This is a genomic window from Pedobacter sp. PACM 27299 (assembly GCF_001412655.1).
Taxonomy (GTDB): domain Bacteria; phylum Bacteroidota; class Bacteroidia; order Sphingobacteriales; family Sphingobacteriaceae; genus Pedobacter.
Map to the genome: position 1 here is coordinate 2,883,575 of NZ_CP012996.1, position 57,671 is coordinate 2,941,245.

Consider the following 57,671-nt stretch of genomic DNA (forward strand, 5'->3'; position numbering starts at 1 on the left):
CAATAATGGCGATGTATTTATCTTGTAATAACATAGTTTTCTTATTGTTGTTAAACAAAATTACTGCTATATTTATAGTCAAAATAGCTCAATTTAATATAAAAATAGTCGTAAATGAAAGTATCAGTGGTAGATGAGAATGGCTCAGGGATCATGGCTGAGTTTGCAAAAGCGATAGGGGCCACTGTTCGCGGTCGGTTTGTCGACATACCAAAGGAAAAGGGTGGAGGTTACCTGAGGGGGTTCAACTGGGGATGCGAACTGCGAATGATGGTTCGCAACTATTACCTGATAGAAGAGATCCTGCTGGAAAGGACGAATAAACTGGCTGAAGGGCAGGATAATGTGATCTTTTTCTTGAGTGGAGTTTTCTCCCCAATGCCCGCCGAAAAGAAGATCCCATTAGAGCAAGCCAGCGTATTTATTGGGATGCAGGCAGTTTCTTCGGTGATGTCGATGCCTTCTAATACCTATTTCAGCAGTATCACGATTGCAGCCTCCCGACATTACCTGCGGGAATGTTTTGGCGGAATAGCTCACCCCGTGATAGCCAGTATCCTGGAAGCAAAAAACAATTTTGTATTTGAAACCGGTATTACTGTAGAGATGGTCCAAACTGCCGGAGAGATTGTGCAGCAAAGCATACCCCAGAGTCTGGAAAGTCATTACTATAAACTCAAGTGTGAAGAGCTGCTATGTTATATTTTTGCTCAATTGCTGAAAAGAGAGGCCGTTGCCACCAGTGGGATGCACATAGAGGATATGAAGGCGATTTATTCTGTCAAATTACGATTGCAGTCTGCCTTAAATGAGCCGCCAGATATTGCTTCATTAGCGAGAGAGGCTGGAATGAGCGAACCCAAGCTTCGTAAACTATTCAAACAGACTTTCGGCAAAGGAGTTTTTGAATATTATCAAAGCGCTAGAATGCAGGAAGCCGCAAGGTTGTTAAAAGAGCAAAGCCTGACAGTCTCTGAAGTAGGATACCAGCTGGGTTTTACGAATCTAAGTCATTTTTCAAGGGTTTTTGAGCAGCATATTGGCATGAAGCCCAAGAAATATTCAAGGGCTTAATCAGAGCTGAGGTAGTGTAAACCATATCGGATCTTATTTATACAGGATCAGCAAATTAATAGATCGCTTTTCTTTTGCTAAGCCCAAGCCCATACTTTCCAATATATGCAGCAGGCTTTTTGGGTTTTCCGGTTGGAAAGAGAATTTAATATCTAGCTTTTCCAGGTTCCCTGTTTCGTCTGCCACCAATTGATGAAGGCCATAGTTCTCCAGAAACTGGGCGAAATCATTCATCGTGATCGCTTCATGATCTATTTCTCCGTGTCTTGAATAATAGGTTCTTTGGCCAGCACGGTTTCTTTTTATAGTGTTAAACTTTATCGGATTGATGATGCGAAGGACCTGTACCTCTTTTATGGTTGGCTGTATCCTTGCCTGCAAATCAAATCTTTTCGACAATTCCATCTGTAATGCGGGTAATAAATTAACAGGGGAATCTACAATAAGGTCCAGACAGTAGGTAGCTTCTTTCTGTTCAGACTTTGTCTCGTCTATGCTGCGGTTATAAGGGAAATCGCCATTGGCGATCCTATAAAGTGAACTGAGGGGAAGGTTAATGCAGGTCAGCCGACGGCCGCTGAAGGTTTTGTCTTTTAACCAGGTGGTACTTAGTCCGGGGCCTCCTTTGATTTCTGCCTGCATCATAAACCGGTAGGTCGTACTGTCAGCGGCAAAAAACTGCTGCTGAATTAAGTCTTCATGGTTGATTAGCCGGTCTATTTTTGCAGGTAAATGTATTTCTTGTTTGCGCAGCAAGCTGTCCATTACCTTTTCGGTGATGGCTTCCGGGTAGGTAGATCCGATCAGTTTTCCCTCCGCATCAATGAGCACCGTATGCGGAATTAACTGATGAGGAAAGGCTTCCGCAATCTTCCTTGAGGTATCTATGGCGAACCAGAAATTACTAGGTTTTGATTTTAGATATTGTGCAGTGCGGACTGCGCTTTCATCACCAACTGCGATCACTTGCAAGGAGTTTGGATATTTCGCTTGTAAGGCCTGGAGGTGGGGCATAGCCGCCAAGCAGGAACCACACCAGGTAGCCCAGAATTCCAGTAAAATGACTTTGCTTTTTAACTGCTTTGAGCCGACAGATTTGAACGGTGCATTGAGCAGTTCCTTAAATTGCAATTCAGGTAATTGATCGGTATTTTTTAGCTGGGCTTCAGCCGAATGCGCAGTAAACAGGAGCAGCAGAATAAGTAGTTTTTTCATGTTTCTTTTTATTCAAAAGTAGGATGGTAAGCTGCTCTTTGTGCCTTAACGCAGGTTAATCAAAGTTAATTAGTGTTAACGCCTGCCGTTAATTTAAACGCATGTTGTAAGTTTACAGCAATGAAAAAGAATATCCTGCTCATCCTCCTATTGATGTCGCTTTGCGCTGCAGGAATCATAGGATTGCAGTTGTTTTGGAATTACCAGAATTATCAGGCTACTGTGAGGGCTTTCGACCATGATATTAATGCTGCTTTAACGAATGCTGCAGCTAAAGAAACCGATCAGCGGCAGGAGCATATTGTAAAGCGCTTTAAGAGTTTGCTAGCGGATACTTCCCTGATCACAATTACTGCAGACCATAATAACAGGGACAGTGCGACTGTTTTTTACACTCAGGATGCGCATCCTAAATTTAAGGAAGACAAGAATCGAAAAACTCAATTCGGTCTGGATGATTTTAAAGAAAAACTTGATCATATTACTCCAGAGGCGAAGGCAAGACTGATTTCTCATTTTGGAGACAAGATTTTAAAGCCTGACCTTAAGGAAGGAGTGGTTTATCATTATACCCAATTGCTGGGGGATAGTCTGGAAAAGGTATTTAGCCAGAGTAAAATGAATTTAGATTCCATGGATCTGCTGTACAGAGGGGAGTTGAAAGCTAGAAATATCAATGCCCGCTTTGTGCTGAATCCTTCGGATAGCAATGGATTGTACCTTACTAAGCCGATCCATACCAGTTTCCGAAAACCTGATCAGAAAGATCCGGTCTATGCTGGTTTCGAAAGTCCGGATACCTATTTTTTCAGAGAGATGAAATGGGTGATCGTTACTTCTCTGCTGCTGATCCTGATCACCATTGGCTGTTTCATTTATACGGTTAAGACATTGTTGTCGCAGGACAAATTAGCGGAACTGAAGGACGCTTTCATTAACAATATGACGCATGAGCTGAATACACCAATCGCTTCTATAAAAATTACGGCGGAGGCTTTAAAGGCATTTCAGCATGCTCCGGAGACACAAAATGAATACCTGGACATTATTAATTATCAGGCTGATAAACTAAATGATTTAACTACTCAGATCTTAAATATCGGTCGGCTGGTTAATGTTAAGGGAATGAACAAAAAGGTAATGCCCGTCAATGTATGGATCGCCAATGCGCTGGAAGAATTCAGGCCGCAGTTGGAGCAAGCGAAGGCCATAGTGGAGTATCAGCATGGGTCAAATGCCGCCTTTCTGAGTGCTGATCCTGTTAGTCTAAATAATGCGCTGGTTAATTTGCTGGATAACGCGCTGAAATATAATAACAATCCACCCATTATCTCGATTGCCTTCAGCATCAGTGCAGGGCTTGCAGAGATCAGTATTTCTGACAATGGCATTGGGATTCCTGAGGTGTATCATCGCATGGTATTCGATCAGTTTTTCCGCGTGCCACAAGGAAATTTGCATGATGTGAAAGGCTTTGGCCTGGGATTGAGTTATGTCAAAGAGGTGATTAAACAGCATGGCGGCGAAATTGCAGTCAGGGTTAACGAACCATCAGGCAGTATATTCATGATTAAATTACCTTTAAACTGATAAAAAGATGGGCCTGCTGATGAAAAGACGAACCTACTGATGGAAAAAATGAATTTATTACTCGTAGAAGATGAGCCGTTTTTAGCGAAGGTGATCAAAGAAAGCCTGGAACGGTTAAACTATGATGTGACCTACGCTGCAGATGGGAAAAAGGCATTTAGCATGTTTCAAAATCAGTTGTACGATCTCTGCATTGTAGATGTGATGCTGCCACATACGGACGGTTTTACATTGGTCAAACAGATCAGAGCGCTTGGATCTCAGGTGCCGGTACTGTTTTTAACGGCACGTACAGCGACTAAGGATGTGGTAGAGGGCTATGAAAGCGGTGGAAATGATTACCTGAAAAAACCATTCAGTTTGGAGGAACTGTATTTAAGAATCCATGAATTACTGAAAAGAAATGCTGGTCAGCGCGATATTGCCGAAACGAATTTGGCCATTGGCGGCTATCAATTTATTGCGCATCAGCAGCTTTTGAAGTTTGGAAGGGAAGAATTCAGGCTCTCTCACCGGGAAAGCGAATTGCTGAAAATGCTGTATTCGCATAGAAATGCGTTGTTGGATAGAAAGCAAGCTTTAACTACTTTATGGGGTGATGATAACTTTTACAACACCCGCAGTATGGATGTGTTCATTACTAAATTAAGGAAGCACCTGCAATTGGATCCCTCAGTTGTGATTCTGAATATCCGGGGAATTGGTTATAAGTTAATCTGTTAATTCCTATTTAGGAGGATCGCTTCACGTAATCCATGATGGCTTGCGGCATTTGTTTAGGGGATAGGATATAAGCGCCATGAACGATTAAGATCGTGATCACCATATTAGGATGAAATCCGATCAGTGGAATCAGGCACCAAAATATATTTCTGGTCATTGCCTGAAAAACCGTGATGCGTGCAGCAACGCTGAAATTGAATTCCTCACTTTGATGGTGGACAATATGAGCAGCCCAGAAGAGGTTGACTTCATGCCCCAGACGGTGGTACCAATACCAGACCAGGTCAGTAAAAAGCAGCAGTACAATCCATACCCACCATACATTGGGTATATTGAAGATGGCGTAATTGTTATAAATCCAGGAGAACAGGCTGAAGAAACTGGCTGATATAAATAAGTTGAGGAGCCTTTCTGCAATTCCAATACTTAAGTTGGAAACGGAACTCTCATATTTAAATAGTTCTGGCTGTTTCTTTTTGATGCTGACGATGTATTCCATAAAAAGAAATAGGAAAAATGCAGGGATTGCAAAGGCAGCATAGTTAATTTGGTTCATCTATTTATACGATTTAGGTGGTATTTAGCGTGCTATTTAAAATAAAGTCTAGTAATTTAGTAGTTTATTTGGAGAAGTTAAAATATAGCACTAAATTTATCCTATTAAATTAGTAGACTTTATAATATACAAGCATGAAACACTCTTTACCATCAGCGGCTTTTGTGAAAAAAGCGAACATTCATTCTGATCATTTCAGACACCTTTACGGCGCATCGCTTCCTCCTGTATGCAGCTGTTTTTTTTGTAATAGCATCGGCTATTAACATCTTTCAAAATCCCTTTCGGATTTAAACTAATACTCAATTAAAATTTTCTGAAGTCACCAATGGGGGGGCTAATGGAAATCCTTTGTCTAAAATTTCCTAAACAACAACAATGAAAAATCTTTACAAAAAAGGGTTCTACCTCATTTTGTGTGTTTTCTGGACTGCCATGGCCAGCGCACAAGAGGTAAACCCTACGATCAAATCTCATCTCAACGGTATAGTGCTGGATGCAGGAACAAATCAACCGCTGCCTGGTGCAGTAGTCAAAATCAGAGGAACGACTCATACTGTATCCACTGATTCAGACGGTAAATTCAGCTTTGTAACCGGCCAGAGTTTTCCTTATATACTGGTGGTTAGTTTTATCGGCTACGACCAAAAAACACTGACCGTTAACGGCAGTCCCGTGACGATCAAGCTGGAGGAAACACTGAATCAATTGAACGAATTGGTGGTGACCGGTTATAGTATCCAGGAGCGGAAATACATTGCCGGTGCCATCAGCAGTGTGAGCGGCTCGGTCGTACAGAATCAACCTTCAGGTGGTTTTAATCAGCTGCTGCAAGGAAAAACTGCCGGTGTACAGGTGACTACGAACTCAGGGGTTCCTGGTGGAGGGATCACTTTCCGCGTACGTGGAAATAACTCCATCAACGCCTCTGTGGATCCCTTGTATATCATCGATGGTGTATTTGTAAACAACAATGATCCGATTAATGCCGGACTGGGAAATCAGGCCGCCTCTAATCCAATGGCCGATTTGAATCCTTCGGATATCGAGGATATCCAGATCCTGAAAGATGCCAATGCAACGGCAATTTATGGCTCTTTAGGGGCAAATGGGGTCGTTATCGTGACCACCAAGCGAGGCAAAAGAAATACCAAAGCAGCCATCAACCTGAATACCATTCAGGGATGGTCTACTGCTGTAGATAAATTTAAAGTAGCTACCGGACCGGAAGTCGCCTTGCTGACCAACGAATCCAGAATAAATACGGCCATTGATAATGGCCAGGACCCTTCATCATTGGTACTGCCTTTCCCTGATCCCTCAAATCTGCCTACCTATGATAGGATCAGCGGACTGTTTCGTACTGCGAGAACTTCGAACTATGAGCTTTCTACCTTGGGAGGAACGGATAAAAGCACCTATTATATTGGTTTAGGTTACCTCAACCAGGAATCTATCGTGAAGCCTTCAAATTATACGCGTTATTCCGGGAGATTTAACTATGATAACTACCTGACTGATAAATTAAAAGTGGGTACCAGTATTAATTTTACGCGTTCAGACAGAAAGCTGAGCGGCAGTGACAACAATCCGACAGGGGTCATCAATTCTGCACTTTTTCCAAGGTCTTATCTGCCAATTTTCAATGCGGACGGTACTTATGCACGTTATGGAAGTTTTGATAACCACCTGGCACTGATCAACAACATAGACAGTAAAGCTGTGGGCTGGAGAACGGTTGGCAATATCTTTGGCGAGTATGTTTTCCTGCCAGGATTAAAACTGCGCAGTAGCTGGAGTATTGACAATACCAGCGAATATGACAATAGTTATTCTAATACACTGATTAGTGCAGGTATCGCCAGCAATGGTTCAGCTTCCTCCAGTGAGAACAAAATACTCGCGCTCACCAATGAGCAGGTATTGAGTTTTGTGAGGAATTTAGGGGCGGATAAAAAACATAATATCAATGCGCTGGTCGGGAATACCATCAATACGGTATTAAACCAGAGTACATCGGCTTCAGGATCGGGCTTTGCTGCAAACAGTCTTAAATCGATATCAGTAGCTGCTACGCGTTCTGGTTCCGCATCACGTTCCGCAGCGAACCTGCTGTCTTTCTTTAGTAAGGCCAGTTATACCTATGATGGAAAATATACCATTGATGGAAGTATCCGCGCTGATGCTTCTTCGAAATTCGGATCTAACAAACGCTGGGGTTATTTCCCTTCAGGAGGGATAGCCTGGCGATTGAGTCAGGAAGAATTTATCAAAAAACTGAATGTTTTTGATGAGTTGAAACTAAGGGCCAGTTTAGGACTTTCGGGGAATCAGAATGGGATAGGTTCTTATGCCGCACAGGGATTATGGTCGTCCGGAGCGAATTATCTTGAACAGCCAGGGATTGCGCCTACACAGCTGAGCAATCCTAACCTAACCTGGGAAACAACAAGACAATTTAACATAGGCACAGAATTTACGATCCTGAAGAAACGCCTGGAAATTGTGGCAGACTATTACAATAAATATACCTACGACCTGCTGCTGAACGTTCCTGTTCCTTACCGTTCGGGATTCTCTTCTTATTTGCAGAACTACGGGGCAGTTAGGAACAAAGGGTTTGAATTGGGGATTAATTCTACGAATGTTCAGACGAATGCTTTTCAGTGGACTACTAATTTTAATATCTCTTTCAACAACAATAAGATTGAAAAACTGGCTTCGGATATCAGTCTGGGGGCTTCAGGAAGAAACATTTCCATCTTAAGGGAAGGCTATTCAGTGAATTCCTTCCAGTTGTACAAACAATTGTATGTAGATCAGCAAACCGGAAATGCGGTTTATGAAGACCTGAATGGTGATGGAAAAATTACCTCTGCAGACCGTCAGATTGTGGGCAATGCCTTGCCGAAATTTACAGGTGGCTTAACGAATAACCTCAGCTATAAGGGCTTTGATTTCAGCTTCTTCTTTTACTTCCAGCAGGGCAATAAAATCATGAACATGAATGATTTCTTCATGGTGCATGGTGGCACACAGGCTAATATTGGCTTCCTGCCAAGGCAGCTGGACAGGTGGCAGAAACCGGGTGACATTACAGATATTCCGCGATTGACAACCTATAGCGGGAACCCAACTGAAAACGGTGGTGCGGCAAACAATTATGGTGGAAATGTAGCCAGTCTTTCTTCCCGATACCTGGAAGATGGATCTTTCATCAGACTGAAAACAGTGACCCTGGGTTATACACTTCCTAAGGATATCCTGACCAGAGTGGGCATCAGTAAAGTTAGGGTTTATGTGCAGGGAACTAACCTGCTAACTTTCACTAAATACGGGGGTCTTGATCCGGAAGTCAGCTCACAGTCCAGCAACCAGAATACGGTAGGCTACGACTGGGCTACTGTGCCTCAGCCAAAGACCATTCAGATTGGCGCAAACGTAACCTTTTAATGATTTTAAAACAAAAAAAAATGAACACATCATATCTTAGAAATACAGTGCTTGTGGCCTTTGTGCTGCTCTCAGGTTCCTGCAAAAAATTCCTGGAGGAAGTGCCGGATTATGCACTGCCCAGCACCAGCTCCATCACTGATGTCAGCACAGCCAGGGCAGCTATTGTTGGTACTTACGACCGGGTGCAGAACTATTACTCTTCTTCCTATCCAACATTAGGAACGATCACCACCGATAACGTCATCTTTAACGGAACGCTGAGTGAGTACCTGCAGCTGGATCAGAATGCGATACCTACGGATAACGTGATCACTGTTTCTGCTTATCAGAACCTCTACAGAACGATCAATTCTGCCAACAGCGTGATCGCTTATGTGCCATTGGTGAATGATCCTTTGCTGACGGATGCAGAGAAAAATAAAATCTTAGGGGAAGCCTATTTCATCCGGGCCCTTTCCTACTTTGATTTAGGCAGAGGATGGGGAGGGGTGCAGCTTCAGCTGAAACCTACTGCCGACCTTACCGTGCTGAAAGGCATCAAACGCAGTACACTCGACCAGACTTACGATCAGGTACTAGCAGATCTGATACAGGCGGAGCTGTTGCTGCCAGAGGATGCGACCACCAGAAATCGTGCACAGAAAAGTGCGGCAAGGGCTTTACGCGCCAGATTGCACCTGTATAGAAAACAATGGGCAGAGGCAGAAACTTATGCTACACAGGTGATCAGCAATACAAAATATACGCTGGTTAAACCTTATAAATCCTTTTTCACAGCGCCTTTTCAAACAGCAGAGTCTGTTTTGGAACTGGCTTTTTCCACAAATGACAGGAACAGCTATTGGAACCTTTGGTATCCCAGTTCTTCTGGTGGACAGTTTACATTGAAACCTTCAGATGGTCTGATTGCAAAATTGAACAATCCTGATGTTGGGGGTGCCAGAAAAGCATTGATTGCCGGTACTGGAGCTACCGTATATGGTGTGCTTTACAACACTGTTGGGCTCAGCACAGATCCAGCTTACCTGATCCGTATTGCAGAGCTTTACCTGATCCGTGCGGAAGCAAGGGCACAGCTGAATAAACTGCCTGAGGCAGCAGCAGATTTGAATGCAGTAAGAGCGAGGGCGGATGTGGGTGTCACTACAGCGACGACACAAGTAGCGCTGATCCAGGCAATAGAAGACGAGAACGGGATTGAGTTTGCCTTTGAGGCACACCGCTGGTTTGACCTGGTCAGAACTGAGCGTGCAGGAACTGTTCTCGGGATCACCAATAAGAACTACTGGCTGTTTCCAATTCCTTATTCAGACATCCAGTCAGATCCGGATGTGACACAAAACCCAGGGTATTAATTTATAGCAAAAAGACATGAAATTTTTCTTCCATACTACTAAAATATTGATCCTGCTCAGTTTGATCTGGATCCAGCCTTTATCGGCTCAAAATGCTTATTTTTTTCCTAAGGCTACCACATTGGACCCCAAAATCCCCACGCCTGAACAGTTTTTAGGTTATCCTATCGGTACTTATTATACGCGCTATGATCAGGTGCTGGCCTATTTACGTCAGCTGGAAAAGTTATCTGACCGCGTACACCTGGAAAGTCTTGGAAAGACTTATGAACAGCGTGAGCAAGTGGTGCTGACCATCACTGCTCCTTCGAATTATGCAAAGTTGGAACAGATCAGACAGGAGCACTTGGCTCAGGTAGATCCTTCTAAACCTGTATTGAGCAACAATGCCCCGGTGATTATCCACCTGGGATACGGGGTGCATGGGAATGAGACTTCCAGCACAGAAACAAGCTTACTTACGGCTTACTATCTGGCCGCGAGTAATGATGCAGAAACCCAGAAATGGCTGAAAGAAGCCGTGGTATTCATTGATCCTGCGCTTAATCCGGATGGTAGAGACCGTGCAGCGAACTGGCATAATTCTTACCATTCTTTTCCTGCTGTAGGCGATCCGCTGGACAAAGAACACCAAGAGGCATGGCCGAATGGAAGGAGCAACCATTATTTTACCGACCTGAACCGCGACTGGCTGAACCTGGTACAGGTAGAAAGCCGTAACCGCCTTGCTTTCTTCCATAAATGGTATCCGAATGTGCAGATAGATTTTCATGAGCAGGGAACGAATGCCTCCTATTATTTTGAGCCTTCACCGAAACGTCATGAGAGCCCGGTGATCCCACAGTTTTTGTATGAGTTTCAGGTAAATCTGGCCAAATACCATGCAAAAGCACTGGATGATATCGGATCGCTTTATTTTACGAAAGAGAATTATGACAACTTATCGCCGATTTATGGTTCTACTTATCCTAAGTTTTTTGGTTCCGTAGCCGCCACTTTTGAGCAGGCGAGTTCAAGAGGGATCTTACAGGAATCAAGCAATGGGCCATTAACTTTTGCTTTCACCATCCGAAACCACCTGGCCACGAGTTTCTCTACGATCAGGGGCGCGGTAGCAGAGAAAACTGGGCTTTTTAAAGTACAGAAGGACTTCTTCAAATATGCATTGGACCAGGGACAAAAGAATCCAGCCAAAGCATTTGTATTTGGCGATCAAAATGATGTGAACCTAACTCAGAAATTCCTTGGCTTGCTTTTACAGCACCATGTGGAGGTCTATGAACTGGGTGATAAAATCAGTCAGGAGGGTAAAATATTTGAGAAAGGAAAAAGCTATATTGTTCCTTCTGCCCAGCCCAACTTTTTAATTGTTCACTCTATCTTTGAGGAGAATACCTTAAAGGACAGCATCTTTTACGACAATACCGGATGGAGTATCATTCAGGCTTACGGATTGAAATATGCAAAAGTAAATGGTGCTTTTTCTAAGGGTGCAGCAATGAAAAATGTAGCTGCGGAAACTGGCAGGTTAAATGGCGATCGTTCTGCTTATGCTTATTTGATCAATTCTTCTGATTATAACTTTACAAAAGCATTGTATCAGCTCCAGCTGCAAAATGTGTTGGTGAAGACGGCCTTTAAATCTTTCGCAACAACGGCTGGATCAGGAAAAAATTCATACCTGCCCGGATCTCTGGTGATTCCGGTAGTAGGGCAAACGCTTTCTCCGGATTCTTTGTATGCGGTGTTGAACAATGTAGCTCGTTCTACTAATATTGAGATTAATTCGGCTGCAACTGGTTTTAGTGCGGAAGGTATAGATTTAGGCAGCAGCAACATTAAATCGGTGCGCAAACCTGAAGTGGCGCTGGCTTTTGGTCAGGGGGTATCTTCTTCTGAAGCTGGTCAGGTCTGGTTCCTGTTGAATCAGCAGTTAGACCTGCCGGTTACTAAGCTGGATCTTCAAAGTTTTGCCAGAGCACCATTGAACCGCTATAACGTGTTGGTACTGCCAGGCGGTAATTATAGTGATTGGGACAAGGCCACCATCGATAAGATCAAGAACTGGGTAACTGAAGGAGGAACGCTGATCACTTTCCAAACAGGAACAGCCTGGGCAGTAAACCAGGGTATCGTAAGGGAAAAGCTTTCAGAAACGGATAATTTCGCAAGGAGAGGTGAGGGACCAGCAGCACCGGCAGCTGCGACTCCAAAAGCTGTGGAAGAGCCTAAATCAAAAGGCCCTGTAGCTGCATCTTCGGGAGCTGGAGTGCTTGCAGCTAAAGCTGGGAGAGGATCTAAAGACAGACTGGATTATGCGAATCAGGAAGAGGTAGAAGGTTCGAAAAGAATCAATGGGGCGATCTTCTTAGCTGACCTTGATATTACGCATCCGATAGCTTTTGGGCTTACTTCGCGCAAGCTGTTCATCAATAAAAATGGTGCTACGTTATTGCTGCCAAGCGAAAATAAATATGCAACTGTAGCACAGTATGCTTCTAAGCCTTTCGTGAACGGTTATTCTTCCAAATCTAATATTGAAAAAGTAGCTAATTCTGCAGCGATTATCGCTACAGGAATTGGTAGAGGAGAGGTGATTTTATTTGCCGATGATCCTACTTACAGGGGTTATTGGTTAGGTACAGGACGCCTGTTCCTTAACTCAATATTCTTCGGTAATTTATTAAACGGAGGCTATAGATAAGCCGGCGGAGCATAAGCACTGCTTAAACGGCAGATGGTTGAAATTGGATCAGTTTCGTATGCCTGAGTTGTTAGGCATACGGAACTGATTTTTAAATTATGAAAGACAATTAATGCATTAGTTTTTGTGTCATTCCCCAAACAGCACCCAGAACTGCCTGGAATATAGAATAAGACAAAATCACTAAGATGCTTCTGAAAACTAATGCTTTCTTACTATAGCCATAGGCCGAATAAAATTGAAAGTAAAACCAAATTCCGTAAATATATAAGGATGGTGTGACGATAGAAAAGTAAAGAAATGCAAGTGTTTTAGTTTGGGTATAGAAGATGGCGAAGATAGTGAAAACTAAGGCGATGGTTAATTCTGCAGCAGCTTTATAGGAGTTTAAAACCAAATTTTCTGAATAATTTAGCTTTGCTTTTCTAAACCAGAGGAAACTAAATAATGAGTTAATCGGGATGGTGACCACGACCAATACTTTTGGGTATTTTGTTGCAAAGCGCTCAAATGAATTCATCGCTGATTTATTGAATTCGGGCATTAAGTCAGCTAATTTGAGGTGAACGTAAGGTTCTAAAAGGCTTGATGCGGTTAAAATTAAAAGTATCAGTGTGACGAAGCTAAAGTAGTTGGCTCTTTTTCCCTGAATAAATTCCCGAATGCTGTGGCCAGGTCTTGTGAAAAGTTCTTTTAAGGTAAAGAGCATTCCTTTGTCGACGTGCCAAACCCCATGCACAAAATCATGGGCTAAAAAGTGTTTAATAGAGTATCGGTGTACACTTGATTTTTGTCCGCAATTGTGACAATAATTATCAATTGCCTGAAGGTGACAGTTTAAGCAATTATGCTCCATTAGATTGCTGGATAAATTTAGAGAATTGGTTTTTTCGGTTGGTCTTCCTTATGGCTTTTTTTTCTCCCTTTGATGATGACGTAGATGGAAAAGATAAACGTTAGGGTATAAATAATCCCTAAGGCCGGATTTTTAAACTGGAAGTTTTCAAAATCAAATTGTTTAAATATAGTTACTCCTAGAATAACTGCAATAATCCAAAATACTGGGGACCCTAGATCTTTATTGTCTTTCATACTCTTTTTTTAAGAAATGTAATGGTTTTACAGTCCATCTCTGATAGCGCTTAAATTTTGTTCAGCTTTCCTCTGGTTATGCAAAAACTTATTTCTCGTAAAGATAATATAAAAATATGCTCAAATACTACACTAAAGTTTAAATTTGTGATTAAGCCATTGCAATATGGTTGCATCGCTTGTGATGTGGTGAATAGATTATATCAGCTTATTTAATTAGACCGGATGATAAGGAGGAGGATATGGCGAGCTATTTTGCGAAAAGGTTCAGGTAAAAATACCTCATTTATAAATATGGGTATTAATACGTGCTTTCTGTACGGTTTCTTTGTAGACATTTGATTATAACCAGTAGTTGTAAAAACAGCCTAAATGACTCTTTAATTCTGTAAATACTAAATAATTACTATTGGTGTTAATTGCTCCCTAAAATTATATACAATATGTTAATACAGAAGCTAGTTGTTGTTGGCTATGATGATGCCTTAAATCTATTGGCATTAATGGACCAACTAAAGGAAACGACTGTCTTTGCTTATCAGATAATTTCTGCGACCATGGCTTCGGGTTTAACAGATTTACTCCATACATTGAAACCAGACCTGATTATTTTATGTTTTCGAAACAATCAGCAGGTACTTAACGAAATTCGACCTTTAACTGCGGCGCCACTTATTCCTATCCTTTGTCTTAGCAATCGATTTGAAAATGAAAATCTGGGCTGGGATCAAAATAATAGTGTCTTTACCTGTCAATTGGAATACATTCATCAGAGCTTCTACCTGAGTTCAAGAATAAACTCTATTTTATTGATGACGAAAGCACAGAAAGCAACAGAACCGCCGATGAGCTTTGCTGCCGCCGCTATTATTGCCACTGGACCCGACCATACCAGGAATCTGAGCAGATATGTAATGGAACTAGATCAGAAAGTAGAAGTGCTTTTAAAGGTTAAAGAACGAATAGGAGAGCTATATCCAAATGTAGATGATCAAACACGGGGGGAGCTCATTTCTATTGTGAATTCCATCAAAATATCAGCTAATGATCATAAGCTATGGGATGATTTTAAGCTCTATTTTGAAGAGATGAATCCAGGTTTCTTATTAGAGTTGACCAGCAACTATCCTTCTTTAACTTCCATTGACCTAAAGTATTGCTGTTATCTGAAAATGAATATGAGCAATGACGACATCAAAAATTTACTGGGAATCAATCAGGAAAGTGTACGCACCCATAAGTACAGGCTTAAAAAGAAAATGTCTTTGACCAGAGAGCAGGATCTGAGGAGTTATCTCAGAAATTTGGACCAGCAAAAATTGACAGTTGTCTGAGTCTACGATTTGTCTACGCAATTTCTTGCGCATTGCAGTGGATGTGCATGAATGGTAGATGTTGCAGTTTCTTTTCTTTAAAAGCTGCTGTCTAATTTTAGAGCAGCTGCTCAACAAGGTTTTATCCCTTTTAAATGAGCTGAAATATTCAGGTAAAAGATTTTGATATGATTAATAGGGCACTGAAATTTACGAGTGATGCACTGGATCAGTTTCTGATAAACCGCTTTGCTTTGGATGAATCCAAAGTGGTGATGAACAAGGTAATTGATAGCAATGGTCAGGTGCCAATGCTCAACCAGAATAAAATCATTGTCTCCCTGATCAATATCGAAAGAGAAACTGCAAAAGCGTATCACATCAGAAATCATCCAGTAAGTAATGGCAGCTTCGTAAATATAAACCCTGCAGAAAGGTTCAATTTGGATATTCTTATGAGTGCTAATTTTGATGATTACAGTGAAAGCTTGAAATTTTTGAACGCAGTGATTCTATTTTTCCAGGTGAATACTTCTTTATCCGTCAATAACTCTTCCGCATTTCCAATTGGCCTGGATAAGTTGGAATTTGATATTGAAAAACTTACTTATCAGCAGATGCATAGTCTTTGGACCGCAATGGGTGCTAAATATCAGCCATCTGTGGTCTATAAAATGAGGCTGTTGACGATTCAAGGTTTCGAATCGGATGGATTTGCAACTTCAGTTTCTACAATGGTTAATCAGGTCACACAATGATAGCGGCATATCAGCGCCTTTTCCAGTTGGACGTGTTCCATACTTATTTTCAAAAGGATATTTGTCGTTGTCTGGAGTTTAATGCTGCTTCAGAAACATTGCGCCTGATGGAAAGGTTTCGTTTTCTCATCAGGAGGCAGATCAATGGAATTGGCTTTTATACAAATGGAAGTCAGAGCACAGAACAGCTGCTGAACTATATTGAAAACGCCACCGGACAGGATGCTTTTTGTTTTGAGATCAGAACCAATGATCCCGACTTTAATTTTTTCACTGAACTGCCGACTAACTGGGTGGGTCAGCTGCTGTACGATAGCAGTATTATTACTGTAATCGATGATGATCAGGTCCTGTTGAGTCAACAGTTGTCAAGTCATGCCGGAACCCTGTGCATGGGGAAAGTAACCCTTCGTTTTGCAGATATCCTGAAATTCAGTGGCCCAGCGGGATTTGCCAACTTTAGGATCCAATACCAGTCAAGAGCTACGCAATGGCAGTATTTTGTCATCAACAGAAGTGCTGTTTCACTAGATGACCCAGGTATTTCAGGGAAAGAACAGATTGATTTTCTAGGGCCTGATCAGGTGGTTACTGCTGCAGGAGAGACTGCCTTACTGTTCTCTTCAGGGAGTAGCCTGATTCCCTTGAAGGAAGTACCTATACACAAATTTGATCTGATCAATCGTCCGGCAAGCGGCAGCAGCAATGTCAGGCCACAGGTCGTCATTAAAGGACTTCCAACGCCTACTCCCGAATGGATAGGAAAAGGAATGGATAAAAAGAAGGAATACATTTCTTCCCCAATGTATGTTTATTTATAAACCAATAACAGCTAAAAAATAAGTCATGATTGAATCAAACATTAAGTCACCCGGTGTTTACATCAACGAACAAAATGCCTTCCCCAATAGCGTAGTCTCTGTGGCTACTGCTGTTCCGGCGTTTATAGGTTACACTCCCCAGGCGGTATACAATGGGAAATCGTATGTCAATGTGGCACATCGGATTACATCCTTTGCCGAATTCCAGTCCATTTACTGTTACCCGAACCCTGCACCTCCAGCAAGTCCGGCAATTCAATATAATCCGGAGTATTACCTGGTACAGCAGAAAAGTCAGCCGGTAGACAGCGGGTATATGATCATCAACAATTCCTTTTATTCTATCCTACCAGATCCCAATACTATTTATTACATGTACAATAGCATTCAACTGTTTTATCAGAACGGAGGAGGAGAAGCTTACATTGTTTCGGTAGGAACTTACGGGCGGCCGTCCGGACAGTCAATTGGCGTTGGAGAGCAGATTATTAACCCCAATGTCATGTTGTCACAGCTGCAGAGTGGACTCGCATTGCTGCTGAATGAGCAGGAGCCAACGATGTACATTTGCCCTGAAGCAACCCTGCTTTCCCCTTCAGAAAACTCAACATTGATGAAGAGCATGCTGGAGCAAAGCCAGACTATGCAGACGGCAATTTGTGTTTTTGATTTGATTGGTGGGCGGAATCCTAATCCTTTAACTTATTCTGACGACATCGATGCCTTCAGAGAGGCTACTGGTCAACAGGGATTGGACTATGGAACGGCTTATTATCCTTTTATTGGGACGACAATTATGGAGAGTACGGATATGAATTACACAAATCTTTTTGGAGGAGATGTTCAGCCGCTGGATCCGTTGCTCAATCCACCATCTAATCCCAATCCAACCGCAGCTACCATCTTACACAATATTGAAAACCCTCCGGGAGCCCCTTTAACGGTATCACAATACAACAACGCATTGATTAATGCCAGTAAGGTTTACGCGACCATCATTAAAAACGTGCTGGCAGAAGCGAATGTGCTTCCTGCAAGTTCTGGGATGGCAGGTGTGATGACCACGGTAGACGATCAGGAAGGAGTGTGGCAGGCCCCAGCCAATACCTCTATTGTTAGTGCAGTTTCACTTCCGATCAATTTATCAGAAAGCCAGCAGGGAAACCTCAACGTAGATCCGGTTTCAGGTAAATCGATCAATGCGATCCGGTTTTTTAACGGCATTGGAATCCTGGTATGGGGGGCCAGAACGCTAGATGGCAACAGTCAGGACTGGAGGTACATCTCCGTGAGGAGAACCATGATCATGATTGAGCAATCCTGTAAGCTAGCTTCACAATCGTATGTTTTTCAACCCAATGTAAAGAACACCTGGGAAGCGGTAAAGGCGATGATCAGTAGTTTTCTGAATACCATCTGGAAAGAAGGCGGGCTTCAGGGGGCATCGGCTGCAGATGCTTTTTCCGTAGAATGTGGTTTAGGAACGACCATGACTTCTGATGATATTCTGGATGGTTTTATGAATGTGACGGTTAAAGTTGCTGTAGTCCGTCCGGCGGAGTTTATCGTGCTTACTTTCCAGCAGGAAATGCCAGTTTCAAGTTAACAGATGTATTTATTATAATTTTTAAAAAACAATATTATGGCAGATGATGGAAGCGCACAAGGCGCAACATGGCCCATGCCCAAATTCAGATTTGAAGTGGACCTTGGAACAGAATTAAAAGGCGTAGGATTTCAGGAAGTATCTGGAATGGATGTCGAAAATCAGGTGATAGAATACCGTAAAAGCAATAGCCCGCTTTTCTCTCCGGAGAAAATGCCAGGCTTGGTGAAATATGGTAACGTGACCATGAAAAGGGGCATTTTTGTGAATGATAATGTCTTCTGGGACTGGCATGCAGAGATTAAGATGAACCTGATCAAAAGAAGAACGGTACTGATTAAATTGTTGGATGAAGGCGGTAATGTGACCATGCAATGGCAGCTAGACAATGCCTGGCCAACAAAAATTAGCAGTACCGATCTGAAATCTGAAGGAAATGAAGTGGCAATTGATACGCTTGAAATCGCACATGAACAATTAACAATTACCAATGGCAAGTAATAATTATCCATTAGGATTTTATTTCATGCTGTCTTTAAAGGGAGATGATGCTGCCTTTCAGGAGGTATCCGGACTTTCTAAAGAACTTGGGATTGAAGAAGTCGTTTCTGGTGGGGAAAACCGGTTTAAATACAGGCTCCCCACCACTTCCTCCAGTCAGAACCTGGTGCTCAAAAGGGCCTTGGTTCCGGGCGGTTCCGATCTGGTAGATTGGTGTATCACCTGTATTGATGGCGGACTGGGCTCGGCCATTCAGACAAACGATGTTTCGCTGAGCCTGCTGGATGCCAGTGGCGACATTCTGGTGATGTGGACCTTTCATAAGGCTTATCCGATTAAATATTCGGTGTCAGATTTGAAATCACAGGAGAATGCGATCGTCATTGAATCCATGGAATTGGCCTACACTTATTTTGATATCTCAGAAAGTACAAATGTTTCTAACCTATATGATTAATGCTTATGGCTATTGAAATCAGAGAACTCATTATCAAAACGGAAATATCTGTAGGTGACCGGAATTATCTGTCTGGTATTAAGGAAGAAGACCTTAGGCAGTTGAAGAAACAGATTATGGAGGAATGCCGGAAGATCATTGCAGAGCGAACTAAAAAAACGAGTTACAAACGATAAATAGGAACAAATGGGAAGCCTGGAACCAATGAAGATTACCGGTTATACGGATGAACAATTTACCAAACGTTTTCCTGGAGCTCCATACCTGATGATGCTTAATCCTGAGTCGATTAAATGGCAGCGCAGCATTGAGTACAATCAGCAGCAGGCACCGGATTCGAGTGCTCCTTCACAGCGCTATAAGAGTACACCAAGCGATAAGCTGAGCTTTGATGTGGTGATCGACTGTACCGGAATTGTTGATCCGAAGCGGATCAATATGGCGAAAGAGATCAGCACTTTAGAACAGATTATTTTTACCTATAATGGCACAATTCACCGCCCTAATTTTGTGAAGGTGCAATGGGGTAAGGATTTGGTGTTTAATGGTGTGCTGACCTCTTTTGATATTTCCTACACCTTGTTTCGTCCGGATGGAAGTCCGCTAAGGGCAAAGATTTCCCTTGGATTCGGACAGTATATCGCTCCGCAGACGGTAAAAATACAAGACCAGGATGAATCCCCGGATATCAGTCATCTTGTGAGCGTTGTAGAGGGGCTCACTTTACCAGAGTTGTGTGAAAAGATCTGGAATGAAGAAAATTATTATATCCAGGCTGCACGTTACAATGACCTCAATAAGTTTCGAAACTTAAAGGGAGTCGAAAAACTGATTTTTCCACCTATAATTCCTAAAGTATAATGCCATCATCATCCAGCAATAGCGCGAACGGCAGTTTAGCCACCTATACCATAAAAGTGGCGGGAAATACGATTCCAGACGAACTGAGCGTGCTCTCTGTCCACATAGAGAAAAAAGTAAACCGCATTTCCTCTGCCAGGATCATGATCCTGGATGGGGAACCAAATACCGGAACATTTGAAGCGAGTTCTTCTTCGTTTTTTGTTCCTGGCAACGTCATCAGCATTGAGGCTGGGTATGACTCGGCCAATACTGTACTTTTTAAAGGGATCATTACCCGACAGTCCATTCAGATCGACAATATTATCGGTTCCGCATTGGAAGTAGAATGCCGGGACGAGGCCATAAAAATGATAGTGGGTAGAAAGAGCCTTACTTTTTCTCAAAAAAAAGACAGTGAAGTCATTTCTTCCATCATCAACAGTTACATTGGATTATCTGCCGAGGTCAGTGAAACGACTACGGTATGGCCGGAGCAAGTGCAATTTTATGTAACAGACTGGGATTTTATACTGTCGCTTTCAGAAATGAACGGCTTGATTGTGACCACCCTGAATGGGAAGGTTTCCGTCTTTGAGCCTGGAGCGAAACCAGATCCCGTAATGACCATCGGTTATGGCAGTGGATTGATAGAGTTCAGGGCAGACATGAATGCGGTGACACAGCTGGAAAGTGTGAAATCGAGTTCATGGGATTATAAAAACCAGATGGTAGCCAGTGCTACAGCACCAAATAACTATGCTGGCCCTGGAAATATTTCTTCGAAAACATTAGCTGAAGTTTTGGGCTTGCGGGAATATCAAATTCAGACCACAGCCCCTGTAGCAGCAGAAGAACTGGCTAATTGGGCCAAGGCACAGATGCTCAAAACGGAGTATGCAAAGATACAAGGAGAAGCTAAGTTTCAGGGTACGAGTTTGGTAGATCCGGGTAAATACATTACTCTGAATGGTCTTGGCAGCAGATTTAATGGTAATTACCTGATTTCTGGGGTAAACCAGGAGCTGTCTGAGGGAAATTGGATTACCGAGATTTCTATTGGAATGTCGCCGCTTTGGTTTATGGAAGAACCTGATGTAATGGCTCCGGCTGCTTCAGGGATGCTGCCGGGGGTACGCGGTTTATTTAACGGAACAGTTAAAAAGATCTACGATGATCCGGAATCACAATACAGGATTTTGGTAGATGTGCCGCTGTTTGACCAGACTGGACAGGGAATCTGGGCCAGACTTGCCAATTTTTATTCGACCAGTGGTGCCGGTGCATTTTTTTTGCCCGAAGTGGGAGATGAAGTGGTACTTGGATTTTTAAACGAAGATCCGCGTAATCCGGTCATCCTTGGGAGCATGTACAGCAATCCAAAGCGGAAACCATATCAAGGTCTCCAACCCAACGAAAAAAATTCCATCAAGGCCATTGTCTCCAAGTCAAACCTTAGTATTGAATTTGACGATGAGAAAAAGGTGCTGACCATCGAAACGCCAGATAAAAACACGATGATCTTTAGTGATCAGGATAAAAAAATTACGATTAAAGATGAACATTCAAACAGCATTGAGCTGTCGGCAGAGGGAATTACAATGAACAGCCCGAAAAATATCAATATCCATGCCGACCAAAAGATCAACCTAAGCGGTACACAAGGTGTCTTGATTCAGGCTGCTGCCGGAGATGTAAGCCTCACTGGTATCAATATTAAACAGGAAGCTGAAAGCCAGTTTTCGGCCGAGGGATCGATGACCGTTCAGATCAAAAGTGGGATGGAACTGAGCCTGAAAAGTGCAATGATTATGATCAACTAATTTAAATAAGGAGCGATGCCAGCAGCAGCCAGATTAACTGATTTTCATATTTGCCCGATGGTGAATCCGGGGCCAGTGCCTATCCCTCATGTTGGGGGACCAGTTATTGGGCCGGGTTTGCCTACTGTATTGATTGGCGGACTTCCTGCAGCAAGAGTAGGCGACATGCTGACCTGCGTAGGACCACCTGACAGCATTGTAATGGGTTCCGCAACGGTACTGATTGGTGGAATGCCTGCTGCAAGAATGGGCGATCAAACCGCCCACGGCGGGTCCATCATGATCGGTGCATTGAATGTAATGATCGGCGGTTAATTCATCGAAAATAACATGGAAAAAGAAATCAATAAAATAGACCGTCATTTTCTAGGATCAGGATGGTCTTTTCCAGTCACCTTTTCGGTTGGAAATCATCAGCTGAACATCAGTGCCTACGAAGAAAATATCAAAGAGTCCATTGATATTATCCTGCAGACCAGGCATGGAGAACGTTGCATGGAAGGAGGCTTTGGAGGAGGATTACAGCAATTCCTTTTTAAAAAAATGGATGAAACGCTCAAAGGAGAGATTGCCGAAGCGGTGAGTTACGCATTGCTGTATAATGAACCCCGAATTACGGTGACAGACGTAGATGTTCAGTTCAGAGATGTAAGAGGCGGGGTGATAGAAATTTTACTGGGTTATATGTACAATCAAACGAATACCAGGCACAATTATGTGTTTCCTTTTTATATCAATGAAGGAACCAATTTAATCTGAGGATATGAAGTTCGTAAATCAGCATAGCATATTACATTCGGTATATGAGTCTCTGGCACCAGGGGCTTCTCTGATCGATGGGCGAACGGAGCAAGACTGGCTGCGTTTTCTGTCAGAATTTGCGGGCTTGATTAATTTTTACGACCAGACTAATTCCTTGAATGGCAACTGGGAGCCTTTCCTTCTAAAAGATCCTGTTTTTTTAATGGCTGCCATTTCTGGAACGAGCTACACCAAACTTTATACCCTATACTTAAATACCTGTCATAAACTGGAACGCCTTTTAGCCGCAGACCAGAAAAATGAGGATTTATCGAATTCTTTTAACCAGCTTTTTGATCAGCTGATTGGTATTTTTCTGAAGATCAGAGCATGGTATCACTACATGGAGCAATCTGTGGTGGATTATCCCTTAAAAACATACCTGGCTACGCAGATCAGGGCTACTTTTGCCAATGAACTGCAAGCCATCTTTTCTTTGAGGGAGGAACTGCTCAGTACTGAACTGATTGCAGGGTTGCTTCCTTTGGATCCTTTAGTGGCTGATAAATTTTTCGGTTATGAGGCAAGAATCTGGAATGAAGGCTTATATGGCGGTCCTTATTGGGAGCTTCTGGGTTTATCCCGCTCCATCAAACAGAATTCTCTTGTCGCCATTTTTAAGGCCTTAACGCATATCGCTGAAGCTTTATTTAACTTTTTGCAGGTCATCATCAGGCAGGCCAATACGGAATATGGACGTTTGATTAAACTAAAAAGCAGTTTCCCTGATACTACCTTACTGCGTACGTTTATTGAACTGTTAAAGGTTCAGCAGGCGCAGCTGAATGGCATCTCCGAGGCACATCTTCGATTTTACTATAAGGATATTTTGAAGCAGCGCGAACGTAAGGCTGTGGCAGACTGCGCTTTTTTAGTGGCTGTTTTGAACAGTAGCGATGCTGTTTTTAGCCTGCCAGAAGGCACCTTATTTGATGCAGGGACTGATCCGGAAAAGAATCCCATTGTATTTGCGAGTACGGAGGAGGTGGTTCTGAATCCAGCGGTTATTCCTATGGCCCAAACCTTATCAAGAGTGCCAGCTTCCAATGCGCTTTCCATTCTTCAGTTGCAAACCATCGCCAATCCTGGCGTATTGGAAAAAGATGAGGAGGGGAAGGTGTTGAGCTGGGATACCCTGGGCAGTCATGAACCCGATCCTGCTGCTCAACAGTCGCTGGGTATTGCATTTGCTTCACCTATGCTGCTGCTGAGAGAAGGAACGAGAACGCTGACGATCTCCATGAGTTATACTGGTGAAATGGATCTGAACATGCTGTCTGCGGCACAATGTTACCTCAGTACGCAGAAGGATTGGCTGGAGGTCAGTCCAGATTTTAAACTGGAAGAAGATACCGTGCCTAACCCCATCATTTTTACCATTACCTTAGCCCATACAGATCCCGCAATTGAATCTTTTCTCGTCAATCCTGATGCGGTTAACAGTTCCTGGCCGATGTTAAAATTGGTATTCCATCAGGTTACCGGAGCAAAAGTCTCCGTTCCGATATTGCAGGCACTGAAAATAGATGTTGATGTTGCCGAGATGGAAACCTTCCAGCTCTATAACGATTATGGGGCATTGAGCACTAAAGTGAGCTTTTCGCCATTTGGTCCCAGTCCTGCTTATGGCAGTAATTTTATCCTGGGCAGTAACGAGATTTTTAGCAAACCTGTAACTTCATTCCAGATGCAGCTGAACTGGGCTGTGCTGCCCATACCTCCAGATTTCAGTACCTATTATCAGGCTTATAATTTATACCTGAACGATCAGTTGAAGTTTCAGAAAACACCAGATTCCTGCTGGTGGAAGAAAACCTTCGGTAAAAAGAAAACGCCGCCCAGCACTGCAACTGAAGGGCCTTATAATAATTCCTGCTTTATGGCCGACTTTCAGATACTGGATGAAAAGAATTGGCAGCCTGTTGTATTTGACAGCAACGATTCTTCTACCGGTGCTAATTTGCTTTATGGTACGGATGACCAAGGGCTGAGCAGTTTCAGCAGCTATGCAACCACTGCGATTCCGCTAAGTGCATGCGATCCGGCACTGCAAAATCAGCCTATGAAATTTACGGAAACCAGTACTGCGGGATTCCTGAGAATGGAGTTAAAGGGGATCGATTATGGTTTTGGTGCCGTAATTTACCCGAATGTGGTAGCGGCCGTTACCCTTTATAATTCGCAGATACTTTACAATAAACAGGATCAGCCTTTTGCTGATGCGGCACAATTACCTTTTACCCCCAAATTACAAAGCCTTAGTGTAGCTTATCAGGCTTCAGCTCAGTATGTATTTAATCCCGAAAGTGGGCTGGAGCCTAGTATTGACACTTATCCGATCCAGGTTTTTTTATATACTCCTTTTACAAATTATACGGTTTATGATCAGGCGAATCAGCCTCTGGTACAAAAAGAGACCATGGGTGATTTGGAGGGTTCAGCGCTGGAGTTGTCGGGCATTCCTTTATACGCATCCTTTAACTATGATGGATTCTTATACCTGTCTGTGGATAGCCTGATTCCTGCGAGCAGTTTCAATATTTATTTTGAGCTGGCGAGGAAATATGCCAGCAGCAGCACTGTAACTCCTCAGCTGGAGTACTATTATTTAGGTACCGATGGCTGGGCTCCGCTGATGGTGCTGGCAGATGGCACCCATCACCTTAGTTCATCAGGAATTGTGACTTTGAATGTTCCGGCAAACATCACTTTAGAAAGTGAGCTGATGCCCAAAGGATGTTATTGGATAGTCCTTGCGGGAAATGATGTTTCACAGGTAGCTGCCACCGTTTTATTGAGTACCAACGGGATTATGGTGCAGCGCTCAGCCAGTAGCCCTGAAGTCCTCAGTCAGCTGAATATAGCCGCAGGTACAATTACGCAGACAAAAAAGCCCTTTTCGAAGATCAGCAGTATTCAGCAGCCTTTTCCTTCTTTTGGAACTCAGGTATCTGAAGATGCGGCAGCGATGAATAGGAGGGTCAGTAATCGTCTGAAAACAAAAGACAGAGCGGTTACAGCAGCAGATTATGTGACGCTGATGAAACAGGAATTTAATGATATCTATGATGCAGCTGTTGTTTTCGACGCCCTTCAGCAGACCATTAATATATATGTAGTAAAGGCGGTGGATCACTGGAAATCGCCCCATGCTTTCCTTCCAATGGTGAGCATTTATGAAGAAGCACAGCTGAAATTATATTTACAAAAGAGGACTTCTGCTTTTTCGGTGCTTCAGGTCAAAAATCCAGATTTTCAGGCGGTAGCTGTGGTTGCAAGTATCCGGATTCAAAAAGGATATGAATTTTTATCTGTTCAGCAGCGACTGATTCAGGCACTGAATATTTACCTCTCTCCATGGATTAACGACCCTGGCTTACAGGTGTCGATCTACCAGGACATAGATGATACAGCTGTTGCAGCTTTTATCAAAACTATAGCGGGAGTAGCAGCCGTAGAAACTGTGTTTTTTAAAAGTTGGATGTATCATCCAGAAATGATCACAGCGGCAGCAGAAACCACTGTATTGACCTCGATGGTAAAGCCACTGCGAAAATCTACTTTGTTTATTTCAAATTTGATTCACGAGATCAGCCTTTATCCCTCAGCAATATGAGTATAACAAATGTGATTATTGATCAGCCACTGCCGCTCAATCAGGACTACCGCGCACTCAAAGATAAGGGGCTGGCTTATATTCAGCTGCATAGCGGGCATGAATGGAGCAATTTGAATAACGTTGATCCTGGAGTAACGATTCTGGAGCAGGTCTGTTATGCGCTAACTGAATTGGGCTATTGTAATGATTTTCCTGTGGCTGATATTTTAACCGGAGCAGATGGAAATCTGGAATTGAAAGATCAGTTTTATCTACCAGAAGAAATCCTTACCAGTACACCGCTCAGCATAGCTGATTATCGAAAATGTCTTATTGATGGGTTAATAGGGGTATCCAATGCGGTAATAATTCCTATCCCTTGTCCTTTTGGCAGCGGAAATGGCGTTTACCAGGTTTATTTACAGCCATATCCTTCATTGACTCTGGAAGAGAGGAAAACACTTTGTGCTGCGGCCTATGTTTACCTGAATAAATGGAGAAATCTGGGCGAGCGGTTTCTGATACCTCTTTGTCTGGATGATGATTGGTATACCATCGCTGGCAGAATAGAAATTCAGGAGGAAACAGCACTAAACGAGATTCTTATTCAACTGCAGCAGCAGGTTCAGCAGGCGATATTTCCTCAGGTAGTTCCTGTGGGCTACGATGTATTAGAGCGTCATGGTATGCAGGCGGATGAGATTTTTAATGGTCCATTACTGCAATGCGGCTGGATTCCTAATTCAGCATTGGGGGAAAAGAAAGACCAGCTGCAATTGATTAAACTGCAGCAGCTGATGTTGAATGTCGCTGGGCTGAAGCAGGTCAGTCATCTGGTGTTTGATCAGCATCCTGCAGCGCAGGAGATTCAGACTGGTAGTACTCAGTTGCTGAGGATTGATTGGGTAGCTTCATTACAAGCGGGACTGGAGATTTATTGCAAAGATAAAAGGTTGGTGGTTACTGCTCATCTGCGATCGCTTTCAGCCGGGAGAACACCGCCTGGAGATCCGGGACTGATCTTTGGAACTTCTCCGAATGTCCGTACCAGCGTACCTATAGGTAAATTCCGGGATATCAATTCTTATTATTCTATTCAGCATACTTTTCCGGAGATCTTTGCAGTAGGGGAAGACGCGATCGTGGATGGTGCTACAGATTTTCAAATTGCACAATCGCGTCAGCTTAAAGGCTATTTAACTTTATTTGATCAGGTATTGGCCAATCAATTTTCCCAGCTGGCGAATTTGGGAACCTTGTTTTCTTTTAAAAATGCCAGCAGCGGGACACCCTCTGATGCATCTTTTTTTTATGAGACAAAAAGCCGGCTGGAGCATATCCCTTCAGAATACCCGGTTCCATATCTTGCCTTTTCAGTGAGCTATTTTTATCAGTCACTGTATTCAGTTCCTCACATCAGGCCATTGCTCAAAGACAATGAGATTTACAGTTTTAGTCTTGATGCTGAAACCGAAAAAGAATTAGCATACAACAGCTGGTTAGCCTATAAAAAAGACCCATATAATGCCTACATCAAAGGGTTAATGGACATCATGGAAGAAGAGCCGACCAATCTGGTGAGGAGGAACGAGATGCTGAATCATTTGCTGGCCCGCCACGGAGAATCACCCTTATTGATCGATACCATTATTCATGGTGCTTATTATGCGGGAGAAAGTTTAAAAGATCAGGTGATTTTTAAGAGTCTTTACCTCCAAAATTTAGGCTTGCTTTCATATTTCAGGCAAAAGGCTTATAACTATGTCAGTGCAAAGAAGGTAGCGGATTTCCTATCTGATGTTCCTCTTAATTTTGAACGCCAGATTATGGGTGGAAATACGAATGACTTTATATTTAATTCGGGGAAAGTAGACCGTATGGAAGAGCTGACTGCAGTTGATTTTATCAATTACTCCGCAGTGGAACTGAAGTTAAGCCTACTTTTTGGTTTAAAAACCGTTTACCGTGATTTCATCGCCAACCATTATGATCGTGCAGCGAGTGCTGCCGATCTGAAGCTAGCGATGTGGATGATCATGGAACGCAAAGGACTACTGCTGATTGAAACTGGTATGCTGTTTTTTGGCACTGAGATCCCTCCAGGAATGCCACAGGTGATCTTGATTTTTCCTGCATTTATTGTGCCGCTGAATACCGCAGCATTTGTGGAGCGACTCAACTTTTTTATGCAGCAAACAATGCCGGTACAGGTATCTTATGACTGGTATTTTTTAAATAGCAGTCTGCTGGAAATCCTGATAATTGCTTATGCGGAATGGCACAATGGACTGGTTTATGATAAAGGAGAATGGGCGGAGGGACAGGCCTTGCCTTACGCTTCCGATCTTCTCAGCGTAATTCATCAAATTTATCAAAATAGTCATGCCTCAAACTAACCAGCATCTCATTTCCAAGTTAACCTGGGATACCGTTTTTGATAGTAAGGCCCATGGACCAGCACTTCAAGATCGGTTAAGCGATTGGAGTGACTTCCACCTGCAACAAGAATTGAGTGCTGTTTTCGATAAGTTTTGTCCAGCAGCGCAAACCTGGAGAATCCAGTCGCTGGAATTAGACCTGGGAAACATCGATTTTGACCATCTAGAAACGGAATTGGCCGTTAAACTTCGTCAGCAGTTGAACGAGAAACTCATTTCCCTCATGCTCTACCCACATCAATACGGAAGTGATATTGAGATTCTGGATGAAAAAAGATCCCATGTACAGCTGATCCGGTATTTTTTGAGAAATGGTGTATTGCCATGGAATCATCAGACCAATGATGGTTCCCTGAATCAGATCCTGACCCTACAACTGCAAAATAACCAGGAAGAGCTGCTGGCCATGTTAAAAGAAGCAGGTTTAAGTGCAGAATTACTGAGGAGGAGAATGGCCTGGCAGTTTAGCGAACCGAATATGGTTAGCATTATTATGGGCATGGAGCCCAATGTAGGTGGACAAATCATTCTGTTTTCAAATGAGCTGACCAAAATCCAGCAAAAGGAAAGGGTAGTACAGGCCAGTAGCACTACAGATTTTAAGAAAAACGTGTGGTTCTGGGTCTTGAATTACCTGTTAACTGAGCGTGGGACTGTTTTTAACAGAATTCAATTCATGAAAAGCAGTATTGTGCAGATGGCTGCGCATTACAATATGCAATACGATCAACTTTTTGAGCTGATTGAGCTTTCTGTGGCAAAACTCAGCAGCAGTCTGAGTATGCAGCCTGATTTTATCCTTACCCTGCAGCTACTCTCCAAAGAGAATAAGCTGGCTCAAAAAAAGAGGGTCAGTGTGGAAGTAGAAGAAGACCATTGGCTGGGATTGAAAATACTCTTTCTGAATCAAAGCCTGAGAAGGACAGCAGGAAATAGGACAAGATTTAACGACTTGGTGACTGTACTTTCGAAAAGAGACAAAGTACGTTTCAAACAGCTAATAGTTGCGTTTGAAAATAATGCTGAGTTTTGGCTACCCCTGATCAAAGACCTGTCGTACCATAGTTTGAGGATAATATTTACTGCAGTTAATGACAGCAGGTCGGTGATTTTAACAGAAAGTATACTTTTTTTAAACCGATTACTGGGCAGGGTAAAAGAGGAGTCGGACCGCAATCAGCTTTGGTGTAGCGGCCTGATGTTTTTATTGGAACATAAGAATGAGTCTTTCAATGAAACGGCTTTTCTTCATGCACTGATTACGGTTTTAGCGGAAAATAAACAGCATTCTGCAATGGTCTTGTTGGATCAGCTATTGGTGGTCGAAGTTCCAACCTCACTAAAAACGCTGCGCCATACCACACTTTATCAGACGCTGGTTAGTGTTTTTAGGATGGAAATTTCCAGGATGCCAGGTTTACAGTTTAAGAAACACTTGCAGCAATTAATGGAATTGTTTCATTTGCAGATAAAAGAAGGGATTAAAGATCGCAAAGGCTTTGAGCTCCTGAAAAATAAATTAGAAAATTACATCATACTTCAACCCAAAGCATTTATGGAAGCTTTAAAAGCAAGACCCTATCAGCGCAGCCTTGAATTGCTCCTTCCACTAGCAATTACAGGTAAGACATACACCGCCCTGGATTTTTCCACTGGCCGGGCCTGGAGCAGCAAAGCCGATACCCGATCGGAAGTGGAAACACAAGCCTCTAAAGCATGGTTAGCCGATCTAAAGAACCGGCCGGAACAGTTTCTTGACTTTGTAAAGAAGGAGCTCATTGTCGACACGCAATTGGTATGGCTTCAGAAGATGATCAGCTTTGAGGGATTGTCGACAATGATCGGCAGCCAGTATCCAGCCCAGCAATCAATGATGTTTGTTTTGGTGCAATTCTACCAGGGCTTGGAATTCGTTTCCATGAGCAAGGTTTCTGCGGCTGACCTGCAGTACTTGCTGTTCAAAAAAGTGGTCAAGGCCTGGACTTCCGGAAATTGGAAACTGATCACAGCTGAAAATATCTGGAATGAACTCATTTGGGAGATCTGCAGTAAACGAGGGGTAACTAAGTCAGAATTTCTTAGGCGAATGCATGCGCATCAGTCCATGTTGCCGCCAGTAATGCAATTGACTTTTAAATCCCTGTGGGCTCAGGATCGTTCCGCTGTCCAGGAACGTTCAAGCATTCAGGGTCGTTCAGCAGTACAGTCCGATAAAAGTTCCCAGTCAAAACCAGTGGTTACGAAATCACCAGCCGCTGCGGAGCAAAATAATAACCGGATCAATGAACCCATAAGTATTAGAAATGCAGGGTTGGTTTTACTCAATAGTTATATGGTGATGCTTTTAAGGCGCCTCAACCTCCTGGATGAAAAAATGGCTTTCTGCAATCAGGAAAGTCAATTGGCTGCGGTGCATTACCTGCAGTTTTTAGTCACCGGACAAAGTCATACGGAAGAATCTTTTTTGCCGCTAAACAAATTGCTTTGCGGGATCTCTTTATCACAGCCTGTAAAGGATGGAGTTAGTCTTTCTGCTGAGGATCAATTGCTTATAGAAGGACTGTTTCAAGCAGTAATCGCTCATTGGCCATCCATTGGAAAGTGTTCTATGGATGGTTTTAGGGGAAACTGGCTGGTTAGAGATGGCTTGCTGACAGAGAAAGAAGACCGCTGGGAATTGACCGTTGATAAGCGGGCTTACGACCTCTTGATCAATAGATCGCCATTTTCGTTCTCCATCATCAGGCATCCATGGATGGATAAACCAGTTCATGTACACTGGCCTTATTAGTATTAAAAATCAGGAACACCTAAAAAAATCTAAATCAATCCAATTAATGAATTAAGATCTAAATTATGAACTCTTACCATCAAAACCTACATTCCGCTATCGTAGGCTCTTTACAGAGTCTGGATATTGAAGAACAAAACCTGAAGTCGCAGGTCAATGCCTCGATGTTTACCCTGTATCATGCGCAAGGAGCCACCATTACTGCTGAACAGAACCTGGCCGCCGCAAAAGACAGTTTTAAATTTAAGTCGACTACTCAGAGTGAGGCTGTAAAAGACAGTAATGTTTCCATCAATTTACTCAATTGTGCAACGCAGAGCAACCAATATGTAAAGCAGTCGACTACAAATATTGCAGTTTGTGCAGCAAATGTCCAGATCTCTGCTAATGCCATTGTTCGTTTGGCAAGTGACATTGGCAGCATTTACAGTATTTTAAATGCGGCGGATTTTGACAGTGACATTTATTATCTGGCACGCGATGCACGCGAGCTGATCAATGAAACGGCGTATGATGCGGAGTTGGCTTCACAATTGGCAATGGAAGCATCAATGCTGACTGCAGAGGTTTCTGCGGCTACCGTACTTGATATGGCCAAAGCCACTAACAATTTAATGGCTTCCGTATTGAAAATCACGACCGCTGATTTTGATTTGGCTTCACAAGCAATAGCAACAGACAGCGCCGCAGTTTCTGCAGTCAGGTCTACAGAGAAACTAGATGAAGGAGCTCTTGAAATGGTCACTATCGCTTATAGTGCTACTAAATCTGCCTATGCATTAACGAACAGGGAATTGAACCTTGATCTGCTGGTGACCACCTCCAATACGGATGCACTTAGTTTTACAGTTGATTTTAACACCATTAAAAGTCCGTTCCCATTAGAAAAGCTGGTCAAACATCCCATGTATCCGGTAGAGCGGTATTATCTCATTGTGGTTAAGGAAAAGAAAAAGCAAACCTTTTCTATATCTAATGTAGAGCGCTTAATGAATAGTACAGAACTGATTCCTTTAGCACCTACAGATCAACATCACATCACACAGGTGGTGAATGTGTTCAGCAGTTTGAAAGAAAGCACAGATGTGGTGGCATTGGTGGATTCAGACAATGACCCGATTGGATTAGGGAAAAGTTATGTGGTTTTCGTTATGGCAGTTTTCAGCGATGAGTACAAAAGAACCATCAATTGTTATGATGATTATTTGTCCGCTCCCTCTCAGACATTTACCTTAGCGAGTAGGCTGGAGTCTATTCCAGGTGAGGTGATTCAGGTGAGTGCTTATGATGAAAAAGACTTGTCGGATGAGGAACGCAGGCTGGCATTAGCGTTTAAAAATGAGCAGCTGAAACAGAGACTTGGTGAGGATACGATTGTGGATTACAATTATGTGATGACTTTCTCCAGTCAGAAAAGTGCTGATACAGAATTAGAATACAGATGTATGCTGCTGCCCTTTAGTCTGGACGTGTCTGATCAATTGCTAACCAAAGAATCACTTGAGTTTTTAGTGAGGGATGAAATTGCGAAGCTGGAAGAAATTGCAGCTCAGCTTGACCCGGAGATTGCCCGATTGGAAGAAGAGGTCTATACTGAAGCGCTTAAGCTGGAATTATTGAATAAGGAGCTTGATGTGCTGAATCAGAAATTAGCTGATTACGCCAAAGAGAAGGAACCTGTTGACGAACAAACTGCTGCCATCATCCAATCTTTGAAAGAGGAGCAAAAACTGATCGGCACACAATTAAAACAACTGCAGGATGCTCATAAAGGCAAAATTGTTCAGTTGGATTTCCTGAAGGAGGAAAAAGAAAAGCAAACGGGCTTATTATCAATGGTTGCGCCAGCAAAACCTGGTTTTCTTTTTAATGTGCCTATCGCCGAGCAGGTATATGCCGATAGCTATACGGTGGCTAAGCAGAATATAAAAGCAAAAGATAGTGATAGATTGCAATGGGTAGCCTTTTTCGGACCAGATACTACTGATAATTTCGGTAACAGGTTAAATGAACATGAAAAATATCTTCCGGTTATTCTCTCTTATTCCAGGGCATCAGCAGACAGTGAAACTGCTTTTGTGAATGTATTGTCAGATATGGCGAATACCGATTATTTTCCACATTAACAGTTCATTATTAAACAAGATCCATTATGAAATCCCCACAAACAATGAGAAATACATCTTTGGCTCTACAGGAGCGTTATAAAAGACATGGCATTACTGAATTTAAAAAAAATGAACTGGATGCTTTAACGCTCCAGGTGATGAATGCGCAAGAAATTGTGGCACAATATCAATCTATTGTGACTTCTTTGACCACAAAATCCAATGATCTTCAGGCTTTCCTTGCCACAGCTACTAATGATAAAACTCAGGCCTATACCAACAAAGTACTGGTTGATCAGCTGGTGCAGAGTGCTGCAGGCTTGCTGCAAAACTCGGATATCGCCTTTAATGAAATGCTCAGGGCTAATTTAAGGACCAAAACTTTAACTTCAAATGTCAATGAAGTCATGAGTAAATTGATCTATGCTGCAGAAGTTATCAATAAATTAGCCACGCTCGTACTGAGAAAAAAGGCATTGAACCCGCTGATTTCAGACGAATTGGTCAGTATGCTGAGCACGGCTGGTACGGATGCCAACAATGCGGTAGCCGTATCGCTGGTTGCCTTACAAAGTGCTTTTGTAGCACAAGCTACAGAAATGGAAGCGGAAACGGCAGCAGGGTTGGAGTATACGCAAGCGATCAGCTTCACTAAATTGTTGACCGGAACCGTAAGAAAAGGCCATTCTGTTTCCTTACAGGGAATTTTCTACCAGGCGTATAAGAATGCCAGCGTCAACTATATTTTAATAGAAAAGGCCAATTTCAGCACTACTAAACAATTGAATGTAGCCAAGGCAAATCTGAATACAGCACAGGTGAAACTGAAATCCCTTCAGTCTGGTTTAGCAGCAGCCAATGCAGCGGCCTTAGCTTCTTAATTTACTAAATGATCGTTCACCGTTGCTGATTGCAGGAACGGTGGACTAAAGCTCTTAATTTTTGTTTATGGAAGGTGTGTATAGAAACTTCTACCGGAATTTTTACAGGCGGACAAATGGTTTTATCCCTGTTGCGCCAATGGGCCAGACGGTTTATCCAGGTGATTTTTTTCAGATTAGTAATGGACAAATGATCGTTCTTGGAAACATCTTTAGAAACCAGGTGATTGATGTTCATGAAGTAGAAATAGGCGATCAGTATCAGCTAAATCCAACCGGATGGAGTTTTAGCGATGGGGTTACTAAGCCTTATTCTGGCCGGGGAACTGGTCGCGGACCAATTGCAGGCGAATTTGAATTCTGTAAACAAATTCTGGCCTTTGCAGGAAGAGGTAGTTTCATCTTTAAAGCCAATGAACCTGAGTCGGTGAAGATTTTGAATTGGAATGAAATACAGCAGGCGCTGATCATTCGGCTTACCCAAACTTATTATTCGTTCAGAAGCGTTTATGTGGTGAGCGAGACTGTTGCTGCGGCAGACTGGACCTTGGCTATTGCGGGAGCCAGTCAGGCAGAGTTGGAAATTGCAACAGATGCTGAAAACTTTGGGTTGCTGGACTTATTTGGGCATCATTCTTCAAGAACGATCCAGTCCAGAGATATTGAATTTTATCAACGGGAGGAAAAGAGGAAGTCTTCTTTTTATAAAGCTAAAAAATTGGTGCTGCGGGAAGAAAGGATGGAGAATTTAATCACCGATTTAATGGTTCAGTGGCGGGATTACAATGAATGGGCAAGTAGGTTTTATGCCTATGACTATCATTACGACCTGCATTATAATGCCAATATGGTTGCGTTTTCGGAAATCAATACACTGGATATGCTGCCCCCCAATGAACTTAATCCCAATACCGCATTACTTTATTTTAAATGGATAGAGGCGAGCCTGGACGATGTAGAAAAACTATTTACGAGCGATGGAGAATAATACCGCATTACTGGTGCTGAGACAAGAGATGGATTGGTTATCCGCTGTTATTACCCAATGTATGACCAGTTATTTCTTACAGGAAGGACACGAAAAAGAATGGACGGCTATTCCAATGCCAGATCTGTCCTTGCAGGATGGTCCTTATGCGGATGCAGTTAGAGAATGGAATCTGGATATCTATTCGAGATTGGCGATCGCGCTGAGTATGGCTCCACATCTTTGTCCGGAAGTGCTTGACCTGTTTTTTACCAAAAATAAATTGCACGACCGCGGTTTTACGGAATTTGGCGGGCTGGTTGCTAAAGATCATAATGGCTTTTTACCTACCGGTGATACCTTGTGTTTTTTAATCACTGTACATCATCCAGAACTGCGTTACGAGGTAATGAACTTGCTGGGGAAATCGCATATTCTGATCAAAGAAGAGGTGCTGATACTCACTGAAACTGAAATTAATCTGCCCAGGTTTAGAGGTCAGCTGAGTTTAAGTGAAAGCTGGTTGAATTATTTTCTGACCGGTGAGCGGCAAATGGCAGAAAATAGTGCTTCGTTTCCCGCACAGCACATTCACACGGAAATGGAATGGGATGATGTGGTACTGGATCGTTTGGTGCTGGAACAGCTGAATGAAATCACTTCCTGGCTGGCACATGGGCCTATCCTGATGGAAGACTGGGGTTTGAAGAAACAGCTTAAGCCAGGATATCGGGCTTTGTTTTATGGGCCACCAGGTACCGGTAAAACCTTAACGGCAACTTTGATCGGTAAAACCTCCGGCCGCAAAGTTTATAAAATAGACTTGTCTATGTTAGTCTCCAAATATATTGGAGAAACAGAAAAGAATTTATCCAGGGTGTTTGATATCGCTCAGCATCAGCATTGGATTCTGTTTTTTGATGAGGCAGATGCCTTATTTGGAAAGCGGAGCACTGCTGATTCAGCAAACGACAGACATGCCAACCAACAAACCGCTTATCTATTGCAGCGGATTGAAGATTTTCCTGGTGTGGTTATTCTGGCGACTAACCTCAAGGCGAATATGGATGAAGCTTTTGCGAGGAGGTTTCAAGCGATCATTCATTTTACCCTGCCTTCGGTGGAGGAACGATATGAACTTTGGAAAAAAGCTTTTTCTGGCATCTGTAAACTGGATGAAAATATAGATCTCTATGCCATTGCAAAAGATTATCCGCTGACTGGAGGTGCGATGATTAATGTGTTGAGGTTCTGTGCATTATCAGTAATTAGCAGGGCCGGTACTGTGGTTCGTCAAGGTGAGCTCCTGGCAGGTATTAAAAGAGAGTTTAAGAAAGAGAACCGAACGTTGATCAATTCCATATGATATTGTTTTTAAAAAGAGGTAGATCATGAAAATACAGGAGCTTAAAACATCAAAAGCGATCAGTCATACGGCTGCTAGCAATTTGATACCAGCACAACATGAGAAAGCGATATTCCAATTTGAGGATAAGCGTGAGGAAGCTGTGGTGCAAAGAAAGCTGCAGGATGTTGCCAGTGCTTTTAAGCAGCAATCGGTAGCACAGAAGAGTAATCGAACAGGCTTGCCAGATCAATTGAAAAGTGGTATAGAAAATCTTTCCGGGCTTTCGATGGACGATGTAAACGTGCATTATAATTCCAGTAAACCAGCCCAATTACAAGCTCATGCCTATGCACAGGGGACAGAGATCCACCTCGCCGCAGGGCAGGAAAAGCATTTGCCGCATGAAGCCTGGCATGTGGTACAGCAAAAACAAGGTCGGGTAAAAGCGACGGTGCAAATGAAAGGGATAGGTGTAAACAACGATAAGACATTAGAGCATGAAGCCGATGTCATGGGCGCGAAGGCTATTCAAAGTTCCTTAAAAAAGGGTTTAACAGGATGGAGCCCAGGAAACCGTAGCGAAGTAAGGCAAAACAAGTGTGCTGCATGCACGGTAAAAAAAGTTAGTCCGCAAAGAAGAAGTAACCATAAGGTGCTGCAAAGAATGCCCTGTGAAGGAGGTAGAAGTTATTACAGAAAGACACCAGAAGTTTTAGCAAACCACATCAATGCGCAAAGTAAACATGCAATGCCAGTAACCGAGGAAGAAGCTCATTTACTCTGCTGTTCGTTTTGCAAGGCCCAGATGGAAGGGTTCACACCAATGGCAGAAGATGTATTGCGCTGGTCTCCTCGTGCAGAAGAGCTTGGTCATAAAAATAAAGCAGATAGAAATAATGAAACTTTATTTTTTGAAGAATGTTTTTGGCTGGCCTCAGATACTTCCTATTTTGAGCATATAGGGCTGAGCAACCAGGGCGGTATTTTCTTTATCAATCAGGATTTTATGACCAAAGTTTCGAAACAACTCGAGGTACCTAACATCGCTTACCCTGTGCTTCCTAACCGATTAACATATAACAGGGCACAGTTTGTCGCCTCAGCAGTTTACAATGCCATAAAGAAACCTGGGAGTGATGTTAAAGCAAATCAATTGGGAGGTCAGTTGAAAATCCCGGATGTGATTAAATGTGCAGATGGTAAAGTACAGGTCTATGATGTGAAATTTGATTATAAAGGAAGTAATGATGTGCTGAAAAACGCTCAGGCCAATGCTTATAATAAGATTTCTATCGGATTAAAGGGAAGTAAAGCGAGTGCTCAAGCTAAGGATTTGCCCTTAATCACTCAGGAAACCTGCGACTGTGATCCAACTTATGCTTATGAACGTCAAATGGAAATTAATAAAGGCATCGCCAGGCATGCACATCATCCAGCTACAGTTGCGGCCGCTGCAGCTTCAACATCCAGTTTAAGTGACCGTTTGGATGAACTTGGCAAACCGCGATAACCTTAATTTTATCTTGTTGAAATATGAATACCCACCTTGAAAAAGAACAGCTGACTAAAGTTTTTTCGGCTTCAAACGATCACCTTCAGATGAAGCGGAAGGATCAACCGACATTCCAATTTGTAGATAACCGACCGCAAGTGATGGACCAAATCTCAAGACAAGAGATGGCCAATAATAGTCTTCAGGTTAGGTCATCTGCTCAATTAAAGGTCATCCAGCGGCAAGGTCTTGCTCATCATCCGATACAATTAACAAAGGGACGGAATAAGTATTTAGATAAAAGCAGAGATCCTAAACGGAAATTAACACACAAAAGGTCTTTAACTGCTTATGGTAAACTGAATAAATTTGGTAAAAGTCACCAGGGACCACACCGGATCTCACATGTGACGACTAGTGTAATGATTGATGTCGCTCAACAGCAAAATAGAAAATTAAGCAGTTTGCTGAACTCGAAAATCATCATGAGGCCAAGAATAAATAACCATATTCTAAGAGAAGGACTGAGACAGAAAGGGGCGCAGCCAATGACCGCTTTATTGAGAGAGAGGAAAATAGCTTATTTAACCAGATATAAAAGACTTTATGCGAAAGCACAGAGAGGTGACGAAAAGGCCGCGGCGCAATTGATCGAGATGCAGGCGCTACAAACCTACAAGTGGGTAGAGGGCGCAGCCACGCCGGCAGAAATGGCCGGGAAAGGCGAGCGTAGAGGAGTTGCTGCAGATGATCTAGAGAAAGCCCGGCATCTAAAAAAAGGAGAGGAACTGCCAGCAGGTTTAAAAACTGTAGATACTTCTGGAATGAATAAACCTGAAAAAAAAATGCAGGCAGGTAGGTTTAGGCAATATGGTAGGGTTGTGGACAATGAGGCGCTTTCAGATGCTGAATCAGTTGGCAGCGAATCTGATTCTGATGTGGAAATGGAAGAATAATCCTTGTAAATCGTTTTTATAGAAAAAACCGGAGTTACATCTTTTTTTATTAGATTCGGTTTTGCCTAACCTAAATGATGAGCTGTGACCTACTATCCGATGCCGAATTGATAACTGCTTTAAAAGAAGGAGAAGAGCAGGCATTTGGCGAAATTTATGAACGGTACTGGAAGGAGCTTTATCGAAAGGCAAATCATATACTTCAAGATCCAGATGCTGCAGTGGATGTGCTGCAGGATGTTTTTTTGAGTCTTTGGCAGCGACGCGCGCAAGTAGATATTCAGGTCCTAAAACCCTACCTCCATCAGGCTTTAAGGTTTAGTGTGCTTAAAGCAATTCGCAAGCTTAAAACTGACCGGCAATTTTATGAAAGATTAATGGAGGTGACTACGGAAATCATTTCGGAGAACCCTTTGCTCTTTAAAGAACAGCAACAGCTCATCCAAAACTTAATCGATAACCTTCCAGAAGACTGTAAGCAGGCCTTTCTCTTAAGCAGAGAGCAGGAAATGACCTATAAGCAGATTGCCAATCTCTTAAATATATCAGAAAAGACGGTCGAGAAAAGGATTTCTAAGTCCTTAAAAATGATTCGTGCAAGCCTGAATATAGAAACCTGTATCACCATTCTCTTATGGTATGAAATTCATAGATAAAAAAAATGAAAAATCCGTAGGGTAGGAAGGAAGTTTTGGTACCTATAGATATAGCCTATGGACAAGCACAATTTTTTAATCCTGATAGACCGCTATTTAGCCAATGAATCGAGTCCTGCGGAAATTCGGCTGCTGGAAGAATATTATGAAAGGATGGACCGTAAGGGTGCTGCAAAGAACTTTCAGGAACCTGATGGCATTGCGTTAAAAGCTGCAATTATGCAAAGTATAAAACAGGAACCTGTAAATGAGCACCATCCAAAGGTAAGTTATACTAGATTCTGGCTTGGTGCTGCAGCTTCCATTCTGGTCATTATAGGGATTGCCCGATTTATAAATCATAGGCCAGATCCGACTGCAAATCAACTGAATATTCCTGAAGTCGCTTGCTCGAAAGTAATCACACCTGGAGGGAACAAGGCCAGATTGACCTTAAGTGATGGATCTATTTTAGACCTGGATCATATTGCTGATGGGGTTGTCGCAAAACAAGCGGGATTAACCATAAAAAAAGACAGGGATGGCCAGCTGATTTATGTGGTGGCTGCCGGAAATCAGGAGCCCGATAATGGACAGATTCATTACCACACGATAGAGACACCCATTGGTGGGCAATATCAGGTTCGTTTGCCTGATGGAACAGCGGTTTGGCTCAATGCTTCTTCTTCATTGAAATATCCAGCGCAGTTTACTGGTACGGAACGTAAAGTGATGCTCAGCGGGGAAGCTTATTTTGAGGTGTCAAAAATGAAAGATAAGCCTTTTAAAGTGGTCACCGATAGAGAGATTGTAGAGGTCTATGGCACTCATTTTAATGTAAATGCTTATGAAGATGAAAGGGTAACTAGAACTACTTTGCTGGAAGGCAGTGTAAAAGTTAGTCATGGAAACTATTCTGCCCTGTTAAAACCGGGTCAGCAATGCGGAATGGAGAATGGTGCTTTCCAGATTAAGACCGTGAAATTAAAGGGGATTGTAGATTGGAAAAACGGCTACTTCCTTTTCAAAGAAGATAAGATCTATGAGATCATGCGGAAACTATCACGCTGGTATAATATCGATCCTGAATATATTGGAAAATTAGATGACCTGAATTTTAGCGGTAAAATTTCCAGAACGAAAAACCTGAATGAAGTGCTGAAAGTTTTGGCGCTGACAGGTGATGTTAAATTTAAAGTGGAAGGAAGGAGGGTAACCGTTATGCCATGATCCGGCCAGCTAGTAGTCAAAATAAACCCGAAAATGGGCTAACATTTCCGGGATAAAATTTGATTATGCTGTTTGCCGATACCAACAATTGCAAAAATTAACCAAATAAACACCACGTGTCTGCTTGTTTAATGCGCTGAGTGTCAAACAACCTAACTAACCAAATGTATGAAATTTTACGAGTTTAACTTATACAGGATTTCCTGTATAAAAGATAAAATTGCGCTCAAAATCAGGCTCTTTTCGCTCTTGATTTTAAGCTTCTCTGCACAGGCAAACGCCTCAGAATCAATACAGATCACCTTGTCAGAAAAGAATGCTCCACTGGAAGCCGTACTGGAAAAAATAGGGGAGCAAAGTAATTATGATATCATTTTTAATTCTAACCTGATAAAAAAAGCAAAGCCCGTTACTGTTCATGCGAAAAATGTTCCTTTGCTGGACGTATTAGCAGAGTGCTTTCTGGAGCAGCCACTGGGTTATACAGTCTCCACTTCAACAATTGTCGTAAATGAGAAGAAGAATGTGGATATCACCATAACCGGTACGGTTAAAGATGCCTTAGGAAAACCTGTTCCGGGTGCATCTGTGATTGTAAAAGGGATTAAAGGAAGAGGTACCTCTACAAGTGCTAGCGGTAAATTCTCCCTGAGTGTACCGGAAAACGCTATACTGATGGTCTCCGCATTGGGATTTACCCCTATTGAAGTGCCAGTAAACAATCGCAAAACCTTTGAAATTGTCATCAACGAAGAAAAAAATGACCTGAATGAAGTGGTCGTGGTCGGCTATGGAACGATTGAAAAGAAAGACCTGACTAGTGCCGTATCTACGGTGAAACCGAAAGATTTTATTTCGGGCTCTGTAAACCCGCTGCTTTCGATACAAGGTAAGGTCCCGGGCTTAACCATCAGTTCATCCAATGGCAGCGATCCCAATGCCAGTGTATCTGTACAATTGCGTGGGGTCAATTCTATTAATGCCGGACAAGGGCCTTTAATCGTGATAGATGGGGTACCTGGTGGAAATATAAATTCTGTTGCCCGCGAAGATATAGAATCTATTAACGTTTTAAGGGATGCCTCCGCTGCTGCAATTTATGGTACGAGGGCTTCTGGAGGGGTCATCCTGATTACCACTAAAAGAGCAAAAGTAGGTCCAGCTAATATCTCCTTGACCACCGAGCTGTTTACGGAAAGCATCCGCCGACGTCCGGAGTCTTTAAGCGGAGATGAGTTTGTTGAAAAAGGACTGGGTAATGATTTTGGTTCGCGCACAGATTGGTATAAAGAGGTGACCAATACATCACCATTCAGTCAGCGGTATGTGTTAAACGCCAATGGCGGCAGCGAAAATGCACAGGTATATTCGACCCTGACTTATCGGAATGCTCAAGGTATTGCTATAGGTTCAGATAGAAAAGAAATCGGTGGAAGGATCAATACGATTTTCAAGTTCTTTAATGGAAGAGCGCAGCTGAGCACAAATGTCAGCTATAATCATGTAGATGCCAATTTAACGGACAACAATATTTTTAATATGGCTCTGGTACTTAACCCCACTCAAACGCCATATAATGCCGCTGATATTACCGGTCTAAATGTGATGGTGGGAGGTTACGATTATTGGAACCCCTTAGCTGAAGTCAAGCTGCGTATAGATCAGAATCAGCTGAAGTATCTATTGGGGAGTTCAGTATTGAAGGTTGATCTAACGAAAGACCTGTATACCTCAGCGATGATCGCGGTTAAAAACGACAGCGAAAATCCAATTTATTATCGCTCTTCACAGCATCGGATTTCCAGAACTGATGGTGTAGACGGTTATGCCAGACAGGAATACAAACGTTTCACTGACCGAACTTTCGAATGGACTGCCAACTATAATAAGGTGATGGATAAACATAGCATTAATGCAGTAGCAGGTTATTCTTATCAGGATTTTAACGGTCAGGGCTTTAAGGCGGAGAATTCTGATTTTTCGGTAGACGGTGTTGGCGAAAATGATTTGAACAATGGTACATTTCTAACCGATGGAAGAGCAGCTATGAGCTCTTTTAAGGATCCTAGTGTGAAGCTGATTGCTTTTTTTGGTCGGGTAAATTATGCTTATGATAATAAGTATATCATCACCGGAACATTAAGAAGAGAAGGCTCCTCTAAATTTGCTCCGGGTAAGCGATGGGGAACTTTTCCAGGGATATCGATGGCATGGCGTCTTTCTGAAGAACCTTTCATGAAAAGCCTGAAGTTTATCAACGACCTGAAAATCAGAGGAGGGTACGGCGAGACCGGGAATGCTGATTTTAATGCGAATGTTGCGTACAGAATGTATGCCCCGGATGCCTGGTGGTTAGTGGATGGCCAATGGCAGCGTACGTATGGCGTTCGTCACAACCAAAACCCTGACCTTAAATGGGAAGTTAAAAAGGAATATAGTATTGGGCTGGACTTTGCCTTGCTGAACAACAAAATCACCGGACGATTTGATGTCTATAAGCGTAAAGTAAATGACATCATCTATGATATTAATGTTTCTCAGCCACCTGCGATCTATGAAACTACCACGGTGAATATTGGCAGTATGCAAAACAAGGGTTTTGAGGTGGAGTTGAATTGGAATGCGGTAGACCGTGAAGATTTTAAATATACAACAGGAATAGTGATGTCGGGAAATAAAAGCAGCCTGACTTCTCTTTCTGGCAGTCAGACTTTTGCAGATAGAAAAAGTTTTCCAGCACCAGGATCTCCAGGAAATGCAGTCAGACTTTTTCCGGGCCATGATATTGGTGAGTTCTTCCTTTGGCGTGCTGCAGGCTTTACCCAGGAAGGGAATTGGATGCTTTATGATAAAGACGGACAAGCATTTGACGTGACAAAACGGTCTAAGACTATTGCCGACAAGGCCTTTGTAGGGAATGGGATTCCAAAAGTTATTCTTTCCTGGAACCATTCCATCGCCTATAAGAATTTTGATGCCAGTATTTACCTGAGAAGCTGGCTCGGATATGATGTGTTTAATATGATCAATATGTACTATAGCCTCCCAAATGTGCAGGGGCAAAACGTATTGCGTGAAGCTTTTGAAAAGCATAAAGACATTAAAGGAGAGAAGGAATTGAGTGATTACTGGCTTGAAAAAGGGAATTTCCTGAAGGTAGATGCCATCAGTCTTGGCTATACTTTTAAGCAGAACCTGATTAAGCCCTTAAAGAACCTGAGAATATATGCTACGGGTAGAGATTTGTTTGTGCTCACTAAATACAGTGGCCTTGACCCGGAAGTAAATATCAATGGTCTTGATCCCGGCTTTGAAGAGCGAAATGCTTATCCTAAAACCAGGACCTTTATGTTCGGCATACAGGTAGGGCTTTAATCCATGACGAATTCATAAATCTTTCATCAAACAAAAATATATTCTAATGAAGAATAGCATCAATATAAAAATAGGAGTGCTGGTATTATTTCTGGTGATCTCCGGAGGATGTACGAAACTTGATCAGCAGTTTTATGACAAGGTAACACCCGAGACTTTTTTCAAAAGTAAAAAAGACATCATGGCTGCCCTGTATAGGCCATTTACTCATGCCCGATGGTATCTTGGTGATGACCGATGGAGGTTACAGGAATTTACAGCAGATAATTTTGCCATCACCACAAAAGGCCGTCACTGGTATAATGGCGGGGAAAATGAACGCTACCATTACCATCGCTGGACACCAGATGATAACTGGATTTGGGAAACATGGCGTGGGACCCTGATGGGAATCGCCCTTGCGCTGGATGCCAGAAATGATCTTGAAAAACTGGATTATACGAAATTTGCATTGAGCAAAGCTGATCAGGATGACCATGTGAATCAGCTGAACACCTTAATTGCATATTTCTACCTTCGGGGGCTGGATTTTTATGGGGGACTACCAATTTTCGATTCATTGGAGGAACAAGGTGTGTTGCGGAGTTCTGACCTGGAAACTTTTACCCATATTGAAACGCTTTTAAAGAATGCGATTGAAAAGCTGCCTGCAAAAAAAGCCGGAGATAAAGAAGAGGGAGCCATCCGAAAAGCAGGAGCAGCAGCCATGCTGGCCAGCTTGTACTTTAATGCGGAAGCATATATTGGTCGGGATATGTTCGCACAATGCCAGCAGATTGCACAGGATATTGTTGACCATAAGTATGGACAGTATACGGTAGATGCCACATGGAGCGGCCCGCATACTTTTACAAATGATAAATCGCCGGAAATTATCTGGTCAATCCCATCAGAGTTTAATAAACTCGAATACAATTGGTTTTATTCCAATTTCTATCATTATAACAGCAGGCAATATTTTGGTGTAGATATGGGCGCAGATAATGGCGGACACCTGACGCCATCTAGAAAACCTGATGGAACGTTGTACAGTACAGACTTTAAACTGGGCGCTCCATTTGAGAAATTTGATGCCGGAGATCTTCGTAAAAAAGGATATAAATATCTTGGCAGTGGCAGGTATGAAGGGATGTTTATTGTTGGACCACATTTAACGCCTGCAGGGGCGGCCATTAATGGAGGGGAAGAATACAAAGATAAACCATTGAATTTCGTTGATCAGGTAGGTCGTTTTTCTGAGGTTGGAACCGGAAAAAAATATGCTTCCGTCTCTGAACTTCCTTCAAAGATGTCGCAGGGAGAAGAAAATACTGGTGTGAGGCTGGTAAAAGTTCCTATTCCGGGTGATCAGGATAAGAGTTTGAGGTGGGCGGCTGATAATCCGGCAATCCGACTGACAGAGATCTATTATATGCTGGCAGAGTGTAAAATGCGCGCTGGCGATAAGGGAGCTGCAGCAACCTTGATTAATGAGGTAAGGAAGCGCGATTTTGCAAATGGAGTAGATCCTAATCCCGTAACTGTTGCCAATCTTGATGCCAATAGGATGCTGGACGAGTGGAGTATTGAATTTTTAGGAGAGGGTAGACGACGTACTGACCTGATTAGGTGGAAAATGTTTACTGCGGGTACCTGGTGGGATCATCAGCCTTCTGGCTCAGACCATTTAAACAGGTTTCCTGTTCCTACAAAAGCGATTTCCGGAAATAACGGATTAAAACAAAATCCCGGATATTAAGCTAGCTCATAATCATTCATTTAATGCCCCTGGGATTTCATTAATTCAGGGGCATTTTTTTATTAGTCAGGAATCTCATTACCTTGTAGCAGATGAGTTTCAAAACGATCCTATCCGCTATTCTAGTGGCCATATTTGCTTTAATTGGTATGTTCTGTACGCAAAATGCAGATTTAAACTTGGCGTATGCAGCATTCTGCTGTTCAGCCTACGTAATTTTAATTGCACTGCTCTATTTTCATTTTAATACCATTCGTAGAAAGCTAAACCTGCTCCATCAGCCCAACATATTCTTTGAGCTTGCTTATGGATTTGTATTCTACCTCGCTTTTTTAATGTTCTTTCCCGTCTTACTTTTCATAGCTACAATCGGTGATGAGTATGAACATCGGCTGTATGCCGATTTAGGCAATGCCATCGTTGAAATGTTTCCATTGCTTTTAATTCTGAGTATTTTTCTAACGGTTTTTAGCAGTATCATTTTCGTATGGGCCATAAAATCATACAAAAGATTAGTGCCGGTTCTTATCGGTTATGTCATTTTGATGCCAATTATAGAAAGTGTTGCTTCTACAGGTCGGGATCTTAAAAAATCGAAGCAAGCGGCAGAAGATATAGCTTATAACCTTAAAAATGGGGTCTATGAATGGCATGCAGCGATGAGTAACCCCGCGGCTTACCCTGTTCAATTGTACAAAGGGGTTTTTTCTTTTCCAAAAAGGGAACCCTATGAATTTACTTTTAACGAGGGTAATACGGTTAATTACGAAGCAAAATGGGGCGATGATGGAAATGAGACCAGTAAGCAAAAGACCGTATTGCCCAATGGTCTGGATCTTACCTGGTATTCTTTTGCTGAAGACACTTTTTATCGGCTAAATACGCCTATAGATCAAGAAATGCTAAAGTTACTTTTCAGCAAACCTTATCTGGAAAAGAGAGCTAGCCGCAATTTTGAGGAAAAGTATGACGCGATCATTATGGGCTTTGCACCAGGTGGGGTAGTGGTGGTTTGGGCGGGCAGCACTGGTCGCCGTCAGCTAGAAATTGGCCATTATCAAGCTCGAAAAGTAAGGATAACTGAACCTGTTTCTAAGGAGGAGCGCCTGGATTATAATGATGTTTTTAATCCGGAATGGAGAATCAAGGTGTTAACTGATAGTTCCATTATACCTTTAAAGATACAGCGATTGACAAAAGATAAGCCCATTCCTTATGGCTATTGGGATACACTGCGAACAACTTACAATTGGAAACCTACATTCGTGATTTCTCCTGAAATAAAGGTTCATGATGCTGATTTTAGTTTTTACAATGCCGAACGCTATGTGTTTTTTGATGACAGTCTGCTACAGAACACGATAGAAAAACGGGGTGTTCCAGAAGAGGTATACCTCAAATGGTACGATGAAAATGGGAACAGATGCGCTGTGGATTTTGAATTTGATGAAGAGAAAACCTTTAAGCAATTTGATGACTTTTTTAACCGTCAAAAAAATAGCAGTGCAGCAGTAGAATTTAATATCGACCATAAAGCCAAAACGGCAACTGCAACGCTAAAAAACGGAAAGAACCAGCTCTTGCTTTTAGAAACTAAAATCATAGCGTATGGTAAAAATTACTAGTCAATTATTTGTTGTCACTTTATTTATGTAGTTTTATTCTAAATATTAAATATATGTTCCTAATCGCTGTGGGTAGTGTTGAAATTGTATTAATACTATTAGTGCTCTCTATATTATGGGCATTAGGGCGTTATGCCAGAGATACTCGTATAGGCTTTGGTGGTGGTGTTTTGCTCGGGGTTTTATTTACACCAATCATCGCTTTTCTTATTTTATCTATTCTAAAGTCTCAAAGATCTGCAAGATTTCAATGATGTTTAGTTTTTAGCTCAACAGGATAAAATTAGCCATGAAGCAGCATTTCAACTTTTTTACCATTGTATTTCTCCTTGCATTATGCAGTTCTTTGTGTTTTTCCATAGCGGGATTTTGTCAGAATAAACTCATTGTTAAAACAAAAAATGGCTATGTAAAAGGACGTTTAGAAGACCGTTCCCTGGTATTTAAAGGGCTGCCTTACGCTGCAGCACCTGTTGGATCTTTACGTTTCAAACCGCCGCAGGCAGCGAAATCTTGGAGGGATACTTTAAATTGCCTGGAATTTGGGCCAATTGCGGCACAATTTGGAACCGCTCTTTCCCCCCTAAAAGGCGATGAAGATTGCCTTCGATTGAATATCTACAAACCCGACATTACTACAAAAAAGAAGCTGCCGGTAGTGGTTTGGATCCATGGAGGTGCGATGACAGGCGGTTCAGGTATGTTCCAGAACGGTCATGCCTTTTCGGATAGAGACAGTATCATTACGATCACCATTAACTACAGACTAGGGGTATTTGGCTTTCTATATCTGGGCGATATTGATCCGAAGCTAAAAACCTCGGGTAATAATGGTTTGCAGGACTGTATCATGGCACTTCAATGGATCAAAGAAAATATCTCTGCATTTGGTGGTGATGTTTCGCGTATTACCGTAATGGGGGAGTCTGCCGGTGCAAAATTAGCCAGCACACTTTTGGTATCTCCTAAGGCTAAAGGTAAATTCCAGCAGCTGATTCTGGAAAGCGGAAGTGTACAATGCATCCGTGATTCTGTGACCGCTAAAGAAATCCGGAAAAGGTTATTGACTATCTTAAATATTGAGGATCCATCTCAATTGTTAAACCTGCCAGCCGAAGCGTTAATTAAAGCACAGGCTTTAGTTTGCAATGGTGCTGCGGGAACTAATTATTTTGGTCCTGTTGAGGATGGTATGGTCATCAAAGGTGATCCATACGAAGTGATCAGCGAGCAGTCAGATCAGCAGGTCAAACTATTGATTGGGACGAATAAAGAGGAGAGTGTGATGTTTATGGAGATGGATAAGCGTCTTTACCATCCCGCTCCCGAAGTTTTAAGTGCCTGGTTTGGCAAAAACTCTCCTTTAGTGCTGACTGCTTATCAGGATGCAATTAAAGTGGGCTCGGCCGACTCTATAAAGATTCACATCCTGACCCAATACATGTATCAGATGCATTCTTACCGTCTGGCAGAGGCGCTGGCTAAAGCTCGCCGAGAAGTCTGGATGTATCGTTTTGACTATGATCAGGATGGTTCGCCAGCATCACATGCCAAGGAGTTGTCTTTTATCTGGTCTTTAGATGCTGATAAACCTGATAAAGGTTTGGATGGCCGTCAAAAATTAACTTATCAGATGCACAGCGCCTGGGTGAACTTTATAAAATCGGGCTCTCCAGGACAGATTAATGAGCATGACTGGCTCCCTTATCAATTCGATCATAAAAATGTGATGCGGTTTGATGCGATCTCTAGGCCAGTCTTATTTGAAACTATTTTTAATGACGAGAATTATCCAAGTGCTGGATTTATACTCGATAACTGATTTTTAAATTCAAATTTAAACACTCTTTTATGAAACACTTTATCCTATTCGCTTTGCTCTTGATTTCTTCTCATAGTTTTTCACAAGAGAAAAGTATTAAAAAAGAAAAATGGCATTGGAACAATGCCTCTAAACAAGATACTGTTGCAGGTTATGCTCAGGTTTTAAAAGTTGACAATATCCTTTACATTTCTGGCGCTGTGACAAATGACATCAGTCCTGAAGGCATTATGTCTGTTTATAACGCTTTAAAGGCTTCACTATCCAGTTATGGTGCCACCTTTGAAAATGTGGTTAAAGAAAATTTATATACAACAGATATTGAGGCGGTGAAAAAGTATAATTATGCGCGTAAGAAATTTTATAACAAGGACTTTCCAGCAGCCACATGGGTGCAAATAGCGCGACTATATATGCCGGAATCTAAGTTAGAGATTGAATTGATTGCACATTTGCCTAAATAACCTGGGAATATCCTTCAGCTATTTTACAAAATAGAATACTATCTTCGGAAATAAATGATGATCAATCCAGGTTTATATTGTTTGTGCTGTTAATTTCAGACTGTGACTAAAATAAAAAGAATCACCCCAACAGATTTCAGGGGACAGTTTATGTCAGAGATGTCAACTGATTTTGCGGTTTTGAAGACGGCTATTCAGATCCATGATATCGCAAAAACATCTAGTTTTATTAAAGTGCCTACGCCTTTGCATAGGCCGGAATACAATTTCATCGTTCATATTACCAAGGGGAGTGCAAAACAGCAGGTAGATGCAAACTTAGTCTCCATTAAAGCGCATGAAATTTTGTTTGTCAGGCAAGGCAATGTAACTTCATTAAAAGAGGTGAGTCCGGATGCCGCTGGGCATATCATTTTGTTTGAAGATCAGACACTGAATCAACTCTTATCAAAGCAGGAACTCATTAAGCTCTTTTCTGCTAATATCGTTATTCACTTACAGGAGGAGAGCAGTACCTGGCTAGCCTCTTTATTTGAACTTTTGAATATTGAAATTTACTACCCAAATCCAAACCTTGGGATCTGTTATTCGCTGCTGCAGGCGGATTTACAGAAAATCTTCAGCTCAAGTAAAGAACTGAGTAAAAGTATAAGCCGGAGTGCCGAAATCACTTTTAGTTTTAAGGAACTGGTTTATAAAAACTACCTACAGCATCAATCGATTTTATTCTATGCCTCAGCGCTAGCTGTTTCAGAAAACTATCTCCATAGGTGTATCAAGGAAACTATCGGGGAGAGTCCAAAGGAATGGATCAATAAAGTGAGTATCCTGCAAAGTCAGTTGCTTTTACAAGATATGACTAAGAGCATCTCAGAAATAGCTTTTGAGCTGAATTATGGGGATCCCAGTTATTTTGGACGGCTCTTTAAAAAGATAACAGGCGTAACTCCTTCGGAGTACCGAATTGCCTTTATGCAGGATTTGTCCGAGTAAAGAGTGGTTTAGTTTTAAAGCAATTCTTGTTTTCAGTCCACCTTTGTGTCATTAAACTCAAAGAAAATGAAAACGTTAATTGCTGTTAGAAATTCGGGTATCAGGAGTCATCTCCAAACCAAAGATTATTGTAGGTACCAGGGACTGACCAAATGGTCATGTCTTTGTATCGCCATTTTAACGCTCCTTTATTCAAGTAAAAGTTTCGGCCAGATTATTCAGGATGTAGGTGGTGCTGCAGTCACTATTCATGCTAAAACTAGCTTTAAAGATTTACCCTTAGAAAGTGCTTTCTCAGGCAATAAGTTTCAATTGAGTACTTATGATGCCTGGCTACCTATTCCTCCTTTCAAAATTGGTAGGACGAGTATTTTCAGTAACCTGAATTATCGTTTGATGGATTTCAGTTATGACCATAACAGCGTAGATGATCCAAACCAGCTGAAGAGCATTCAGGAGATAAAATCAGTAATTATTATCAGACATCCTATTTCGAGTAAGTGGTCTGTTTTGGGTATAGGGATGCCAACGCTTGCGGCGGATTTTAAAAAGCCAGTTTCCTTTGATGATTTGATCCTGGACGGAATACTCGGCTTATCTAAAAAGTTCGGTGCTGAATCGAATCTAGAAATTGGATTTGGGGTTCATGTACTGCATTCTTTTGGAGAGACTTTGATCACTCCTGGGATTTCAATTGATTATCGAAGTACCAGCAATAAGTGGTTAGCGCAGTTTTATTGGCCGAGATTGAATGTCCTTTATAATGTGAGCGAAAATACCCAGGTTGGATTGGCTGGTTCAATAGACTGGACCCGTTTTAATCTGAAAAATTATAGCGGTTATAATGGTAAGGAAGTCGATTATGCTCAGTTTTCCAGCATTCATGGCGGTTTGCAGGTCCATCAACGTTTGATAGGTGCGATCTGGATTCAGGCACAGGCAGGAATGGGACTGCTGAATCGTTATGAATTGTTTGATATGAAACAAAAAACGGTGAATGATTTCTCTATTTCGAATATGGCTTATGGAAAAGCGGGATTGACTTATCGTATGGGTAGGAGGAACTAGATTAAAGTCTTATGAAAAATAGAAATGATCATTCTTCAGCATTTAACTTGCGTTCCTTAATCCTTGCAGCTGTACCAGCTTATGTATTTCCAGCCTTAATGTCATTTACATCTGGTTATTTTCTTCAAAAAAATGAGCTCATGTCGGCTAGTTATATCAGTATCGGTTTGTCTTCTTTATTGTCTACCGTATTTAGTTTTATTTTACTCTGGCAATTTGAATCCAGGCAGATTTTAGCCCATAGGAAATTGTTCAGGTCTCTCCTCATCGTCATGTTAATGATTAGTCTGGGGATGTTATGTTCAACAATACTCAACCTTCAAGCAGAATGCTTTAATATCACATTTTCTGCCTTTCTGGGGGCAGCAATATTAACCATCCGTCATCAGGTAAAAAAATCATGAATAGGAGTAAGATTAAACCAACCATAGTAGTTTTTGGATGCACTGGAACTGTTGGTGCCGAAGTAATGCGGCAACTGAGTAGTGCTGATTGTCGGGCAAGAGGAGTGCTGAGGAACCCTGAACGTGCATATCCAGTTCAGATTGATAAAGGCCAATCGAATGTCAGCTATTTAAGTGCGGACCTAAATTCAGTCAAGGAGCTGAAAAAGGCTTGTTTTGGAGGAGATGGATTGTTTCTTTTAACGGCAACTTCTCCAGATCAGGTGGTACATGAAATCAATATTATTGACGCGGCCAGACAAAGCGGTATAAAAAGGATCGTCAAGTTGTCTGCTCCGGTGGTTCAGTTGCCAGCGAAGGTTGAGGTGAGTGAATGGCATCGTAAAATTGACGATTATATTTCAGGAAATATAGCGGATTATTGTTGCCTGAGACCTCATTCCTTTATGCAGAATTGGGAGCGAAATACTTTTACCATCCGGTATTTTAGTAAGATATATGGTGCATTAGGGAATGCTCCAAGAAATTATATTGACTGTCGGGATGTAGCAAGCGTAGCTGTAAATTATTTATTAGCAAGTGATGCATTAAAAGATCGGTCGGTTGTCTTGGCGGGGCCTGAGGCCATTACGAATATGGAAATGGCAGCGAAGTTATCAAGGGTAACAGGGCGTGAAATTGAATATCTGGACATTAAGCCTGAAGAGTTGCTGAGTCAATTCATCAACAAAGCGAAATTACCAGAATGGCTGGCCACTCATCTTGTAGAACTTGATGATTTGGCCATTAAAGTTCCCGAACCGGAGCAGGATACAATTACCAACTTAATTCTGAGGAGACCAGGTATCATGGATGAATACTTGCAGGAAAAACGGCATCTTTTTACCAGAAAGCCGCTTTGGAAGCTGCTGTTCTAATTTTTCTATAGCATAAGCATTATGTATTGGGAAAGAAATACTTTGCTCCCTGAGGAATTTAAATGACAGCAGTTAATAATAGTTGGTCATTGACTGATGTTCTTTGTATTTTTTGTCAGTTGAAGTTAAATTTTTTCTTATTTTAGTTAACAACACCTAATATTCTAACCAAAGCTAATGTATGGGCCGGAGACGCTACTTTCTGATTTTTTGTATTCTGGCAATTTTTGTATTTGCAGCTGTGCAATGCACACAGGTAGAAAGTAAAAGTAACGACAGTAGGGGGCCGGCCTATGCGGGAAGTGCTACCTGTGTCAGCTGTCATAAAGACCTTACAAAGTCAGCACTCCACAATTCCCATTTTAATGCTTCAAAAATGCTGACTAAGCCTAATTCTGCCGACAGCCTGCATATTCCTGATGGGGAGTTTATTTTTAATGAAAAGACTAAAATGTTGGTAAAAAACCGACCTGATGGTCTTTATCAGACTGCTATGATCAATGGAGTTGATCGAAAAACGGAACATACAGCTATGGTTTTTGGTGCAGGACACAAGGCGTATACTTTTGCCTTTTGGTATGGCAATCAGCTGATGCAAATGCCATTGAACTATCTGACGCAAGAGCAGCAATGGGTAAACAGTCCGGGTTTTCCTGCGGAACAGATTTATTTTGGCAGAACAATCGATCTGCGTTGTTTAGAGTGCCATGGTTCTTTCGCGGAGAAAAAGCCAGTCCAGAGTACTGGTTTTTCAGTTCAGGAAGAATATGTTAAAAATTCCCTCATTGCTGGGATAGATTGTGAGCGCTGCCATGGTCCTGCGGCCCAGCATGTCAACTTTCATCAGGAAAACCCGGAAGTGAAAACGGCCAAATTTATGGTGAATTATAAGCAACTGGCATTAACACAAAGGGTAGATGCATGTGGGATATGCCATTCGGGCGTAGGCATTCAATCGCTGAGTTCTATGTTTAGTTTTAAGCCTGGGGATACGTTAAAAACCTTACCTGAATATAGTGTTTATCGAGGTGAAGATCCTGATGTACACGGCAAACAAAAGCAATTGCTGGAGGCGAGTTTATGTTATAAAATTGGTAAGGCAGAATGTGTGACCTGTCACGATGTACATGATAATAATAAACCTAGTCCGGCAATTTATTCTGCTAAATGCATCAGTTGTCACCAGGATGTGAAGCATGATGCCTTGAAAGAGAAGAATAAGGCAATACTCGCAAAGAACTGTATTGACTGTCACATGCCGATTAAAGAATCTCATGCTATTGCTTTTCAGCTGAGCAACAGTAAAGAAAAGATACCTTATAAGTTACGTACGCATCGTATTGCGATTTACAAAGATTTGGTAAAGGCCAAATGAATTCTATAAGTCTAATCTTGTAATTTGTTAGGCTCCGAGGGAAAAGAAGTCTTCATTAGTTACTTTTACAATTTTTTCATTGGCACCAAAGTTGTAAACGTAAACTTGTACATCCCGATCTTTTTTACTTTTATAGGTTTTTACAGCTACAAAACGTTCATGAACCTTTTTACCATCACTGCCATCTCCTTCGTAACTTCCTTTGAAAAAGTAACACTTTCCTTAGTTTTTACATTGTATGTGGTCGATTTGCTTTCTAAGTTCTCTGGCAATAAATAAAATCAAGTTTGTAAAAGTGTATTTACCTTATCCCTATATAGGGAATCTTGTTTAAATAGTGCTGTTTATTTCCTTGACAATAAGGTGTTTATTTTTTTCCTAACCATTGGAGTCTCTTTTATGGACAAAGACTTTTTGAAATATTCAAGCGCTTTTGATTTATTGCCCATTGCCAGAAAATAGTCGCCGTAGGAATCATAGACCAGATCACTTTCAGGATAATTGGTCACATTTATTTTAAATATTTCTTCAGCTTTGGCATATTGTTTTTGCTTCAAAAAATCAGAGCCAAGTTCGTTTGTCACATCTTCAGGTGGGGTAACCTGATAGCCCAACATCTTTGATACTTCCTGATAATGTTTAATCAAGTCTATCGTCGGGTCTGTCAGGTTTTTGCGAGCAGGATTAAAACGATACTTGTCGAAGATGAAACGCAAAGCATCATATGTCACGATTAGTGGGATGGAACCGTGGTCTTCATTGCCGTAATATTTACTTTCATATCTTAACCCGTTTTGTTTTTCCTCTTTTATATATTGGTCTAAATTAAGAATTGAACGAATGTGCCTGGTTCGTTTAGTGGTGTCGCTTCGGACGGTGCTGATATCCATGCCTTCTCTCAAGGTATTTGCAATTCCTAAATACACTGCGGTTCCGGAAAAATCCTTTTCTCTTAGCACGTTCTTAGTGGTCTTTAACAAATTCATTTCATCCCACCACATGCTTGGGTCTATAGATATGTACGAATTGAACAGTTTGGTATGGTTTATTGCTACATTCATTACTGTTAAGCCTCCAAATGAATGTCCATTTAATATTTTGTAAGGTTGTGTAGGGTATAAGGAATCAATATGTGGTATCAATTCCTTTTCAATAAATGAAACAAATCGTTCGCCACCCCCAGTCGTCTTCAACATTAAACTGTCGGTATAGGGGGGAGCAGGATTTACATGTGTGGGTGTCAGGTCTCTGATTCTATCCGTATTTGGGATGCCAACTACCATCATTTCTGGACAAATGGTATTACCTATTCCCTGACTGAGGTGCTGAATTATACCTACTACTGAATAAAAATGGTCCTCACCATCCAATAAATACAATACTGGGTATCGTTGTTTAGAATCAGGGGTCCAGCTACTTGGTACATGAACCCAGATTTTTCTTTGTTCATTCAGAATTTTCGATTGAATGCTGTCTATTGTTCCAATGGTTACCCTATTGTCCTTTTGAGCCAGGGCACACAGGGAGAAAAAAGCAGTAAAAACGGAAAGTATTAATTTTTTCATTGTAGGAGTATGGTTTGGTTAGCTAGGCCTAAGCATTAGGAATAGAACTGTTTTGAGTATTCTTTTTCCGCATTTAAATGTTTAGATCAGAAATTTGAGATCGAGAAAGATTGCTGTTTTAGTATATCTAAGATAGTGGTTTTCAATTGGATTTATAATGCTATTAGCTGAAACAATAATCAGCCATCGCTATTTTCGTTCTAATTGATTGCGCTCTTCTTTAAAAGGCTGGTTGCTTATTAGTAAAAGGTGTTTCCTATGGCTTTCCAATTTAATTTTTATTATTGCTGATAAATTCAATAACTTGTATTCTTTATGGCCAATTATAGCACCTATACTGATAACGAGTTGATTGCTTTATGGAAAGAAGGTAATGATGCCGTTTTTAGAGAAATTTATCTGCGATATGATAAGCTGCTTTACTTATATGCCTATAAAAAGCTCAGAAACAGAGAAGAGTCTAAAGATGTGGTACAGGATTCTTTTACCTGGCTCTTAAATCACCGCAATGAGATTCAGCTTAGCTCTAGCTTATCCGGATATCTTTATAAAACGGTCCTTCATCAAATTCTGGATATCTTTAAACATAAGGGTATCATTAAAAGATATGTCGAAAGTGGGGAATATTATATTGAACTCGATTCTCCGGAAGCAGATTACCTGATTCGGGAAAAAGATATCGCTACTTTAATAGAGAACGAAATTGCAGCCATGCCTCCTAAGATGAGGGAGATCTATACGCTGAAAAAAAGAGAGTTTTTAAGTACCAAAGAAATTGCGGGACAATTAGGCCTCTCCGTACATACTGTATCCACCCAACTTAAACGCGCACTCAAGCACCTTAAGGTGAAATTGGGAACTATAGTATTCGTTCTATGGATTCTTTCCTGAAAATTATTAATCTGTATATCAGTTAATTACATTATTTATTCTTTTTTTTTTATAGTGGATGTACCTAATCCATGATCCTGAATCGCCTTTACTTATTGTTGAGCCATAAGCGCAAAGAATTCAATGAAGAAAGACATAAAAAAAGTATTGGATAAGGTAAGTTCAGGGAATGCTAGTCCTGAAGAAGAAACTATGGCCAGACTTTGGCTGCATCAACTCCACCAGAATGATGAAGCCGCACTTTCAGAAGCAGAACTTAATGAGGTCAGCGACGAGATGTGGGCATCGCTGGAAAAGAACAGAAA

Annotated in this window: 46 protein-coding genes (2 of these 46 running past the window's edge); 40 read left to right on the plus strand and 6 right to left on the minus strand. The window is 41.9% G+C overall.

The window, feature by feature from the left end:
* Positions 1–82: the start of an FAD-dependent oxidoreductase gene (locus AQ505_RS12080; protein WP_231635085.1), read on the minus strand. The gene continues 1,124 nt to the left of window position 1, outside the view; 82 of the gene's 1,206 nt are visible here — the first part of the coding sequence; its start codon is at positions 80–82; the stop codon falls past the left edge of the window.
* Between the two features lie 32 nt (positions 83–114).
* Between AQ505_RS12080 and AQ505_RS12085 the strand changes: the two genes are divergently transcribed.
* A complete protein-coding gene (locus AQ505_RS12085) occupies positions 115–1,074 on the plus strand; it encodes a helix-turn-helix transcriptional regulator (protein WP_062548414.1) in 960 nt (319 codons plus the stop codon).
* Between the two features lie 33 nt (positions 1,075–1,107).
* Here the strand turns inward: AQ505_RS12085 and AQ505_RS12090 are convergent, their stop codons facing one another.
* Complete coding sequence (locus AQ505_RS12090) at positions 1,108–2,289, minus strand: TlpA family protein disulfide reductase (RefSeq protein ID WP_062548415.1); 1,182 nt, start codon at positions 2,287–2,289, stop codon at positions 1,108–1,110.
* A 120-nt stretch (positions 2,290–2,409) separates the two neighbouring features.
* On the opposite strand from AQ505_RS12090, the gene AQ505_RS12095 reads away from it, so the two are divergent.
* Both AQ505_RS12095 and AQ505_RS12100 read left to right on the plus strand, forming a co-directional pair.
* Positions 2,410–3,879 carry a sensor histidine kinase gene (locus tag AQ505_RS12095; protein WP_062548416.1) on the plus strand — a complete coding sequence of 490 codons (1,470 nt, stop codon included), beginning with the start codon at positions 2,410–2,412 and terminating at the stop codon, positions 3,877–3,879.
* Between the two features lie 48 nt (positions 3,880–3,927).
* Positions 3,928–4,602 (plus strand): response regulator transcription factor, encoded by a 675-nt coding sequence (locus AQ505_RS12100; RefSeq protein ID WP_231635086.1) that lies wholly within the window; start codon positions 3,928–3,930, stop codon positions 4,600–4,602.
* Positions 4,603–4,609: 7 nt separating this feature from the next.
* Here the strand turns inward: AQ505_RS12100 and AQ505_RS12105 are convergent, their stop codons facing one another.
* The gene (locus AQ505_RS12105; protein ID WP_082461517.1) at positions 4,610–5,158 is read right to left on the minus strand and encodes a sterol desaturase family protein; all 549 of its coding nucleotides are present in this window, start codon (positions 5,156–5,158) and stop codon (positions 4,610–4,612) included.
* Positions 5,159–5,536: 378 nt separating this feature from the next.
* On the opposite strand from AQ505_RS12105, the gene AQ505_RS12110 reads away from it, so the two are divergent.
* Genes AQ505_RS12110 through AQ505_RS12120 form a run of 3 tightly spaced genes read left to right on the plus strand, consistent with a single transcriptional unit; the run spans position 5,537 to position 12,673 of the window.
* Complete coding sequence (locus AQ505_RS12110) at positions 5,537–8,611, plus strand: SusC/RagA family TonB-linked outer membrane protein (RefSeq protein ID WP_062548418.1); 3,075 nt, start codon at positions 5,537–5,539, stop codon at positions 8,609–8,611.
* Between the two features lie 20 nt (positions 8,612–8,631).
* Entirely contained in the window at positions 8,632–9,969 is a 1,338-nt protein-coding gene (locus AQ505_RS12115; RefSeq protein WP_082461808.1) for a RagB/SusD family nutrient uptake outer membrane protein, read from the plus strand.
* A gap of 16 nt (positions 9,970–9,985) precedes the next feature.
* A complete protein-coding gene (locus AQ505_RS12120; RefSeq protein ID WP_062548420.1) occupies positions 9,986–12,673 on the plus strand; it encodes a M14 family zinc carboxypeptidase in 2,688 nt (895 codons plus the stop codon).
* A gap of 109 nt (positions 12,674–12,782) precedes the next feature.
* On the opposite strand, the gene AQ505_RS12125 is transcribed toward AQ505_RS12120, so the two are convergent.
* Both AQ505_RS12125 and AQ505_RS12130 read right to left on the minus strand, forming a co-directional pair.
* Positions 12,783–13,529 carry a DUF3667 domain-containing protein gene (locus AQ505_RS12125; RefSeq protein WP_062548421.1) on the minus strand — a complete coding sequence of 249 codons (747 nt, stop codon included), beginning with the start codon at positions 13,527–13,529 and terminating at the stop codon, positions 12,783–12,785.
* Positions 13,530–13,546: 17 nt separating this feature from the next.
* Complete coding sequence (locus AQ505_RS12130; protein WP_062548422.1) at positions 13,547–13,765, minus strand: hypothetical protein; 219 nt, start codon at positions 13,763–13,765, stop codon at positions 13,547–13,549.
* Positions 13,766–14,208: 443 nt separating this feature from the next.
* On the opposite strand from AQ505_RS12130, the gene AQ505_RS12135 reads away from it, so the two are divergent.
* The 32 genes from AQ505_RS12135 to AQ505_RS12290 all read left to right on the plus strand — a co-directional run bounded on the left by AQ505_RS12135 (position 14,209) and on the right by AQ505_RS12290 (position 54,910).
* On the plus strand, positions 14,209–15,099 hold the full coding sequence (locus tag AQ505_RS12135) for a helix-turn-helix transcriptional regulator (RefSeq protein WP_062548423.1): 891 nt from the start codon (positions 14,209–14,211) through the stop codon (positions 15,097–15,099).
* A gap of 167 nt (positions 15,100–15,266) precedes the next feature.
* On the plus strand, positions 15,267–15,836 hold the full coding sequence (locus AQ505_RS12140) for a DUF4255 domain-containing protein (RefSeq protein WP_062548424.1): 570 nt from the start codon (positions 15,267–15,269) through the stop codon (positions 15,834–15,836).
* Positions 15,833–16,657 (plus strand): hypothetical protein, encoded by an 825-nt coding sequence (locus AQ505_RS12145; RefSeq protein WP_062548425.1) that lies wholly within the window; start codon positions 15,833–15,835, stop codon positions 16,655–16,657. The genes AQ505_RS12140 and AQ505_RS12145 overlap by 4 nt, the downstream gene beginning before the upstream one ends.
* 25 nt (positions 16,658–16,682) lie before the next feature.
* Positions 16,683–18,263, plus strand: a complete 1,581-nt coding sequence (locus AQ505_RS12150) for a phage tail sheath family protein (protein ID WP_197286368.1) — start codon at positions 16,683–16,685, stop codon at positions 18,261–18,263.
* Positions 18,264–18,299: 36 nt separating this feature from the next.
* Entirely contained in the window at positions 18,300–18,764 is a 465-nt protein-coding gene (locus AQ505_RS12155) for a phage tail protein (RefSeq protein WP_062548426.1), read from the plus strand.
* Positions 18,754–19,221, plus strand: a complete 468-nt coding sequence (locus AQ505_RS12160; protein WP_062548427.1) for a phage tail protein — start codon at positions 18,754–18,756, stop codon at positions 19,219–19,221. The genes AQ505_RS12155 and AQ505_RS12160 overlap by 11 nt, the downstream gene beginning before the upstream one ends.
* A gap of 5 nt (positions 19,222–19,226) precedes the next feature.
* Positions 19,227–19,397 carry a DUF5908 family protein gene (locus tag AQ505_RS26365; RefSeq protein ID WP_157262333.1) on the plus strand — a complete coding sequence of 57 codons (171 nt, stop codon included), beginning with the start codon at positions 19,227–19,229 and terminating at the stop codon, positions 19,395–19,397.
* Between the two features lie 10 nt (positions 19,398–19,407).
* A complete protein-coding gene (locus AQ505_RS12165; RefSeq protein WP_197286369.1) occupies positions 19,408–20,082 on the plus strand; it encodes a CIS tube protein in 675 nt (224 codons plus the stop codon).
* On the plus strand, positions 20,082–21,884 hold the full coding sequence (gene vgrG / locus AQ505_RS12170; protein WP_062548428.1) for a type VI secretion system tip protein VgrG: 1,803 nt from the start codon (positions 20,082–20,084) through the stop codon (positions 21,882–21,884). The genes AQ505_RS12165 and vgrG overlap by 1 nt, the downstream gene beginning before the upstream one ends.
* A 15-nt stretch (positions 21,885–21,899) precedes the next feature.
* Positions 21,900–22,199 carry a PAAR domain-containing protein gene (locus AQ505_RS12175; protein WP_062548429.1) on the plus strand — a complete coding sequence of 100 codons (300 nt, stop codon included), beginning with the start codon at positions 21,900–21,902 and terminating at the stop codon, positions 22,197–22,199.
* 15 nt (positions 22,200–22,214) lie between these two features.
* Positions 22,215–22,643 carry a GPW/gp25 family protein gene (locus AQ505_RS12180; protein WP_062548430.1) on the plus strand — a complete coding sequence of 143 codons (429 nt, stop codon included), beginning with the start codon at positions 22,215–22,217 and terminating at the stop codon, positions 22,641–22,643.
* Between the two features lie 4 nt (positions 22,644–22,647).
* Positions 22,648–26,301 carry a hypothetical protein gene (locus AQ505_RS12185; RefSeq protein ID WP_062548431.1) on the plus strand — a complete coding sequence of 1,218 codons (3,654 nt, stop codon included), beginning with the start codon at positions 22,648–22,650 and terminating at the stop codon, positions 26,299–26,301.
* Positions 26,298–28,679, plus strand: a complete 2,382-nt coding sequence (locus AQ505_RS12190) for a hypothetical protein (protein ID WP_062548432.1) — start codon at positions 26,298–26,300, stop codon at positions 28,677–28,679. Before AQ505_RS12185 ends, AQ505_RS12190 begins: the two co-directional genes overlap by 4 nt.
* Positions 28,666–31,512, plus strand: coding sequence for a contractile injection system tape measure protein (locus tag AQ505_RS12195; protein WP_062548433.1), 2,847 nt, complete (start codon positions 28,666–28,668; stop codon positions 31,510–31,512). The genes AQ505_RS12190 and AQ505_RS12195 overlap by 14 nt, the downstream gene beginning before the upstream one ends.
* Before the next feature lie 65 nt (positions 31,513–31,577).
* Positions 31,578–33,638 (plus strand): hypothetical protein, encoded by a 2,061-nt coding sequence (locus AQ505_RS12200; RefSeq protein ID WP_062548434.1) that lies wholly within the window; start codon positions 31,578–31,580, stop codon positions 33,636–33,638.
* Positions 33,639–33,682: 44 nt separating this feature from the next.
* Positions 33,683–34,501 carry a hypothetical protein gene (locus AQ505_RS12205; RefSeq protein ID WP_062548435.1) on the plus strand — a complete coding sequence of 273 codons (819 nt, stop codon included), beginning with the start codon at positions 33,683–33,685 and terminating at the stop codon, positions 34,499–34,501.
* 67 nt (positions 34,502–34,568) lie between these two features.
* On the plus strand, positions 34,569–35,489 hold the full coding sequence (locus AQ505_RS12210) for a hypothetical protein (protein WP_062548436.1): 921 nt from the start codon (positions 34,569–34,571) through the stop codon (positions 35,487–35,489).
* Entirely contained in the window at positions 35,479–36,834 is a 1,356-nt protein-coding gene (locus AQ505_RS12215) for an ATP-binding protein (protein ID WP_062548437.1), read from the plus strand. The genes AQ505_RS12210 and AQ505_RS12215 overlap by 11 nt, the downstream gene beginning before the upstream one ends.
* A 25-nt stretch (positions 36,835–36,859) precedes the next feature.
* Positions 36,860–38,326: an eCIS core domain-containing protein gene (locus tag AQ505_RS26050; RefSeq protein WP_082461518.1), complete on the plus strand. Its 1,467-nt coding sequence runs from the start codon at positions 36,860–36,862 to the stop codon at positions 38,324–38,326.
* Between the two features lie 23 nt (positions 38,327–38,349).
* Positions 38,350–39,264, plus strand: a complete 915-nt coding sequence (locus tag AQ505_RS12225) for a hypothetical protein (RefSeq protein WP_062548438.1) — start codon at positions 38,350–38,352, stop codon at positions 39,262–39,264.
* A gap of 74 nt (positions 39,265–39,338) precedes the next feature.
* Positions 39,339–39,920 (plus strand): RNA polymerase sigma factor, encoded by a 582-nt coding sequence (locus AQ505_RS12230; RefSeq protein ID WP_062548439.1) that lies wholly within the window; start codon positions 39,339–39,341, stop codon positions 39,918–39,920.
* Between the two features lie 57 nt (positions 39,921–39,977).
* Positions 39,978–41,129, plus strand: a complete 1,152-nt coding sequence (locus AQ505_RS12235) for a FecR family protein (protein ID WP_062548440.1) — start codon at positions 39,978–39,980, stop codon at positions 41,127–41,129.
* A 168-nt stretch (positions 41,130–41,297) separates the two neighbouring features.
* Positions 41,298–44,504, plus strand: a complete 3,207-nt coding sequence (locus AQ505_RS12240) for a SusC/RagA family TonB-linked outer membrane protein (RefSeq protein ID WP_062548441.1) — start codon at positions 41,298–41,300, stop codon at positions 44,502–44,504.
* Between the two features lie 46 nt (positions 44,505–44,550).
* Positions 44,551–46,242, plus strand: a complete 1,692-nt coding sequence (locus tag AQ505_RS12245; protein WP_062548442.1) for a RagB/SusD family nutrient uptake outer membrane protein — start codon at positions 44,551–44,553, stop codon at positions 46,240–46,242.
* Positions 46,243–46,334: 92 nt separating this feature from the next.
* Positions 46,335–47,867 (plus strand): DUF2931 family protein, encoded by a 1,533-nt coding sequence (locus AQ505_RS12250; protein ID WP_062548443.1) that lies wholly within the window; start codon positions 46,335–46,337, stop codon positions 47,865–47,867.
* A gap of 289 nt (positions 47,868–48,156) precedes the next feature.
* Complete coding sequence (locus AQ505_RS12260) at positions 48,157–49,689, plus strand: carboxylesterase/lipase family protein (protein WP_062548445.1); 1,533 nt, start codon at positions 48,157–48,159, stop codon at positions 49,687–49,689.
* A 29-nt stretch (positions 49,690–49,718) separates the two neighbouring features.
* Positions 49,719–50,153: a RidA family protein gene (locus AQ505_RS12265; protein WP_062548446.1), complete on the plus strand. Its 435-nt coding sequence runs from the start codon at positions 49,719–49,721 to the stop codon at positions 50,151–50,153.
* Between the two features lie 102 nt (positions 50,154–50,255).
* Positions 50,256–51,146, plus strand: a complete 891-nt coding sequence (locus AQ505_RS12270; RefSeq protein WP_062548447.1) for a helix-turn-helix domain-containing protein — start codon at positions 50,256–50,258, stop codon at positions 51,144–51,146.
* 66 nt (positions 51,147–51,212) lie between these two features.
* Positions 51,213–52,214: a DUF6268 family outer membrane beta-barrel protein gene (locus tag AQ505_RS12275; RefSeq protein ID WP_062548448.1), complete on the plus strand. Its 1,002-nt coding sequence runs from the start codon at positions 51,213–51,215 to the stop codon at positions 52,212–52,214.
* An 11-nt stretch (positions 52,215–52,225) separates the two neighbouring features.
* Entirely contained in the window at positions 52,226–52,618 is a 393-nt protein-coding gene (locus AQ505_RS12280; RefSeq protein WP_062548449.1) for a hypothetical protein, read from the plus strand.
* Positions 52,615–53,535 carry an NmrA family NAD(P)-binding protein gene (locus AQ505_RS12285; protein ID WP_062548450.1) on the plus strand — a complete coding sequence of 307 codons (921 nt, stop codon included), beginning with the start codon at positions 52,615–52,617 and terminating at the stop codon, positions 53,533–53,535. Before AQ505_RS12280 ends, AQ505_RS12285 begins: the two co-directional genes overlap by 4 nt.
* 181 nt (positions 53,536–53,716) lie before the next feature.
* Positions 53,717–54,910, plus strand: coding sequence for a cytochrome c3 family protein (locus tag AQ505_RS12290; protein WP_062548451.1), 1,194 nt, complete (start codon positions 53,717–53,719; stop codon positions 54,908–54,910).
* A 344-nt stretch (positions 54,911–55,254) separates the two neighbouring features.
* Here the strand turns inward: AQ505_RS12290 and AQ505_RS12300 are convergent, their stop codons facing one another.
* Positions 55,255–56,475 carry an alpha/beta hydrolase-fold protein gene (locus tag AQ505_RS12300; protein ID WP_062548453.1) on the minus strand — a complete coding sequence of 407 codons (1,221 nt, stop codon included), beginning with the start codon at positions 56,473–56,475 and terminating at the stop codon, positions 55,255–55,257.
* A 315-nt stretch (positions 56,476–56,790) separates the two neighbouring features.
* On the opposite strand from AQ505_RS12300, the gene AQ505_RS12305 reads away from it, so the two are divergent.
* Together AQ505_RS12305 and AQ505_RS12310 are read left to right on the plus strand one after the other, a co-directional pair.
* Positions 56,791–57,366, plus strand: coding sequence for an RNA polymerase sigma factor (locus tag AQ505_RS12305; RefSeq protein ID WP_062548454.1), 576 nt, complete (start codon positions 56,791–56,793; stop codon positions 57,364–57,366).
* Positions 57,367–57,489: 123 nt separating this feature from the next.
* Positions 57,490–57,671: the 5' portion of a FecR family protein gene (locus AQ505_RS12310; protein ID WP_062548455.1), read on the plus strand. The gene runs 943 nt beyond the window's last position; only the first 182 of its 1,125 coding nucleotides appear in the window; it begins with the start codon at positions 57,490–57,492; its stop codon lies beyond the right edge, outside the window.

Bases quoted from the DNA above. Each gene is read 5' to 3' on its own strand.
- AQ505_RS12085 (WP_062548414.1), top strand. From the start codon at position 115: ATGAAAGTATCAGTGGTAGATGAGAATGGCTCAGGGATCATGGCTGAG.
- AQ505_RS12205 (WP_062548435.1), top strand. From the start codon at position 33,683: ATGAGAAATACATCTTTGGCTCTACAGGAGCGTTATAAAAGACATGGC.
- AQ505_RS12240 (WP_062548441.1), top strand. From the start codon at position 41,298: ATGAAATTTTACGAGTTTAACTTATACAGGATTTCCTGTATAAAAGAT.
- AQ505_RS12145 (WP_062548425.1), top strand. From the start codon at position 15,833: ATGATAGCGGCATATCAGCGCCTTTTCCAGTTGGACGTGTTCCATACT.
- AQ505_RS12150 (WP_197286368.1), top strand. From the start codon at position 16,683: ATGATTGAATCAAACATTAAGTCACCCGGTGTTTACATCAACGAACAA.
- AQ505_RS12250 (WP_062548443.1), top strand. From the start codon at position 46,335: ATGAGTTTCAAAACGATCCTATCCGCTATTCTAGTGGCCATATTTGCT.
- AQ505_RS12195 (WP_062548433.1), top strand. From the start codon at position 28,666: ATGCCTCAAACTAACCAGCATCTCATTTCCAAGTTAACCTGGGATACC.
- AQ505_RS12155 (WP_062548426.1), top strand. From the start codon at position 18,300: ATGGCAGATGATGGAAGCGCACAAGGCGCAACATGGCCCATGCCCAAA.
- AQ505_RS12140 (WP_062548424.1), top strand. From the start codon at position 15,267: ATGATTAATAGGGCACTGAAATTTACGAGTGATGCACTGGATCAGTTT.
- AQ505_RS12210 (WP_062548436.1), top strand. From the start codon at position 34,569: ATGGAAGGTGTGTATAGAAACTTCTACCGGAATTTTTACAGGCGGACA.
- AQ505_RS12115 (WP_082461808.1), top strand. From the start codon at position 8,632: ATGAACACATCATATCTTAGAAATACAGTGCTTGTGGCCTTTGTGCTG.
- AQ505_RS12300 (WP_062548453.1), bottom strand. From the start codon at position 56,475: ATGAAAAAATTAATACTTTCCGTTTTTACTGCTTTTTTCTCCCTGTGT.
- AQ505_RS12090 (WP_062548415.1), bottom strand. From the start codon at position 2,289: ATGAAAAAACTACTTATTCTGCTGCTCCTGTTTACTGCGCATTCGGCT.
- AQ505_RS12100 (WP_231635086.1), top strand. From the start codon at position 3,928: ATGAATTTATTACTCGTAGAAGATGAGCCGTTTTTAGCGAAGGTGATC.
- AQ505_RS26365 (WP_157262333.1), top strand. From the start codon at position 19,227: ATGGCTATTGAAATCAGAGAACTCATTATCAAAACGGAAATATCTGTA.
- AQ505_RS12160 (WP_062548427.1), top strand. From the start codon at position 18,754: ATGGCAAGTAATAATTATCCATTAGGATTTTATTTCATGCTGTCTTTA.
- AQ505_RS12180 (WP_062548430.1), top strand. From the start codon at position 22,215: ATGGAAAAAGAAATCAATAAAATAGACCGTCATTTTCTAGGATCAGGA.
- AQ505_RS12200 (WP_062548434.1), top strand. From the start codon at position 31,578: ATGAACTCTTACCATCAAAACCTACATTCCGCTATCGTAGGCTCTTTA.
- AQ505_RS12120 (WP_062548420.1), top strand. From the start codon at position 9,986: ATGAAATTTTTCTTCCATACTACTAAAATATTGATCCTGCTCAGTTTG.
- AQ505_RS12265 (WP_062548446.1), top strand. From the start codon at position 49,719: ATGAAACACTTTATCCTATTCGCTTTGCTCTTGATTTCTTCTCATAGT.
- AQ505_RS12125 (WP_062548421.1), bottom strand. From the start codon at position 13,529: ATGGAGCATAATTGCTTAAACTGTCACCTTCAGGCAATTGATAATTAT.
- AQ505_RS12105 (WP_082461517.1), bottom strand. From the start codon at position 5,158: ATGAACCAAATTAACTATGCTGCCTTTGCAATCCCTGCATTTTTCCTA.
- AQ505_RS12175 (WP_062548429.1), top strand. From the start codon at position 21,900: ATGCCAGCAGCAGCCAGATTAACTGATTTTCATATTTGCCCGATGGTG.
- AQ505_RS12305 (WP_062548454.1), top strand. From the start codon at position 56,791: ATGGCCAATTATAGCACCTATACTGATAACGAGTTGATTGCTTTATGG.
- AQ505_RS12285 (WP_062548450.1), top strand. From the start codon at position 52,615: ATGAATAGGAGTAAGATTAAACCAACCATAGTAGTTTTTGGATGCACT.
- AQ505_RS12225 (WP_062548438.1), top strand. From the start codon at position 38,350: ATGAATACCCACCTTGAAAAAGAACAGCTGACTAAAGTTTTTTCGGCT.
- AQ505_RS12290 (WP_062548451.1), top strand. From the start codon at position 53,717: ATGGGCCGGAGACGCTACTTTCTGATTTTTTGTATTCTGGCAATTTTT.
- AQ505_RS12095 (WP_062548416.1), top strand. From the start codon at position 2,410: ATGAAAAAGAATATCCTGCTCATCCTCCTATTGATGTCGCTTTGCGCT.
- AQ505_RS12185 (WP_062548431.1), top strand. From the start codon at position 22,648: ATGAAGTTCGTAAATCAGCATAGCATATTACATTCGGTATATGAGTCT.
- AQ505_RS26050 (WP_082461518.1), top strand. From the start codon at position 36,860: ATGAAAATACAGGAGCTTAAAACATCAAAAGCGATCAGTCATACGGCT.
- AQ505_RS12275 (WP_062548448.1), top strand. From the start codon at position 51,213: ATGAAAACGTTAATTGCTGTTAGAAATTCGGGTATCAGGAGTCATCTC.
- AQ505_RS12165 (WP_197286369.1), top strand. From the start codon at position 19,408: ATGGGAAGCCTGGAACCAATGAAGATTACCGGTTATACGGATGAACAA.
- AQ505_RS12130 (WP_062548422.1), bottom strand. From the start codon at position 13,765: ATGAAAGACAATAAAGATCTAGGGTCCCCAGTATTTTGGATTATTGCA.
- AQ505_RS12230 (WP_062548439.1), top strand. From the start codon at position 39,339: ATGATGAGCTGTGACCTACTATCCGATGCCGAATTGATAACTGCTTTA.
- AQ505_RS12235 (WP_062548440.1), top strand. From the start codon at position 39,978: ATGGACAAGCACAATTTTTTAATCCTGATAGACCGCTATTTAGCCAAT.
- AQ505_RS12190 (WP_062548432.1), top strand. From the start codon at position 26,298: ATGAGTATAACAAATGTGATTATTGATCAGCCACTGCCGCTCAATCAG.
- AQ505_RS12245 (WP_062548442.1), top strand. From the start codon at position 44,551: ATGAAGAATAGCATCAATATAAAAATAGGAGTGCTGGTATTATTTCTG.
- AQ505_RS12135 (WP_062548423.1), top strand. From the start codon at position 14,209: ATGTTAATACAGAAGCTAGTTGTTGTTGGCTATGATGATGCCTTAAAT.
- vgrG (WP_062548428.1), top strand. From the start codon at position 20,082: ATGCCATCATCATCCAGCAATAGCGCGAACGGCAGTTTAGCCACCTAT.
- AQ505_RS12260 (WP_062548445.1), top strand. From the start codon at position 48,157: ATGAAGCAGCATTTCAACTTTTTTACCATTGTATTTCTCCTTGCATTA.
- AQ505_RS12280 (WP_062548449.1), top strand. From the start codon at position 52,226: ATGAAAAATAGAAATGATCATTCTTCAGCATTTAACTTGCGTTCCTTA.
- AQ505_RS12215 (WP_062548437.1), top strand. From the start codon at position 35,479: ATGGAGAATAATACCGCATTACTGGTGCTGAGACAAGAGATGGATTGG.
- AQ505_RS12110 (WP_062548418.1), top strand. From the start codon at position 5,537: ATGAAAAATCTTTACAAAAAAGGGTTCTACCTCATTTTGTGTGTTTTC.